The 57671-nt window shown below is 38.7% G+C and carries 60 protein-coding genes (2 of these 60 only partly in view); 27 read left to right on the top strand and 33 right to left on the bottom strand.

Annotation, left to right across the window (positions count from 1 at the left end):
• The 3 genes from B7E04_RS08735 to B7E04_RS08725 all read right to left on the bottom strand — a co-directional run.
• On the bottom strand, positions 1 to 74 hold the 5' portion of the coding sequence (locus B7E04_RS08735) for a GNAT family N-acetyltransferase (RefSeq protein ID WP_080778299.1). The gene continues 1006 nt to the left of window position 1, outside the view; 74 of the gene's 1080 nt are visible here — the first part of the coding sequence; it begins with the start codon at positions 72 to 74; its stop codon lies beyond the left edge, outside the window.
• Positions 71 to 1069 carry a polysaccharide deacetylase family protein gene (locus B7E04_RS08730; protein ID WP_080778298.1) on the bottom strand — a complete coding sequence of 333 codons (999 nt, stop codon included), beginning with the start codon at positions 1067 to 1069 and terminating at the stop codon, positions 71 to 73. Before B7E04_RS08730 ends, B7E04_RS08735 begins: the two co-directional genes overlap by 4 nt.
• A 68-nt stretch (positions 1070 to 1137) precedes the next feature.
• Positions 1138 to 3276 carry a S46 family peptidase gene (locus B7E04_RS08725; RefSeq protein WP_080778297.1) on the bottom strand — a complete coding sequence of 713 codons (2139 nt, stop codon included), beginning with the start codon at positions 3274 to 3276 and terminating at the stop codon, positions 1138 to 1140.
• Between the two features lie 449 nt (positions 3277 to 3725).
• On the opposite strand from B7E04_RS08725, the gene B7E04_RS08720 reads away from it, so the two are divergent.
• Positions 3726 to 4214, top strand: coding sequence for a copper resistance protein NlpE (locus B7E04_RS08720; RefSeq protein WP_228439870.1), 489 nt, complete (start codon positions 3726 to 3728; stop codon positions 4212 to 4214).
• A gap of 29 nt (positions 4215 to 4243) precedes the next feature.
• On the opposite strand, the gene B7E04_RS08715 is transcribed toward B7E04_RS08720, so the two are convergent.
• Positions 4244 to 4891 carry an MgtC/SapB family protein gene (locus B7E04_RS08715; RefSeq protein ID WP_080778296.1) on the bottom strand — a complete coding sequence of 216 codons (648 nt, stop codon included), beginning with the start codon at positions 4889 to 4891 and terminating at the stop codon, positions 4244 to 4246.
• Between the two features lie 147 nt (positions 4892 to 5038).
• Between B7E04_RS08715 and B7E04_RS08710 the strand changes: the two genes are divergently transcribed.
• The 6 genes from B7E04_RS08710 to B7E04_RS08685 all read left to right on the top strand — a co-directional run bounded on the left by B7E04_RS08710 (position 5039) and on the right by B7E04_RS08685 (position 9029).
• On the top strand, positions 5039 to 5596 hold the full coding sequence (locus B7E04_RS08710; protein ID WP_080778295.1) for a YdeI/OmpD-associated family protein: 558 nt from the start codon (positions 5039 to 5041) through the stop codon (positions 5594 to 5596).
• A gap of 27 nt (positions 5597 to 5623) precedes the next feature.
• A complete protein-coding gene (locus tag B7E04_RS08705; protein ID WP_080778294.1) occupies positions 5624 to 6022 on the top strand; it encodes an immunity 22 family protein in 399 nt (132 codons plus the stop codon).
• 123 nt (positions 6023 to 6145) lie between these two features.
• On the top strand, positions 6146 to 6622 hold the full coding sequence (locus B7E04_RS08700) for a hypothetical protein (RefSeq protein WP_080778293.1): 477 nt from the start codon (positions 6146 to 6148) through the stop codon (positions 6620 to 6622).
• A 100-nt stretch (positions 6623 to 6722) separates the two neighbouring features.
• Positions 6723 to 7346, top strand: coding sequence for an FEKKY domain-containing protein (locus B7E04_RS08695; RefSeq protein WP_080778292.1), 624 nt, complete (start codon positions 6723 to 6725; stop codon positions 7344 to 7346).
• Positions 7347 to 7403: 57 nt separating this feature from the next.
• Positions 7404 to 8144 carry a protein phosphatase 2C domain-containing protein gene (locus B7E04_RS08690; RefSeq protein WP_080778291.1) on the top strand — a complete coding sequence of 247 codons (741 nt, stop codon included), beginning with the start codon at positions 7404 to 7406 and terminating at the stop codon, positions 8142 to 8144.
• Positions 8145 to 8297: 153 nt separating this feature from the next.
• The gene (locus B7E04_RS08685) at positions 8298 to 9029 is read left to right on the top strand and encodes a hypothetical protein (RefSeq protein ID WP_080778290.1); all 732 of its coding nucleotides are present in this window, start codon (positions 8298 to 8300) and stop codon (positions 9027 to 9029) included.
• A 319-nt stretch (positions 9030 to 9348) separates the two neighbouring features.
• Here the strand turns inward: B7E04_RS08685 and polA are convergent, their stop codons facing one another.
• The 13 genes from polA to tssO all read right to left on the bottom strand — a co-directional run bounded on the left by polA (position 9349) and on the right by tssO (position 28119).
• On the bottom strand, positions 9349 to 12183 hold the full coding sequence (polA, locus tag B7E04_RS08680; protein WP_080778289.1) for a DNA polymerase I: 2835 nt from the start codon (positions 12181 to 12183) through the stop codon (positions 9349 to 9351).
• 254 nt (positions 12184 to 12437) lie between these two features.
• Entirely contained in the window at positions 12438 to 12842 is a 405-nt protein-coding gene (gene tssD / locus B7E04_RS08675) for a type VI secretion system tube protein TssD (RefSeq protein WP_080778288.1), read from the bottom strand.
• 326 nt (positions 12843 to 13168) lie between these two features.
• A complete protein-coding gene (locus B7E04_RS08670; protein ID WP_080778287.1) occupies positions 13169 to 14482 on the bottom strand; it encodes a phage holin family protein in 1314 nt (437 codons plus the stop codon).
• A 10-nt stretch (positions 14483 to 14492) separates the two neighbouring features.
• On the bottom strand, positions 14493 to 15026 hold the full coding sequence (locus B7E04_RS08665) for a hypothetical protein (protein ID WP_080778286.1): 534 nt from the start codon (positions 15024 to 15026) through the stop codon (positions 14493 to 14495).
• Between the two features lie 12 nt (positions 15027 to 15038).
• The gene (locus B7E04_RS08660) at positions 15039 to 16100 is read right to left on the bottom strand and encodes a LysM peptidoglycan-binding domain-containing protein (protein WP_080778285.1); all 1062 of its coding nucleotides are present in this window, start codon (positions 16098 to 16100) and stop codon (positions 15039 to 15041) included.
• A 2-nt stretch (positions 16101 to 16102) separates the two neighbouring features.
• Entirely contained in the window at positions 16103 to 18277 is a 2175-nt protein-coding gene (locus tag B7E04_RS08655; RefSeq protein WP_080778284.1) for a type VI secretion system Vgr family protein, read from the bottom strand.
• A gap of 221 nt (positions 18278 to 18498) precedes the next feature.
• Positions 18499 to 18909 (bottom strand): type VI secretion system tube protein TssD, encoded by a 411-nt coding sequence (gene tssD / locus B7E04_RS08650; protein WP_080778283.1) that lies wholly within the window; start codon positions 18907 to 18909, stop codon positions 18499 to 18501.
• A 363-nt stretch (positions 18910 to 19272) separates the two neighbouring features.
• Positions 19273 to 20142 carry a lytic transglycosylase domain-containing protein gene (locus B7E04_RS08645; RefSeq protein ID WP_080778282.1) on the bottom strand — a complete coding sequence of 290 codons (870 nt, stop codon included), beginning with the start codon at positions 20140 to 20142 and terminating at the stop codon, positions 19273 to 19275.
• Between the two features lie 73 nt (positions 20143 to 20215).
• Positions 20216 to 22711 carry an ATP-dependent Clp protease ATP-binding subunit gene (locus tag B7E04_RS08640; protein WP_080778281.1) on the bottom strand — a complete coding sequence of 832 codons (2496 nt, stop codon included), beginning with the start codon at positions 22709 to 22711 and terminating at the stop codon, positions 20216 to 20218.
• 926 nt (positions 22712 to 23637) lie between these two features.
• A complete protein-coding gene (tssR, locus tag B7E04_RS08635) occupies positions 23638 to 26037 on the bottom strand; it encodes a type VI secretion system protein TssR domain-containing protein (RefSeq protein WP_080778280.1) in 2400 nt (799 codons plus the stop codon).
• A 46-nt stretch (positions 26038 to 26083) separates the two neighbouring features.
• Positions 26084 to 26992 carry a PKD domain-containing protein gene (locus B7E04_RS08630; RefSeq protein WP_062653327.1) on the bottom strand — a complete coding sequence of 303 codons (909 nt, stop codon included), beginning with the start codon at positions 26990 to 26992 and terminating at the stop codon, positions 26084 to 26086.
• Positions 26993 to 27042: 50 nt separating this feature from the next.
• On the bottom strand, positions 27043 to 27567 hold the full coding sequence (locus tag B7E04_RS08625) for a type VI secretion system transmembrane protein TssO (RefSeq protein ID WP_062653325.1): 525 nt from the start codon (positions 27565 to 27567) through the stop codon (positions 27043 to 27045).
• Positions 27568 to 27585: 18 nt separating this feature from the next.
• The gene (gene tssO, locus B7E04_RS08620; protein WP_062653466.1) at positions 27586 to 28119 is read right to left on the bottom strand and encodes a type VI secretion system TssO; all 534 of its coding nucleotides are present in this window, start codon (positions 28117 to 28119) and stop codon (positions 27586 to 27588) included.
• Between the two features lie 181 nt (positions 28120 to 28300).
• Here tssO and B7E04_RS08615 point away from each other — a divergent pair, with 181 nt between their 5' ends.
• The 8 genes from B7E04_RS08615 (at position 28301) to B7E04_RS08580 (ending at position 35701) form a co-directional block, all read left to right on the top strand.
• Positions 28301 to 28972 (top strand): response regulator transcription factor, encoded by a 672-nt coding sequence (locus B7E04_RS08615; protein WP_080778279.1) that lies wholly within the window; start codon positions 28301 to 28303, stop codon positions 28970 to 28972.
• A 137-nt stretch (positions 28973 to 29109) separates the two neighbouring features.
• Positions 29110 to 29400 (top strand): HU family DNA-binding protein, encoded by a 291-nt coding sequence (locus B7E04_RS08610; protein WP_002984212.1) that lies wholly within the window; start codon positions 29110 to 29112, stop codon positions 29398 to 29400.
• Positions 29401 to 29769: 369 nt separating this feature from the next.
• A complete protein-coding gene (locus tag B7E04_RS08605; protein WP_062653321.1) occupies positions 29770 to 31329 on the top strand; it encodes an Rne/Rng family ribonuclease in 1560 nt (519 codons plus the stop codon).
• Positions 31330 to 31579: 250 nt separating this feature from the next.
• Positions 31580 to 32989, top strand: a complete 1410-nt coding sequence (locus B7E04_RS08600) for a T9SS type A sorting domain-containing protein (RefSeq protein ID WP_080778278.1) — start codon at positions 31580 to 31582, stop codon at positions 32987 to 32989.
• Positions 32990 to 33109: 120 nt separating this feature from the next.
• Complete coding sequence (locus B7E04_RS08595; protein ID WP_080778277.1) at positions 33110 to 33295, top strand: hypothetical protein; 186 nt, start codon at positions 33110 to 33112, stop codon at positions 33293 to 33295.
• Between the two features lie 118 nt (positions 33296 to 33413).
• The gene (locus B7E04_RS08590; protein WP_080780626.1) at positions 33414 to 34343 is read left to right on the top strand and encodes a TolB-like translocation protein; all 930 of its coding nucleotides are present in this window, start codon (positions 33414 to 33416) and stop codon (positions 34341 to 34343) included.
• Positions 34344 to 34353: 10 nt separating this feature from the next.
• Positions 34354 to 34824: an OsmC family protein gene (locus B7E04_RS08585; RefSeq protein WP_080778276.1), complete on the top strand. Its 471-nt coding sequence runs from the start codon at positions 34354 to 34356 to the stop codon at positions 34822 to 34824.
• A gap of 226 nt (positions 34825 to 35050) precedes the next feature.
• Complete coding sequence (locus B7E04_RS08580; RefSeq protein ID WP_228439868.1) at positions 35051 to 35701, top strand: response regulator transcription factor; 651 nt, start codon at positions 35051 to 35053, stop codon at positions 35699 to 35701.
• Between the two features lie 301 nt (positions 35702 to 36002).
• Here B7E04_RS08580 and B7E04_RS08575 read toward each other — a convergent pair whose 3' ends face one another.
• From B7E04_RS08575 to B7E04_RS08550, 6 genes are all read right to left on the bottom strand, one after another.
• The gene (locus tag B7E04_RS08575) at positions 36003 to 37514 is read right to left on the bottom strand and encodes a carboxypeptidase-like regulatory domain-containing protein (protein ID WP_080778275.1); all 1512 of its coding nucleotides are present in this window, start codon (positions 37512 to 37514) and stop codon (positions 36003 to 36005) included.
• An 11-nt stretch (positions 37515 to 37525) separates the two neighbouring features.
• Positions 37526 to 38890, bottom strand: coding sequence for a CsgG/HfaB family protein (locus tag B7E04_RS08570; RefSeq protein WP_080778274.1), 1365 nt, complete (start codon positions 38888 to 38890; stop codon positions 37526 to 37528).
• 26 nt (positions 38891 to 38916) lie between these two features.
• Positions 38917 to 39327: a curli production assembly/transport component CsgF gene (locus tag B7E04_RS08565; protein WP_062653308.1), complete on the bottom strand. Its 411-nt coding sequence runs from the start codon at positions 39325 to 39327 to the stop codon at positions 38917 to 38919.
• Positions 39328 to 39338: 11 nt separating this feature from the next.
• The gene (locus B7E04_RS08560) at positions 39339 to 40073 is read right to left on the bottom strand and encodes a curli production assembly/transport protein CsgE (protein WP_228439866.1); all 735 of its coding nucleotides are present in this window, start codon (positions 40071 to 40073) and stop codon (positions 39339 to 39341) included.
• 7 nt (positions 40074 to 40080) lie between these two features.
• Positions 40081 to 40479 (bottom strand): hypothetical protein, encoded by a 399-nt coding sequence (locus B7E04_RS08555; RefSeq protein ID WP_080778272.1) that lies wholly within the window; start codon positions 40477 to 40479, stop codon positions 40081 to 40083.
• Positions 40480 to 40634: 155 nt separating this feature from the next.
• Positions 40635 to 41453: a hypothetical protein gene (locus tag B7E04_RS08550; protein ID WP_080778271.1), complete on the bottom strand. Its 819-nt coding sequence runs from the start codon at positions 41451 to 41453 to the stop codon at positions 40635 to 40637.
• 339 nt (positions 41454 to 41792) lie between these two features.
• Here B7E04_RS08550 and B7E04_RS08545 point away from each other — a divergent pair, with 339 nt between their 5' ends.
• The 4 genes from B7E04_RS08545 to B7E04_RS08530 are packed head-to-tail and all read left to right on the top strand — an operon-like array spanning position 41793 to position 45051.
• Entirely contained in the window at positions 41793 to 42422 is a 630-nt protein-coding gene (locus B7E04_RS08545; protein ID WP_080778270.1) for an NUDIX hydrolase, read from the top strand.
• Between the two features lie 27 nt (positions 42423 to 42449).
• Positions 42450 to 43256 carry a lysophospholipid acyltransferase family protein gene (locus B7E04_RS08540; protein WP_062653299.1) on the top strand — a complete coding sequence of 269 codons (807 nt, stop codon included), beginning with the start codon at positions 42450 to 42452 and terminating at the stop codon, positions 43254 to 43256.
• Positions 43257 to 43269: 13 nt separating this feature from the next.
• Positions 43270 to 43707 carry a hypothetical protein gene (locus B7E04_RS08535; RefSeq protein WP_080778269.1) on the top strand — a complete coding sequence of 146 codons (438 nt, stop codon included), beginning with the start codon at positions 43270 to 43272 and terminating at the stop codon, positions 43705 to 43707.
• Positions 43708 to 43713: 6 nt separating this feature from the next.
• The gene (locus B7E04_RS08530; protein WP_080778268.1) at positions 43714 to 45051 is read left to right on the top strand and encodes a UDP-N-acetylmuramate--L-alanine ligase; all 1338 of its coding nucleotides are present in this window, start codon (positions 43714 to 43716) and stop codon (positions 45049 to 45051) included.
• 102 nt (positions 45052 to 45153) lie between these two features.
• Here B7E04_RS08530 and B7E04_RS08525 read toward each other — a convergent pair whose 3' ends face one another.
• The 5 genes from B7E04_RS08525 to B7E04_RS08510 all read right to left on the bottom strand — a co-directional run bounded on the left by B7E04_RS08525 (position 45154) and on the right by B7E04_RS08510 (position 48694).
• Positions 45154 to 45597, bottom strand: a complete 444-nt coding sequence (locus B7E04_RS08525; RefSeq protein WP_080778267.1) for a lipocalin family protein — start codon at positions 45595 to 45597, stop codon at positions 45154 to 45156.
• Positions 45598 to 45628: 31 nt separating this feature from the next.
• Entirely contained in the window at positions 45629 to 46705 is a 1077-nt protein-coding gene (locus tag B7E04_RS08520) for an NAD(P)H-dependent flavin oxidoreductase (RefSeq protein WP_080778266.1), read from the bottom strand.
• Between the two features lie 300 nt (positions 46706 to 47005).
• Entirely contained in the window at positions 47006 to 47710 is a 705-nt protein-coding gene (locus B7E04_RS08515) for a DNA alkylation repair protein (protein ID WP_080778265.1), read from the bottom strand.
• Positions 47711 to 47829: 119 nt separating this feature from the next.
• Positions 47830 to 48027, bottom strand: coding sequence for a hypothetical protein (locus B7E04_RS22605; protein WP_317043812.1), 198 nt, complete (start codon positions 48025 to 48027; stop codon positions 47830 to 47832).
• Positions 48028 to 48070: 43 nt separating this feature from the next.
• Positions 48071 to 48694: an aldo/keto reductase gene (locus B7E04_RS08510; RefSeq protein WP_317043788.1), complete on the bottom strand. Its 624-nt coding sequence runs from the start codon at positions 48692 to 48694 to the stop codon at positions 48071 to 48073.
• Between the two features lie 218 nt (positions 48695 to 48912).
• Here B7E04_RS08510 and B7E04_RS08505 point away from each other — a divergent pair, with 218 nt between their 5' ends.
• A complete protein-coding gene (locus B7E04_RS08505; RefSeq protein ID WP_080778264.1) occupies positions 48913 to 49347 on the top strand; it encodes an acetyltransferase in 435 nt (144 codons plus the stop codon).
• A complete protein-coding gene (locus tag B7E04_RS08500) occupies positions 49347 to 49814 on the top strand; it encodes a GNAT family N-acetyltransferase (protein WP_080778263.1) in 468 nt (155 codons plus the stop codon). The genes B7E04_RS08505 and B7E04_RS08500 overlap by 1 nt, the downstream gene beginning before the upstream one ends.
• Here the strand turns inward: B7E04_RS08500 and B7E04_RS08495 are convergent.
• On the bottom strand, positions 49767 to 50687 hold the full coding sequence (locus tag B7E04_RS08495; RefSeq protein ID WP_080778262.1) for a LysR family transcriptional regulator: 921 nt from the start codon (positions 50685 to 50687) through the stop codon (positions 49767 to 49769). The two genes, B7E04_RS08500 and B7E04_RS08495, sit on opposite strands and share 48 nt — an antisense overlap.
• Positions 50688 to 50728: 41 nt before the next feature.
• Positions 50729 to 51493, bottom strand: coding sequence for a metallophosphoesterase family protein (locus B7E04_RS08490; protein WP_228439864.1), 765 nt, complete (start codon positions 51491 to 51493; stop codon positions 50729 to 50731).
• A 170-nt stretch (positions 51494 to 51663) separates the two neighbouring features.
• Here B7E04_RS08490 and B7E04_RS08485 point away from each other — a divergent pair, with 170 nt between their 5' ends.
• From B7E04_RS08485 to B7E04_RS08460, 6 genes are all read left to right on the top strand, one after another.
• Positions 51664 to 52278: an NAD(P)H-dependent oxidoreductase gene (locus B7E04_RS08485; RefSeq protein WP_080778261.1), complete on the top strand. Its 615-nt coding sequence runs from the start codon at positions 51664 to 51666 to the stop codon at positions 52276 to 52278.
• A complete protein-coding gene (locus tag B7E04_RS08480; RefSeq protein ID WP_080778260.1) occupies positions 52278 to 53162 on the top strand; it encodes an NAD-dependent epimerase/dehydratase family protein in 885 nt (294 codons plus the stop codon). Before B7E04_RS08485 ends, B7E04_RS08480 begins: the two co-directional genes overlap by 1 nt.
• Before the next feature lie 2 nt (positions 53163 to 53164).
• Positions 53165 to 53452, top strand: a complete 288-nt coding sequence (locus tag B7E04_RS08475) for a putative quinol monooxygenase (RefSeq protein WP_080778259.1) — start codon at positions 53165 to 53167, stop codon at positions 53450 to 53452.
• Positions 53453 to 53531: 79 nt separating this feature from the next.
• Complete coding sequence (locus B7E04_RS08470) at positions 53532 to 54206, top strand: type 1 glutamine amidotransferase domain-containing protein (RefSeq protein ID WP_080778258.1); 675 nt, start codon at positions 53532 to 53534, stop codon at positions 54204 to 54206.
• Between the two features lie 388 nt (positions 54207 to 54594).
• Positions 54595 to 55578, top strand: coding sequence for an aldo/keto reductase (locus tag B7E04_RS08465; protein ID WP_080778257.1), 984 nt, complete (start codon positions 54595 to 54597; stop codon positions 55576 to 55578).
• Positions 55579 to 55644: 66 nt separating this feature from the next.
• On the top strand, positions 55645 to 56616 hold the full coding sequence (locus tag B7E04_RS08460) for a cyclase family protein (RefSeq protein WP_080778256.1): 972 nt from the start codon (positions 55645 to 55647) through the stop codon (positions 56614 to 56616).
• Positions 56617 to 56691: 75 nt separating this feature from the next.
• On the opposite strand, the gene B7E04_RS08455 is transcribed toward B7E04_RS08460, so the two are convergent.
• The 3 genes from B7E04_RS08455 to B7E04_RS08445 form a co-directional block, all read right to left on the bottom strand.
• Positions 56692 to 57135 (bottom strand): carboxymuconolactone decarboxylase family protein, encoded by a 444-nt coding sequence (locus B7E04_RS08455; protein ID WP_080778255.1) that lies wholly within the window; start codon positions 57133 to 57135, stop codon positions 56692 to 56694.
• 8 nt (positions 57136 to 57143) lie between these two features.
• A complete protein-coding gene (locus B7E04_RS08450; protein ID WP_080778254.1) occupies positions 57144 to 57572 on the bottom strand; it encodes a DoxX family membrane protein in 429 nt (142 codons plus the stop codon).
• A 63-nt stretch (positions 57573 to 57635) separates the two neighbouring features.
• Positions 57636 to 57671, bottom strand: partial view of a Crp/Fnr family transcriptional regulator gene (locus B7E04_RS08445; protein WP_062653263.1) — the 3' portion only. 537 nt of this gene lie beyond the right edge of the window; only the last 36 of its 573 coding nucleotides appear in the window; the start codon falls outside the window, past its right edge — the gene reads right to left on this strand; its stop codon occupies positions 57636 to 57638.

The following is a 57671-nucleotide window of genomic DNA, read 5'->3' as shown; positions in this document are numbered from 1 at the left end:
TCAAAGCTGTTGAACTCCCCTGATGAGATAAATTCTTCGAGTTCTTTTTTATTATAGGTCTTCAGCTCTGTCATCTTCGTGTTATTTTGTTTTTGTTGATCAGTTTTTTGAGTCTAAAGTAAGCAGCCTCTTTTCTGATGATCTGTTCGCCGCTTTCGCCCATTTCCATTGGGATCCTATGAAAATTTCTTTCTATGCTGTCCAATTTGGCTCCTGCACTTCCAAAGCTGCAGAATATTTCCTCATTCTTAAATAATTCATCGAAAAAGTTTTTTTTCACCCCAAAATCAGTGAACGGAAATGCAAAACTTTCGTAAAGAAAATCATTTTCCTTTAAATAATTAAATGTTTTGTCCGTACTTTCCAGTTGCTCTTCCAGTGAAAGTTCCCCGTACTTGGGGTGATCCCAGCTGTGAGAGGAAATACCGTAGCCCTTTTTAGTCAGCGTTTTCAGCTGATCGGTGGTCAGATAAGGCTTGTATTCTTTCAGATAAGCTTTACAGTCGATTCCAAGTCTTTCCGTAAGCTGATCAAGGATTGCTCTCTGATGATAACTGATCTTAAGAATCTCTTGTCTGAAGGCTTCCTTTGATGGATTTTCGGGTGAAAGCATCCTGTAGATTTCAGGATCTGCCGTTTTTGCTTTTTCTGCGGCATCAATAATCAGACTTGCCTTACATCTGAACATCAGCTCATGATTGTCGATAAACGCGGGATTGATAAAGTTGCAGGCGTATATTCCCTTCCGTTCCAGAACGGGAAGCACGATATCATAAAATTCCCGGAATCCATCATCAAAAGTGAGGAGTGCAATCTTTTTTTCAGACTTAAAATTTCCATTGACAAAATCTTTAAATTCTGACCAGGTTACCCACCGGAAATGCTTTGAAAGATAGTCCAGATCTTCTTCAAACTGCTTTGTATTTTTATATTGAATAATGTTCCGGATATGTGGCAAATTTTCATCAGAAACACAATGATAGACAGGCAAACAATAATCCATCGGAAAAGATCTTGCAATATCTTCCCATTCGAATGCGGCCAGTAAACTGATGATTTTTTCTTTCATCCTGCTAAATAAAAAGAATCTATTCAAATTGGATTTAAATAGATTCTTAAAGGTATTACTTTTATGTATTATTTGATCACCTTCATCTCGTCGATCAGCCATTTTGAATCGGCAAATTTATCGATGATGAACAGGATGTATTTGGTATCCACCATAATGTTACGGCTGAAACGCGGATCATAATTGATATCACTCATCGTTCCTTCCCACTGTCTGTCGAAATTAAGACCTACCAGGTTTCCGTTGGCATCAAGAGCCGGACTTCCTGAGTTTCCTCCCGTTGTGTGGTTGGTAGCAGTGAATCCTACCGGAACATCACCTGTTTTGTCTTTATACATACCGTAGTCTTTTTTGTTGTAAAGATCGATCAGTTTTTTAGGAACATCGAATTCATAGTCTCCCGGCACATATTTTTCCATAACCCCGGCTAAATGCGTCTGATAGCCGTAAGAAACAGCGTCTCTAGGCGTAGACCCCTTGACTTTTCCGTACGTTACACGAAGCGTGGAATTAGCATCCGGGAAGAACTTTCTGTCTTTATCCGTTGCCATCTGCTGCGCCATGAATTTTTTCTGCAATACATCAATTTTCCCCTGAAGAGCGGTGAACTGAGGATCTGCAATTTTCATATAAGTCTCTCTCATAGAAACATACAGCTGATAAACAGGATCTTTTTTCAACGTTTTAACCAGCTTGTCCTGATTAGAAAACGCCTTATCAATATCTGTTGTTAAAGCCGCTCCGTTTACCTGGGCTCTTCCCGTCACGATAGAATTTTTAGACATTTCTTCTACCATCGGGATGTTCTGGTTTTCGTCTTTATATTTGCTGAATCCGGCAGGCAGGAACTGAGAGGCAGTTTTGTTTGCGTATAATGCGAGTAATTTTGCCGTTACTTTAGCATCAAGCTCTGCACTGTAATCTTTGTAGAATGCTGTAATCTTTGATTTTAATTTGGCTAGATCCTTCTCTTCCATTCTTCCGGCCTCCACAGCGGTTACATAATCGTAGTAATCACCGGCCAGTTTAAGCGTTTCCGCATTTCTGATGACTTCTGTATAGTAAGCATTGTTCAGGGCGTAAGGAGCCTGGTCATTATATAGTTTATTCAGCTGGTCCAGAGTTGATTTGATCTCACTGTTTTTAGCGACCAGAGAACCTTCATACATTACTTTTTTCTCTACTGCATTGGATTTTTTCAGACCTTCAACTTCCCCGATCCATTTTTTCCAGTAGTTGGCAACTGAAGCATACTTGGAAGCATATTTGATACGGGTTTCACTGTCAACACGCATTTTCTCATCCAATGTTTTCAGAGCCACCTCACGAACGGCGATTCTTGCAGGATCGATGTCCGTTACAATCTTCTCCACCGCTACGGCAGGAAGATATTCTGTAGTTCTTCCAGGGAATCCGAATACAAAAGTAAAATCGTTTTCAGCTTTATCCTTTATAGAAACCGGAAGATAGTGTTTCGGAATGTAAGGGACATTGTCTTTTGAATATTCCGCAGGCTTGTTGTCTTTCCCAGCATAAATTCTGAACATAGAGAAATCTCCGGTATGTCTCGGCCAAACCCAGTTGTCCGTATCACTTCCGAATTTGCCGATGCTCTGAGGCGGTGCCCCTACCAAACGGATATCTTTATAGGTTTCGGTAGTGTATGCATAATATTTGTTACCGTAGTACATTGGTTTTACAATGATCGACTGGTAAGATTCTATTTTCTGAGAGTTTTTGTAAACCTCAATATTTTTATTGATCTTCTTCGTATATTCAGGTTCAAGGAGGTTATCCGTTCCTTCCAGGATCTGATCCGAAACTTCTTTGATATCTACAATAAAATCTACTTTTACCCCCGGATTAGGAAGTTCTCCTTCGGGATTTTTTGCCCAAAATCCATTGGAAAGAAGGTCATTCTGAACCGTGGAATGTGCCTGGATCTGCCCATACCCGCAGTGGTGGTTGGTCAGTAATAGTCCTTTAGGCGAAATAATTTCGGCAGTACATCCGCCGTTAAACTGTACTACTGCATCTTTTATGCTCGGTTTCTGGGTATTGAAAATATCTTTGGCAGAGATTTTCATTCCCAAGTCCTTCATTTCTTTTTCATTCAGCTCAGTGGGAATCCACATTCCGCCATACTGTTGTGCAAATGCCATTGCGGCCGGCAAAAGAAATACGGATAAAAGTATCTTTTTTGTCATAATCAAAATTTTGCCCCAATTTACAAAGAATATTATACATATGCCTTATGAAATGCGTGGGAAAGTTGGGTTTGTTTGGGAGGAATGAATGTTGGGGATGAGAGTGAGGAGCTAAGAACCAAGAGTAAAGAAACAAGATATCAGATATCAGATGTCAGATGTCAGACTGTAGACCGGGTTGTTTTATTGATGGTGGCTTCGAGGGCTTCAGCCACCGGGTATTTGTCGGTGATCAGATATTCCGGGAGCTCTAAACACTCCCACATTTAAACTGTCAATCTCCAATCTCGCACTCATAACTCATAACTCATAACTCATAACCCAACAAACTCTCAAACTCTCAAACTCTATCACACTAAAAACCCTCTGACTCCCCCCTCCCCTCCAATGGCTCAGTTTTTGTTCCCGATAAAGCACTTAAATTATTAATATATCTAAATTATTGTATCATGATGAATAGCAAATTGTTCATTTTGGGAATTGCTTCTGCAGTATTCCTAACCTCGTGTAATCAAAAAGAAAAAACCACTGAAACTACTGCCGGCACAACAGACTCTGCGACAGTGCAAGCCACACCTTCTGACAGTATTACGAAAGCAACTCCAACTGCGGCCGGTGATACTTCGGAAAATTCTCTGGACTGGCCCGGAACGTACGAAGCGGTAGTCCCTTGTGCTGACTGTCCGGGAATTAAGACTTCCCTTACGCTTAACAATAACAAAACATTCACTATTACGGAGGAGTATATCGACCGGAATTCTAAAAGTGAAGATAAAGGAACATTTGAATGGGATGCTGCCGGAAGCATAATTACGTTAAAAGGAAAAACAGCCAGCTACAAATATAAAGTAGGCGAAAATAAGCTTTTCCAGCTGGATATGGACGGTAAGGAAATTACCGGACCTAATAAGGATTTATATATTTTCAAGAAAAAATAAAGGCTCAGGCCTTTATTTTTTTGAACTTTCTAAAACTGATACGCTTTAATTTTCGGATCGTCAATAAGGCTTTTCACCACCTCATCATGCCTGGAATGCTTTCCTGTCAGTCTCCAGGTTACAGAGATGCTTTCCTGTGTATATTGCAGTTTCAGCATAAAGGATTTCAGGTGATGATCCTTAAATATTTTTTCACAGTGTTTGATATCCTCTGATGTGCTTACGACTATTTTATATTCTATGATTTTATGGCTGCCGTCTATAAACCCCTGAAGATAGATGAGTGCACTCAGAATCAGGAGTACCAGTGCCGTTCCCAGAAGGGAAAGATAAACATATCCGGAGCCTACCGCCATCCCTATTGAAGCAGTCGCCCAGATGGTAGTTGCTGTAGTGATTCCGTCTATCTTATTATCCCCTTTAAAAATTACCCCTGCCCCCAGGAAACCTATTCCGGTGATGATATTGGCTGCCAGACGGTCCGGGTTTTCTACTCCTATTTTAATGGAAAGAATTGTAAAGAGGCAGGATCCGAAACACACCAGGATAAAGGTTCGCAATCCCGCTGATTTGTTCCGGTATTCGCGCTCAGCACCGATCAGCAGCCCGAGAAGGACAGAGATAAGTATGAGCAGCAGCTCATTCTGAACCGCATAATGATCCTGAAGAAATTCCATGGTGCAGGGTTTTACATTAATAAAATTACAATAAAAAAATGTATCGCCCTATTTTTATGCTGCTGTTGCTTTTGTTGTGGCTTAAAATTCCGATTTACAAGAAAAGTTTTGTAATATTACATTTTAGTATCAGCAAACAGATTCACCATGACCCCAATATTTTTTGCCACCAAGGAAGAATTCAGAAAGTGGTTGGAAGAAAACCATACCCGGGAAAAAGAAATTCTGGTGGGCTTCTATAAAAAAAGCACCGGGAAACCTTCGATGAACTGGTCCGAATCTGTGGATCAGGCCCTGTGCTTCGGATGGATAGATGGTGTCCGGAGGTCTTTGGATGCCGAAAGCTTTTCCAACCGTTTTACCCCAAGAAAGCCGAACAGTAATTGGAGCCTGATCAACATTAAAAAAGTTGAAGAACTTATCAAAGCCGGGCTGATGACCCCTGCAGGGCAAAAAGCATTTGAAGCAAGAAAAGAGGATAAAACAGGAATCTATTCTCATGAAGCAGAGCATATTATTCTTGATCCTTTATATGAACAACAGTTTAAAACTTATAAAAACGCCTGGGAATTTTTTGAAAAACAGGCTCCTTCTTACAAAAGGACGATCATTCACTGGCTGATGAGTGCCAAACAGGAAAAAACAAGACTTTCAAGACTTGAAAAAGTGATTCATGAAAGTGGGCAATTAAAAAGATTACAATAAGAAACATTATACTTAAAAAAATAATTTATGGAGAAAGAGATTTCACACTTTTGGCTGGGATATTTTAAAAATGAGGAAGATTTTTATGATTTTGTGGAAGAGGATGAAAGGTATTATACGGAAGAAGAAAATGAAGACCTGTATGTTTCAAAATTCGCAGAATCACAACACATACAGTGGTTTGATTACGATTTTGCAGAGTATGGTTTTGAAGAGGAAAGTTTAGGCATCTATGAAAAATTTACAGATTATTCCTATGCAGACCAATGGCTTCCGGCTGTTGAACGAAAGATCAATGAGCTGGGTCTGGAAACTCCGGTGAATGCCATTATTTTCACCAGCAGGCATGTGATTCCCAAGCCGGTTTCTGTGAACGATGAGGAATATGCTTTATACTATATCGGCGAGATAGAATATAATATCTAGCTTTGCAAATGGTTTAATACATAAAGGATCATTACAACTTATCATGAGTTTTGTGGTCCTTCTTTGTTTTGAAAGACTTCAGATTATTCCTATTTTTAAGTACCTTAGACTTAATAAACGATCATGAGACAGTTGTTTTTTATTTTGATGATATCTTACGCATCACTTGTTTACGGACAGGATAAATGTATATTAAAACTTGAATCAAGTACTGCCAGCCTTCAAACCAAAGGAATTGTGGAAATTTCCGTTATCAATGCAGGGACTAAAAAAGTGAAAATCAATAAACATTATTCTCCATACAGGCTGCAGCTTGAAAACATCCGGGAAAATACCAACAGCGGTGAAAATAAAATAAGGTATATAGCTGATGTAGATTGTTTTACCGACTGTATCAGAAAAACTGTAAAGCTAAGGCCGGGAGAAAAGTATATGTATACTATCCCCATTAAAGAAACCATACAATATACCAAACTGCTCAATGGCAGGAATTATACTTTCCATTTCTTTTTCGATCTTATTGACCTGACTCCGGAAAATTGCAGGCTATCCAAACCTGCTGATGAAGAGATCAGCTATACAAAAACAGATCATCAATAGATCCACCCGCTCCAACCTTAACCATTCATCAATAAAAGTAAGCGAAAATCGTAAATTATCAGAAGAAAATCTTATTTTTAAGTAAGCTAAGATTTCTGCTATGTACAAAAAACTTATTGCTTTCAATGTCTTGATCATATTGCTTGTAACCATAGTGTATATCGGGGAATCTTATTTTCTCAATTATCCTATGCAGTTTGACCTATGGTATCTGATCAGGGAGTCTCAGATCCAATACCTTCCGGCAGTTTTTGCGGTGACTGCACTGGCTTCCTTCCTGATCAGCAGTCTGGACTTTAAAAAACTGAACTTTAAAAGTAAATTTTTAAGTGTATTTCCCATTGTTAATTTACTGGCTGTGGCATTTTTCGTGTATATAGCTGCAGATGGATATATCAAAAACAAAAAAGAACTGACGAAGCTGGAAAATGATTATATCAGGGAAGCTGAAAAGGATATTAAAAATGATCTGATTGTTCACAGATACGGAGGTTTCGTCCTACCTGCCTATGATGAAAAAACAGCAAGACTCATTGACAGCATTTACAGAAAGTATGGAACTACTTCAAAGAATACGGGTTGTACTGTTGATCGTATAGACCTTAAAGCTCAGGAAAAATACAACGAGCTCACTGATGTCTATCTGGAAAAAAGGAATGGAAAAGGATGGGAGGAAAGAATGGAAAAGGAAATTGAGGAAGTGAAGAAAATATCCGGAAAATAAATAACATAAATCAGCAATGATTTTAGGACTTAAAAAATAAAACTATTTTTACGGTCAATGAATATTTATTCTACTCTTCAAATGGGAGATTATCATACCCATCACTGTGAAGATGATTTAATCATAAAAAAAATTGGATCCGATAAGATCATATGTGCTGTGATGGACGGTTGCTCAACAGCCATGGATAGTCATTTTGCCTCAACCCTTACAGGGAAAATCCTGCGAAAAACTGCAATTGAAAAAGGTTATCAGGAGCTTTATGAAAAGTCCTGTCCAAAAGATTTGGAAGAAGAACTGAAAGAAATTGTTGAAAATCTATTCAATGAGCTGGTATCAACCAAAAACAGGCTTATGCTTGATGAAAAAGAACTTTTAACAACAGTAACCATTCTTCTATATAATATTAAGAATGATAAGGGTATTATTCTGTCAGTTGGTGATGGCGTAATTAATGTTAATGGAAAAATAACAGAATTCGACAGAGATAATAAACCTGATTATATGGCTTATCATCTTCATGAAAATTATGACACCTGGTATGCCCGCCAGAATCAGAAAGTATTCTTTGATAAACTGAAGGATGTTTCTATCGCTACCGATGGTATTCTGACTTTTTCTCCAATCAAAATAACGGATCATGACGAAAAAATTGATCCAGTTAAATATTTGATAACCGATTCCTCACAGGACGAAACAGAAGAAATGCTGAATAAAAAGCTAAAAAAACTGGAACATCATTATGGTCTAAAACCAACAGATGATCTTGCTTTGATCAGGTTAATACGAAAAATATAATTTTATTATCTTGGTGAAACAAAATAATTACTGAAGAGGGCCGTAAAATGACACAAAACTAATTTACTTCAATGAAGAATATAGTTTCTAAATAGTAATTTTGCTTATTATCCTGCATTATTAAGCAAATTCACCACACCAAAAAACAAAACCTTGAAAAGAAATCTCCTGCTGCTTACTTTATGCCTTCTGGTGCTCTACTCCTGTAAAAAAGAGAAAAAACCGGAGACAGGCAATAAAAACAATACCCTTCCTGCAAAAAATGTAAAAAGTGACTCACTGAATCATTTTTCTGAACAGCAACAGGCATCTGACAGCGAAAAAAAACCATCTGACCTCGTTCCGCACGGTTATGAGATTCAATATGATGCAAAAGGAGATCTTAATCTGGATGGCCTGACTGACGCTGCACTAATTATCCGGAAAAAAGATGATACCCTTGCGGCAAGAAAAATGCTGATTCTTTTGAAAAATAAAGATCAGATTTATCGTCTGTACAAAACTTCAGACACCGTTTTACCCGATGAGTACAACGAAGCTGGATATAAGATGCATGACCCGGAAGATATTTCCATTAAAGAAGGAGAACTGCATATTGATCTGTATGATGCCGGACCTTATGGAAATCAGTTCAGCAGGTTCAGGTATATGGATGGTGAACTTATTTTAATTTATCTTGAGACATACAATATGGGAGCAGGATCCCATTCTGCCCTGTTTTATCAGCCTTTGAAGGGAAAAGTGACCCATGATGTGATCAATACCCTGGACGAAGAAATGCCTTCAAAATCCAAAACCATCTTCATTAAAAAGGAAAAATATGTATTTGAAACAGCTTCTCCTGATGATATTGTACGGAATATATATGATGACGTCGATGGGTAATTTTTTTTATTTCACTACAAAACTACCCCAAAAGTAGTATTTTGTGGGAAATTTATACTTAATATCTTTACCGCGTATTCGTTTGAATGAAATAACCATTCTTCTGGAATACGGGCCTTAAAAAAACAAGCGAAGGTAAAATCGATGAGGTGAAAAATGATTACAAAAAATTTGCTGCATAAAGCAGAAAGTTTGGGAAGGCTAAAGTGTTAGTCTTCTTTTTTATTTTACAGGATTTTATTTATACAATTTCCCCAATGACGAAATAAAAAAATAAGGTGAGCTAAAAACCCACCTTACCATATTTTGTACTATTTATTTAATGCGCTTCCAGCCAGTTATTCCCCACTCCTACTTCTACCAGCAACGGAACCTTTGTTTCCAAAGCGCTTTCCATTTCGGTTTTGATCAGTTTTGATGCGGCTTCAATCTCTTCTGCCGGAGATTCAAATATAAGTTCGTCATGCACCTGAAGAAGCATTCTGGTCTGCAGCTGCTGTGCTGTAAGTTCCTGGTCAATTTTGATCATGGCCAGTTTTACGACATCCGCCGCACTTCCCTGAACCGGGGCGTTTACGGCATTTCTTTCCGCATGGCCTCTTACCACAAAATTATTGGAATTAATATCCTTCAAATGACGTTTTCTTCCTAGAATAGTTTCCACATACCCCACCTGACGGGCTTTACTCACCTGTTCCGCCATATATTCCTTTAATTTCGGATAGGTTTCAAAATAGGCTTCGATCATCTGCTTCGCTTCCGTTCTGGAAAGTCCGGTCTGCTCTGCCAACGCAAAAGCTCCCTGTCCGTATATAATTCCAAAATTCACGGTTTTAGCCTGGCTTCTCTGGGTTTTGGAAACTTCTTCCAGAGGAATTTTAAAGAGTTTTGCCGCCGTAGAAGCATGAATATCTTCGCCATCCTGGAAAGCCTGGATCATATTTCCTTCTCCCGAAATCTCGGCGATCAGTCGAAGTTCGATCTGTGAGTAGTCGGCAGAGATGATTTTTTTTCCTTCTCCGGACACAAAGGCACCCCGAATCTGCTGTCCGCGGACGGTTCTGATCGGGATGTTCTGAAGGTTTGGATTTACGCTCGCCAGTCGGCCGGTTGCAGCCGTAGTCTGGGAGAAATTGGTATGTACCCTCTTGTCCTGCTTATCAATCTGCGATGGCAGGGCATCTACATAGGTTGATTTTAATTTCTGATAGGTTCTGTATTCCAGGATATGCTTGATGATTTCATGTTTTGAGGAAAGCTTCTGCAAAACATCTTCAGAAGTGGCATACTGTCCTGTTTTTGTTTTCTTGGCTTTAGGATCCAGCTGCATTTTCTCGAACAGGATTTCCCCAAGCTGTTTTGGCGAATTCATATTGAATTCTTCCCCGGAAAGTTCAAAAATTTTGGTTTCCAGCTGTCTCAGATCATTTTCAAGATCTATACTCTCCTGTGCCAGCCATTTTTCATCTAAAGAAATTCCCGAAAGCTCCATTTTGGCAAGAACTTCCATCAATGGCATTTCTATTTTAAAGAAAAGATCTTCAAGGTTCTCCTTTTTCAGCTGTGGTGCAAACAGCTCGTACAACTGGAAAGTTACATCTGCATCTTCTGCCGCATAATCGGTCTGTGTTCTCAGGTCCGCATCTCTGAACGTGCCCTGTTTTTTTCCTTTTTTCCCGATAATGGTTTCAATGGAAACGGGTTTGTAATTCAGGTATACTTCGGAAAGATAATCCATTCCGTGTCTTCCGTCCGGATTCAGCAGATAATGGGCAATCATGGTGTCAAACATGGCACCTTTTACCGTAATATCATACTGTTGTAATATTTTATAATCGAATTTCAGGTTGTGCGCTATTTTCAGAAGGTCTTCTTTTTCAAAGAACGGTCTGAAGATTTCAAGTGTCTGCAACACTTCACCCTTATCTTCGGATAAAGGAATATAATAGGCAAGGCCTTTTTTATAGGAAAAGCTCATTCCTACAAGTTCTGCTTCCAGTTCGTTTAATGAAGTGGTTTCGGTATCAAAGCAAACGGCTCTTTGTTTTAACAGATTATTGACCAGCACCTTCTGTGCTTTCGGATTGTCCACAAACTGATAAAGATGATCGTTGTGCTCGATATTGGATTTGGTGGAAGTCGCCTGTTCCAGTTCTTCAAAATTTGCGAAGAGATCAAGCTGCATTACCTGGCCTTTCACCTCTGTACCTGCCGGAGTCTCCTTTATTTCCACCTGACTTACCACCACGGTCTCTACAGGTGCAGAAGCGAAGGCCCGGTACAGGTTTTCATAAAGTCTCCTGAATTCAATTTCATCAAAAACTTCTTTTACTTTTTCAAAATCCGGAGTATCCAGATCATACTGTTCCTGATGGAATTCTACAGGGGCATCACAAATGATAGTGGCTAATTTTTTAGACAATATCCCGCGCTCTGCAGAAGCTTCTACTTTTTCTTTCAGTTTTCCCTTCAGCTTATCGGTATTGGCCAGCAGGTTTTCTATACTCCCGAATTCCTTGAGGAATTTCATAGCTGTTTTCTCACCTACTCCATCCAGGCCGGGAATATTATCCACAGCATCCCCCATCATGGCAAGGAAATCAATGACCTGTTTCGGATCTTCAATTTCATATTTTGCTTTTACTTCCTCAACGCCCAAAATTTCAATATCGCCACCTTTTAAGCCGGGCTTATAAATTTTAATTTTATCGGTAACCAGCTGGGCAAAATCTTTATCCGGAGTCACCATAAAAGTGGTATAGCCTTCTTTTTCCGCTTTACACGCGATGGTTCCTATCACATCATCCGCTTCATACCCTTCCACTCCCAAAATCGGAATATGCATCGCCTCCAGAATCCTGTGAATATATGGAACCGCAATTTTTATTGCTTCAGGAGTCTCGCTTCTGTTGGCTTTGTAGTCCGAATAATCGTCAGTTCTTACACTTGCCTGTCCTACATCAAAAACAACGGCCAAATGAGTTGGCTTTTCTCTTCTGATCAGCTCGATCAAAGAGTTCGTAAAACCAAAGATAGCTGAAGTATCCAGGCCTGTGCTGGTTAATCTCGGATTCCTGATCAGTGCGTAATATCCTCTGAATATCATTGCATAGGCATCAATGAGAAAGAGTCTTTTATCTTGTGTTGCGTCCATAATATCTATAATGAACAAATATAAGAAAAAGGAATACTTTTTTGAGTGATGAGTGATGAATTATGAGTGATGAATTTCCAGGTGATGGAGTGAGAGCTTTGTGAGATTTCTGGATATGTGTTGAAGCATTTTTTTCTATTCCCTGCTACCTAATACCTGCTACCTAACACCAGCTACCTAAAACAAAAAACAGAACAGCATTTCTGCCATTCTGTTCAGTTGTTATTTTTTACTAAAAGACTTGGGTCTGTTGATTAAGCTCCAGGCCACATTCCACGGTACTCAGATGTACCAAGACCGATAACTTCCGCGCTTACTACAAAGCTGATCAGCATACTGTTCGTGTCTATTGCATCGAAGTCTACTTCGTGCTGGATTACATATCCGTTCTCCCATGTAAGAGTAGTTAGTGTACCTTCTTCGTGAGATTTATTGAAAGTAACCTCACCTGTTGTAGGCTTATACTTACCGTTCAATAAACTTTCCAGGATATCAGACTTTTCAGTAGCTTCTACTGTGATTTTGATTAAAGCATTGGAAGGATCAGATGCTACACGTCCTGAAACGTCTGTAGATCTTGATACGCTATAGTTAAGCTTTAATAATTTTTGTCCTTCTCCTCCGTTGAATTTTAAGATTCCTCTTGAATTTGCTGCCATGACTGGTGATTTTAATTGTTATATAATTTGTGAATAGTGATTGATTACAGAGCAAAGATAGACCCGAACCCGGTAAAGAAAAAGTTTTTGGATACAAATCTGAGATATTGTAGTAATACTACGATTTGGTGTAGTAATTCTACTACTTTTGACTTAACATAATACGGAAAGCTCTGTTTATAAGATATTTATTGGAATCATAATAATGTATAAAATTTATTTTTTACACTTTGTGGGGAAATATAATATGGGGAATTATTATCTTTTTTTGTTTTTGAGTACTTCATAAAAAAAGACCTTATTCAGGTCTTTTTTATTTATTTAATTTAAGCATTATTGGCTACAACATTTATTCCGTTTCCTGCATCCTCAGCCATCGCATTAGCCAGTGCTTTTCGTGATTCTTCCGAAAACCCGGTAGCAATGAAAGGGAAAAAGAAGCCTATAAAGCCTCCACCTTTTACCCCAAGCTTTCCAATGTTCTTTATATTCTGGAGTTTTAACGCAGGTAATTCTTTTGCCAAATTAGGAAGATTTCGAGGTCTTACTCTTCCCAATCCATCTTTTGCAGTCTGTACAAGCGATTCAGAATATTTCCCGTTACGAATATTCTCTACAATTGCTTTTCCTTCAGGTGTTTTCCAGACTTCTCGTGAATTTACCCCTTCAAGAGCAGATAAATCCCTTGATAATGCTGTCCCTTGTTTTATTTCTATGAGATTTTTCTGCCAATCCTGAACATACCATTTTCCATTGAAAAATATAGGTGTCTTACCATCTCGGCTGGCTAATCCACCTTTTTCATTTAATTCTAAAATATCCGGGCTGGCAAGATCAGAAGGTGTTACACCCGCAAGACTTTCTGGCATATCTTTTAAATATCCCGGTATTCTGCTATTTTCATCAACTTTTTCATTCATATCCTGATAATGGGTATTGTCCTGTAATGAGCCATCTCTAATCCACTCCCTTTCCCAATAGGTTCCTTCATTCATAACGGCCATGGTTCCACCCATCCATAGTAAAGTTTTTGCTATTCCCATTTCTACCCCTGCGATAACAATTCCCGCTCCGCCAAAGAAAGAGGCAAAAGCATTCAATCCTATTTCTGTATTATTATTAGAGCTAATTTGCTCAGCATATTTTTTTGCTATTGCATAACTGAAAATTGGGGTAAGTATTCCTCCTGCATCACAAACTAACATTGAGTTTTGTGTAATTGCATTTTTTTTATCAAATTTTACGGTCTGATGTTCTAACTTCCAGGTTCCTTTTTCAAGAGATCCGGTACATAAATGATTTATTTTTGTACCATGATAAACAGCTGCTCCTGCGCACAGCAGCACTCCTGCTCCAACGGCTAATGCTGCCCACCCAACAGGACCTGACAAGACTAAAAGAGCACCCACAATAAGTCCTGCCCCAAAACAAATAAATCCCCACATTGCATTTTTAGGACTTTTACAAGGAAATTCTTTATCTCTAATATTTTTATCTATAACAGTGAGTAAGGGTCTTGTTTTATCCTGTCCATAAAATACAGTTGGACTCTCCCTAGTATCAATAAACTGTCTTGGTTCTGTATCTGTCTGAAATGTACAAATGGCATATACATCTTTAGGTATGTAAGAAGCACTCATAATATTTTTTTTATTTTATTGAATACCAATAAATGTTTTGAAAATTTTTCTTTTCTATTTTTGAAACATGCAGTTCTTTTTGAGCAGCCTTCAAAAATTTCTTTAAGTTTTCCCCTTTTTCTTCTTCATATTTATTTTTATATTCAACATCGTTAAGATAAATTTTAGAATTATTCACCAAACAAATTTTGAAATATATTTTGGAATTTTGTAAAGAAGGTGCTTTGGTTTCATAATCATATGCATAAAATCCTTTGATATCAGATTTTAGATATTTTTCGGCTTGTTGCTTTCCCTTTTGTATAAAAAGGTGATTATCATCAAACCAAATTCTAACCTGGACAGATAAAGCCTTTAAAATTAAATAGCATGTGCCAAAATAGAAAAGCGTAAAAAACATTACAAAAGATAGCCTGAACATCCCTTTAAATAGCAGATAATACAAAGCTCCATAGAAAATCATACATGGGATAATCACAAGCAGTGTTTTGGCTACATGATATGGTAAAACATTCTTAAATATAAAACCCTTATTCTCGATCATAATAAACGATATCTAATAATCAATTTGTTTTAAATCAAATTGTGTTATAAACTGATAGTTGTTTTTCACCTCTTCTTTCATGAGCGCAGAAGCATTTACAATAATTCCTGTCTTTTTATCAACCATTCTTCTGATCCGATAATCATAATTGTATTCACTAAAACCATATTCTATAATGGGTCTGTAAAATTTATTATATTGTTCCTCTAAAACAGCATTATCAATCTTTTCTCGTAACAGGGTTCCTACTGTCCTATATTCTATAAAATAATCATCTTCCTTGATTATGGTATGATGAAGCTCCAATTCTATAGGAATATCGACGAATATCTGAGAAATAAATTTTAATATTTGATTTGTACCTCTTTTTTTATGCGCATCAAAATCATTAAATAGGACATGATAAAGAAGTGATTTGTCATATGTTTTTCTCAGATTATTCTCATTTTCAAATTCCAGACCACCTCCCTTAATAATATCTTCTGCAGCTTTAGCATTAATTTTCCGGACCTGTTTGTAAAATTCTGAACTGGCTAACCTTGGTTTAAAAAGTTCCCATTTTTCCTTTATTTCAGAATAATTTACTACCTGTTTTATTGTATTATCTGTATTTAAATCAAAAACAACATTTTCTTTATCAAACTCAAGATCCTTTACAGCTTCTATGGCAAGACCAAGGTTTTCCGGATTAATTTTATATAAATATTCTTTTAGCTTGACCCTGGCTTTTGCCTGTTGCAGGTTTTTTTCAACCGTATATTCCTTCTTGGTGTTACAGTGAAATGATATTCTGTCCTCAAGTTTTGTGGTATTAAACTGCTCACATCTATATCGTATTTTCTGCTGATAATCCCTCCCTTCGAAGGCTTCAGCAGCCTTCTTCATTTCATCTTCACTTTTTCTTTCTAAAAGTAAATATTTTAGATGGATGGGTAGCTTATTACCTATTATTAAACCCGTTGTTCCAGAATGTTCATTGTGAAAATTAATTATTTCATTAACTGTAAGTTTATTATCTTGTGCTATAGATTCTAAAGTATCTCTTTTTTTTATTTCGTATTTTATAAATTCCATTTCTAATTTATATCTACAGATGATCCTGTTATAATAGTACTTCCGTTAAAAACTGCTTTTGCCGTACCTGTTCCTTTAACCTCCACCTCACTGCTTGTAATCGAGATCTTGGTTCCCGTAATAATAATTTCGCTGCTTCCCACTTTGAGCGTTATTTTATCAACACCTGTTAGGTCAATAACACCGGCATTATCCATTTTAAATACACTCTTTCCTTTTCCTACTTCTACTTTATGGGTATTTCCTATATCTGAAATATGGTCGCATCCTACCTCCAGCTTTTTATTGTTTCCTACTTTATCCGTTTTATTATTTCCTACGGTTTTCGTACTGTCATTGTTCGCATTGTGAACCACATTTCCGGCTCCGTCAAAGAACATATTGGCTCCGCCCTGGTCTTTCAGGTTCATGGATCCTGCTCCATTGTCATATTTTAGTTCAGCACCGCTTCTTCCGCTAAAGCTCATCACATTATTTCCGGCTCCTCCACCGGCTCCTATTGCTCCATGGAACATTCCTCCCATCACAAAAGGACGGTCCGGATGCTGGTGCACAAAATTCACGATTACCTGGTCATTCACTTCGGGAACAGACATAAACCCGCGGTTTTTGTTTACTTTATCACTGCTTCCGGCGTCCGGGGACATGACGCGGATGAATTCCGTAGTGTCCTGTCCTGACTGCCAGTCAAACTGCACTTTTACCCTTCCCTGGTTTAAAGGATCTGTATTGGAAATCACTTTTGCAAACTGTGGTTCAGCTTTTGGATTTTCAAATTCCGGGCGGGGAATAAATCCGGTGTCTGCTGCAATGGCTTCAAAAGTTCCGTCATAGTAGCCTCTGGCATCTACCTCATGGGTAGCTCCTATGATCATTAATTTTGTAAAATACGCGGTATCATTGGTATCTGCTTTACGCATTTCAATATCTGCGGTACATCCCGGATACAGGAACGGAACGGTTGTAGATCCAGAAGTAATGAAAACCTCAGAAGCCTTACTTCCCGCAGTTCCTTTCTGGGAAGCATCAATATCCATAAATGAAGTTGCTTTGATTGGGGCAACTCTTAAAGATGGGGTTTTAAAGGTCCTTTCTGAAATTTCATAAGCCCGTTTGGCAATATCTGAAGTATGACTGATTTTGGAACTTCCGGTGGTCAGCTTTTCATTTTTACTGCTGTTGTAGCCATAAAAGCTTGGACTTACGTGCTGGGCTTTCATTTTGATGGCAATATCGCTTACACTGCTTCCATAGGTAAGCTTAACCGGCTTTTCCTGAGGCGGAAGTTTCCCGAAATGCAGTACTTCCCCGTCATAATAAAACTGTTCTCCATAAGCCTCCGCAATTCTTGCCAGATAATTATAGTGCGTTTCTTCGTATTGGGAGCTGTAAGGAACGTTACCGTGCTGTGCATCCACTCTGAAATCGAATTTATTTTGTCCCAAGCCTTCTTTGATTACATGATCTGCAATACTGTTCATACTCACTTCCTGCCCGCCTCCAAAACTCTGAATGTGAGGAGCAGCGTCCAGTAAAACGGTAGGGCTAAAACCTGTAAGAACAATATTTCCAAGGCTGCCTTTCTCCTGGCTAAAGCCCACTTCCGTAATCACTCCAACGAAATTACGTTCCGGTCCCTGTTCAATATCTTTATATTTGAACACCACGGTGATTCTTTTTCCTAAAAAGTTCTGGGCTTCCTGTAAATTATGATTCTCAGGGCCGCCCAGTGTATCGTGGGCCAGCATCAGGCTGAATTCATGATGTCTGGAAGCGCTCTGTACGAGCTTAAAATGCTTAAAATGCTTGATCAACTGTCCTTCAATCACAATATCAAGCATGACAACGCGATTGATTCCTGCAATATAACTTTCCGGAATTGCAGCCGCGTTATGTATTTTGGAAGTCGGCTGTTTAGACCATACTTTATTTTCTACAATTGATGGGTTGTTGGGTACCAGATTCTGGTTCATAAACATTTTAGAACCCTGAGGGGTACCCGAGTAAATTTCCTGTGCTTTTTTGGCAGATTTCTTCACCGCTTCATCAGCTTTCTGAAGCTTATCCTCTATTTTCTGTGTGGCCATATTCTCAGCATTTTTAAGCTGATCCCCTGCTGTATTTTTTATACTGCTTTTCGGGCTTTGTACTTTTATCGATTGGTCATCTTTAAACATAATGAGTGTTTTTTGTTTAGATTATACAATAAAATTAAATAGCTTCCAGATACTTACAGCAATATGGAGGCCGTTTTTTATTCTTAAACAGTTGGTATAAGAATTTGGGCTGGATGGCTATTTTTCATTCCTGCTATACACAAATGACAAAAACAGAACAGTATATTCTTACGAATACACCGTCCTGTACCAATTTATTTTTACTAAGATGATTGTCCAGATTATTTTCCGTCTGAAGGCCATTCTGCTAAGTAAGAAGAATTACCCAGATCGATTTGTTCTGCACTTACTACAAAGCTGATCAGCATACTGTTGTCATCAATAGCATCGAAGTCTACTTCGTGCTGGATCACATATCCATTTTGCCATTTCAATGTAGTTAATGTTCCTTCTTCGTGAGATTTGTTAAAAGTGATTTCTCCCACAGTCGGCTTGTATTTTCCGTTTAATAAGCTTTCAAGAATGTCCGATTTTTCAGTAGCTTCTACTGTAATTTTGATCAATGCGTTGGAAGGATCTGATGCTACACGTCCTGAAACGTCTGTAGATCTTGATACGCTATAATTTAGCTTTAAAAGTTTTTGACCTTCTCCGTTGTTGAATTTTAAAATTCCTCTTGAATTTGCTGCCATGATTTGTAAATTTTAATTGTTAATATTTTGTGATTTGGTGATTGATTACATAGCAAATATATAACGTCCATTTTTGATAAAAAAGCTTTTGAACGTAAATCTGAAAATTTGTAGTAATTCTACGATTTGATGTAGTAATTCTACGACTATAGATTTAAGACAATAATATAACCAACTGAAAATAAAAACATTAAAATTAAATATCAATCATATTTTAAATTATTTTTTTACACTTCAAAGAGAAATATTAACGTATTTTAAGAGTAATTTCGACAACTTTTAACAACTTCGAAGATCTTATAAGTTGTATTAAAAAAGCCGTAACTTTTGTTACGGCTCTATGAGTTAATATTCTTATCAGGGTTATTGCTGTGCCCTGCTTCCTTCTTTGATGGAGCGGGAAAGGATCTTGGTTTTCTTCAAAAGAAAATCCGGCATCAGGTCGGTAGGAAGATACAGAGGGCTTTCACCTTTTTTCTGCAGCTCTTCTACGATCCCCGGGTTCCAGGCAAGTATTTCATTCACCTGTACATTCAGCTCATTGGCAATGACGTCCAGATTAAACCCTGCATTAATCTCTGTTTCCTGAAGAGATACTCCCTGGTTCACACTGCTTCTGTCACCTGCAAAAAATACTTTATTAATTCTTGAAGAATTGTAATTATTCAGAACACTCGGTAATTCACCGGTTGCATAGCATGCGTTCAGATACTTATTCACATGATTAATGGTTTCTCCCGGAAGATATTTGGAATACAGATGGTATTGGGTAGATCCTGCAGCCTGCATGGCTTTGGCGATATTCCCTTCACCACAGTTGTAGGCAGCTACCACCGTTATCCAGTCGCCATATTTTTTGTACAGATTTTTCAGGGAAATAACTGCTGTTTTGGTACTTTTATACACATCGGTGCGCCCCTGGTCCGTAAGTCCGTACTGGTTGGCATGCGCCGTCATAAACTGCCACATTCCTACCGCTCCGGCTCCCGAAGTGATATTTCTGTTAAAGTGTGATTCTATCAGGGCAAGGTTTCTTAAATGTTTTGGAAGGCCTCCCTGTAACAATGACTGTTCAATAAATTCAACAATATCCTTATTTGAATTAATAATGGTATTGTATTTTCTCACACTGCTTTCTGAAGTATCCGTTGCAGTAAGAAATTGTGCGTTCACCATTACAAAAGTCCCTGCAAGCATGAATCCTGTAAAGATATTTTTAAATAGGGTTTTCATTTTAATAGGTTTTATGGCTAAAAGGTAAAAGGGCTAAAAAGCAAATTTGCCAATCAGCCTTTTTACTTTAATATTATTCTACCTTCCAGATCAGTTTGGATTCTTCATTATTCCAGTCTACATGCATGGTCTGGCCGGTTTTTACCTCTTCTCTCACAATCATTTTGGAGATGGGTCTTGCAAGCTGTGCGCGGATCACTCCGGAGATCTGTCTTGCTCCATATTTGCTGCTGAATCCTCCCAGCGCCAGGTTCTTCACGGCTTCATCACTAATTTTCAATGCCATCCCCAGCCTTGTCAGTGAGGTATGAAGTGATCTAAGCTGGATATTGAAGATCCTTTCTGCAATAGATTCTGTGATTGGTGCAAAAGGAATAATTTCGGTGATTCTTGCCAGAAATTCCGGTCTGAATCTTCCTGAATTGGACATGATCTGCATCAGCGACGATGATTCCGGAACTTTTCCTTCTTCAAACTGTTTTACAATTTCTTCACTTCCAATGTTTGACGTAAATAATATCAGGGCATTGCTAAAATCTCCTTCTTTCCCCAGTTTATCGTGAACTTTCCCTTCATCCATAATCTGTAAGAATACATCAAAAACGGAATGGTGGGCTTTTTCAATTTCGTCAAATAAAACTACGGTATACGGCTGCTGCCTGATCTTGTTGACCAGCATTCCCCCTTCTTCGTATCCCACATATCCCGGAGGCGCGCCGTACAATAATGCAGCGGAATGTTCTTCTTTAAATTCAGACATATCAAAACGTACCATCGCTTTTTCGTCATTGAAGAGCAATTCTGCCATCGATTTGGCAAGTTCCGTTTTCCCGGTTCCGGTAGGTCCAAGCAGGAAGAATGACCCGATTGGCTGACCAGGCTTGTTCAATCCGCTTCGGTTTTCAACAATGGCGTCTGATAAGATTTTCAGTGCATGATCCTGTCCTACTACTCTGTTCAGCAGAAGGGATTCCATATTCAGGAGTTTTTCTTTTTCCTGAGCCTGGATTTTTCCGATTGGAATATTGGTTTTTGCCGCCATCACTGCTGCCAGCTCTAGACGGTCTACTTTTTCTCTTTTTACGGCTGCATGCTGTAAAAGCTCTGCATAAGTATCGTCTATGATCTTATGAATCTGATCAATAGGCATGGAATTGTCTATGACCGGCTGCTCGTGCAGTGATCCCCAAAGAATAGGGCTTATTTTATCTCTTAACAGGTTATAATTCCAGATGAGTTCATTCGCCTGGTCTTTGGTATCTGCAAATTCTTCTTCTAGAATGGCTTCATAGGTTTCTTTCCAGCTCGCAAGCTCTTTTTCCGAAAGCTCGTCCAGCATTTTAATGGCTGCCATGGTTCTGTCCAGAAGGTCAATTGCCGCATCCGGCAGTTTTTTACCTTTTGCATATCTCTTGGCCAAACGAACGCATTCGCGGATAGATGTTTTTTCCACTTCAATGCCGTGATGCTTTTTATAGCCGTCAAGGAGCACATCAATCATTTTTACGCAGGTCTGCTCGTCCGGTTCATTCACTGTCAGAACTTCAAAACGACGGTTGAAAGCCTGTTCCGGCTCAATGATTTTCCTGTACTCTTCCTGTGTTGTAGCTCCTATAACAGTAATTTCGCCTCTTGCAAGTTCAGGTTTAAGAAGATTGGCTACATTTCCGATGCTTCCTTTTGGATCTAAAAGCGTATGGATTTCATCAATGAAAAGAACTGCCTTTTCAATTTTCTTACATTCGGTGATCACCTTTTTCAGGCGGTCTTCAATTTCGCCTTTATAGGAAGTTCCTGCTAATAAAGCTCCTGTATCCAGTTCAAGAAGAGTCGCGTTTTTAAGCATTTCCGGAACGTTTCCTTTGGTAATTTCTATGGCAAAACCTTCTACCAATGCTGTTTTTCCCACTCCCGGCTCACCGATGATGATCACATTCGGTTTGCTTCTCCGGCAGAGAATTTCAACAAGCATTCTAAGTTCTTTGTCTCTTCCTATGATGTTTTCCAGATCTCCTTTTCTGGCCTGTGCCGTTCGGTCAACACAATAGCTTTTAATGGAGGGAAAAGATGAATCTGTAAAATCTGCTCCGTTTGAAAACAACGATGAAAAATCACCGTCTTCTGATACGGCAAAAGGAGTATCTTTTCTGTATAAATTGAAGATCTCATGTTCTCTCAGGGGAAGTGATTTCAGCTGCTGAAGCGAGAAAACAACCTGAGGTTTTACTATGGCAGTTAGGATACAAATAGGGGTGATCTCATCCAGACCAAGCTTTAAACGGATGTCATCCGCTTCTTCGGTTAGGGTATCTACCGCATCATCCTGACGAACTTCATCCGGAAGATGGGCTGTTTTCGGATATTCTTCAATGCGGACGTCTGCCCATTCATAAAAGTAGCCGGGATCTTTATCTATGCTTTTAAGAAATTCGTTAAGACCAATGTCTTTATGCATTAAGGCCTGCAGGATATGCGGCCCGCCATAGGTAGCATTATAATTCTCCTTCGCTATCGACTGAGCAATATGAAATAGCTGTTTTACTGTTTCGTTGGTTACTAGTACTCCCATTTGTAATTTTTCTAATATTAATATGTCTGTGTTCTTTTTAGTTGTATCAGATTATTTGGTGTGATCTGCCTTCATATATCTTTTTACAAATATATCTTTTTTATGCAAAATGTATGAAGGATAAAGATAAGTAATTCTTGGATTAGAGAAGTAATAAGTTTTAAGTGTTTTTTTCATCTGCTTTTATCTGAAAATATCATTTACAGCACGTTAGACAAAAAAGACTATCTTTTGAGGGACAGTCTTTTTTTATGAATGTTGATGTGTAATAGTGTCTTAATTAACAGCTATTAATATTTTGTGATGTGGTGTGATTGTTTAACAAATATAGAGCGCATATTCCGATTCTGAAAGTATTTGGATATAAATTTCATATTTTGTAGTAATTCTACGATTTCTTGTAGTAATTCTACGACTATAGATTTAAAAATCGCCGCCATAGATCACTGTAAGCCACTTTATAATTATTGCTCCAATTCTGAAAATTCAGGAATTTTACACTTATTTGAGAAATAGGACCTATTTTTTCATCACACGAAGAGATTTCAGAGTCACGATTCGGGGATTTACTGTTTAAGTTTTAAAGATGTTTTGGGTTAGAGCGTTTTGGGGTTAGAGGGTTTCAGAGTGAGAGAGTTTGAAAGTATGGCTGAGTTATAAGTTATGAATTATGAGTTATGAGTTTTCGGATGCCGTGATGCGAGATCTGGGATCATGCAAGGCTGAGGGTTCAAATAACTGGAAATAGCAAAAGAAACTAAATAGTTGATCACCGACGAATATCTGGTGGCTGAGGGTCTCGAAGCCACCAGCAATACAACCACCCAACTTACAGTCTGACATCTGACATCTTGATTCTCTTCTATTCACATCAACAAAAAAAGCAGAAGTTAAAAACTCCTGCTTTTGATATAATAGACTATTAATTAATGTTTTGTGTATTCCGGCTCTTCAAAAATCTGGGTGCTCGGCATAAAGTACTCATTAAGCCAGTAGAAGGTCTGCCCGTTCTGCTGAATCTTTACAGCAGGACTGTTTCTGTGGATCAGCATTCTTTCTGCCAGGTTTTTATATTCTTTGAAGTATTTCCTTACGGTTTCCTTCAAAACGATCTTAGATTTTTTCCAGCCTTTCAGCTTGAATTTCGACATCAATTCTTCTTCTGAATTATCAAAACCTGTACTTATTCCTACGGCGTAAGACATCGGTTTTTCGTATAATTCAGATTTATCCAGGAATTTTAAAGTTGGATTATACTTTTTCAGAAGCCTGATGTATTCTTTAATAGCTCTGGCCTGGTTAAATCCAGGTTTGTCCGGTTCAGTTTTTAAATGAACTTCAGTATAGAAATTTTTAAGGTTATCATATTCTGTTTCAGAGATAAGAATTCCTTTTTCGATCCCTGGCTTATAATCTTTCAGGTCTTTCGGAATATATCCTTTTACGAGGAAGGGATTACCATAATTGATCAGCTGGGCTGCAATTCCTGCAGAAACCGGATTCGTAAGACCAGGATAGAGATATTTATACTTCAGATCCACATCTGTTTTCCCTGCTCCCACTGAAGAATGGAAATATTCGTTAAGCGACTTATCTATGGTCTGATTATCCAGTGTCACCTGTGCAATAAGGCTGTCAACCGATTTTTTTAGGTAACCAGGCGTCGTAACATCTCCTTTTTTAGGGAAAATAACGAATCCCTGAGACATACTCTGCTTTGGATAATCTAATGAGAAGAAACCTGCATCCCCTTCTACAAGGCTGAAATTATTTTTAGTAAGAACATCATATTGATTAATGATCTTCTGTTTTTTAAGTTCTGCAATATTTTTTGCGGTATTGGTCACTACATTTTCCGCCATCAATACAAAATCGTTGTAGGTATCGGATGATCTTGCACTGGTCTGGAACATGATCAGTCTTGCCTGTGCTTGTGTTAAGGAGCTGATTACACTGTACATATTTCCGCTCTGATTCGCAGAAGTTCCTACGGTAACCACAATGTTGGTTTCATCCGGAACATTGGCCAGTAGATTTCCTGCAGCAGTAAGAGCCTCTCCTACCGGCTGGTATCCGCTGTTGCTGGAACAGTTCATCTCATTGGTTCTCTGATCAATGAAAGTGGTGATTTTGTTATAATCCGTGCTTAGACTGGAAGCCAGTACATTTTCACCACATGGGTTATTTTTATATAAAACAACTCCATATTTCACTCCGTTAAAATAAGAAGGCTTTTCAAACCTAAGCTGCAGGTCCTGCAGAAGGGATTTTACAATAGGTGCATAAGGTGCATTGGGAGCACTCACATCTAATGCAAAAACGATATTGATATTTTTATCTCTTTCCGTGATTTCTCTGTAACGGTTGAAGTAAATAGCTTCACCCAAAACATTGAATATATAGTTTTTGCTATAATCCAGGATGTTGGTGAAATACTTTGTCTTCAGGTCAGCAGAAGGAGCTTCATTTAGTGGTAAACTTACAGGGTAAATATTTTCAAGAGGAGTTCTCTTGTTCACTTCGGAAAGCAGTATTGCCGTTTTGCTGTCATCATCCATTCCACCAGGGTATCCTTCATGTATCCCCAGTGTAGTTTCATTAATTCCGGTATCATTTTTAAGCTTAATGGCAGAACGCTCACCCCATGCAGAGATCACGTTGGCACTTACCCATCCGTACAGATTGGTACTGATGCTGTCTATGTCAATGGAAGGTTTCTTACCCACTAAAAAACGCTTATTGTTTTCCGCCTGTTTGTAGACGTAAACCATCTGCCCGTTAGGAATTTTAACATTAGCTGCTTCTATAAGACTTGGCGAATTGAACACCATAATGGAGTCATTCTTATAGTATCTTTCCGAGCTTCGGATCACTTCACTGTTATTAGGAACAACAGCCACTCTTACCGGGTAACCTGTCTGTTCGCTTTTTAAGGAATTATTCCACAGAAGAAGATCAGATTCCGGAATCCACCCGTATGTTTTAATGGATTTTGGTGAAACTTTTTTCATTAAAGCATCCGGAACATATTCCGCCACTTTTACCATTCCATCCCTGTTTTTCAGAACCATCAGGGGTTCCAGAAATTTAACTTCCTTATAGGATTTTTCATCGCTTTTATCAAGATAAGCCGTATTTCTGGATCTGTCTGAAATCACGATCCATGGAACGGATTTTTTCGGGTACCCGTTTACGACCTTTGAGTTGTCCACTGATCCGTATTGCGACGGTTCGGGTGTTTTCTTATATGGCAGTTTCACCTGACAGCTCGTTATTAATACTGATAATCCTATGTAATATGCTGCTAGAGGAAATTTATTTTTCATCCTATTTTATTTTAATGATTGGTGTAGCCGGCCGTGCCGGATCGTATTATTTGCTTTGGTTAATGTCAACTTTCGTTACACAGTTCTGCTTATCATCCAGGTTTACTTTTACACTCTGGATCACGACGTTTTTATCAAACTGAAGACCGGCACAGTACATATAGAAGTTGTTGGCTTTGCTGTCGCTTACTTTTACCACTGTGTTTTCATTGTTACACAGATATGTATTGAGAAGATAATTGTAATGCATATTGAAACTGTTCCCGTTCGCAATCTGCTGCAGGTGGTATTTGAAATCGTCATCTACCTTTTTGTAAGCATCTTCTACCGGGATTTCGTCCTGTTCAAGAGAATTGTAGGCAGGAAGAATTTTGATCATGTGATAGATGGGCTCTTCGCTTTCTTCCGTAAGTAAGGCAACACGGTAATCCCCCGGTTTCTTATATGAATAAATAGCCATCTTCTCTTTCGCATCGGTACTTCCTGTTTCGCCAAATTTCCAGGCAAATTTTGTAGCTTCCGAAATAGCACGGAATGTAACATTCTCGTTCTGCATTGCCTGTAAAGGTGCTTCGATAGTGGTAGTCATCCTCATGGTATCTTTTACTTTCTGAGTTCTTGCAGAAACCATTACCGGGAAGGTTTTAGTGTACTTGTCATCAATAATCAGACTAATCAGATAGTAGCCCGGCTTGTTGTAAAAGTGAATCCCCGAACTCTTGTCAGAGTTCGTTCCGTCTCCAAAACTCCATCTCTTGGTTTTTGCAAACTGGGTTTTGTCCTCAAACAGAAGCGTATCTCCTACCGATAATGAGGTTGGACTTACAATTCCCACAATATCATCGGCAGAATGGATCACCTTTTTCTGCAGCCACAGCGCAACGAGAGCGGCAATGAGCAGTGTTGCGATAACACCAATAATAATGTTCTTTTTGTTTTTTTGAAAATAATTCATAGTTAAGTGATTGTGATGTGTTTTATTCCTTTAATGTTTATGTTTCTTTGTTACTGGGTCCTTGCCCTTAATGCATTCTGTCTTTCGAACAGGCGGTTCTGGGTATCTTTGAACCCAATTCTGCAATCTTCCACTTCTTTTTCAAACTTTTTTATATCTTCTGTAGTGGTAGAAATAACTTTTTTGTCATCATAGTACATTTTATAGAAATGAGAAATCTGTGTATAGCCGTCTTTACGGATATCAATAACCTGATTACTGTTGAAATAACTGGCAATTCCATTTACACCATTCATGATATTTCCCTCTTCAAAAGGTTCAGGAGCTTTATCCCTGATCCTGCTTATTCTGGCATAGGCACTGTCTACCTCCGGCTGTATCACCTTTTGCTGGCGTTCAAATTCTGCTTTTTGTTTAAGGCTTTCCAGTCCTCTTACATCTTCATCCGAGAACGGAGAATCAAAACCTTTTAAAAAGATAATTCCAAGGAATATCATGGCTGCCAAAAGCATCAGTATCAAATATAAAAACTGATAGTGTCTTTCTTTTTTAGATAGTGTAATATGACCCTGCATGTGTTTTCTTTTTTTATGTTACCTTCTTCTTCCTCCTGTAAAATTCCTTGTAGGATCCTTTCTGAGCTGGCCATTCGCTCTTTCCACCTTGTTCATACAATCGTCCAGATCTCTTAAAACAGATCTTTTTCTGTATTCTACTCCCGCAATATCACTTTTCAATGCCAGCATGGGGCCTATCTGTTTCAGCAAAACGGCATAATGCTTAAAATTATCAACACTGTCTTTGCCCATAATGAGTTTTGCATCATTGACATCATCCATAATACCGGTTTTAAGGAAGACTTCATTCTCAACCTTATTAATGCTGTATTGGTTCATCCTTTCATAGATTTTCTCTATCTGAGCCCTTAGAACATCACCACGAACCATCAGTTCTTTGTAGGCATCAGCATCTTTGGTAATCCCTTCTCTCTGTATGCTGTAGCTTTTAAAAAAGAGAAACAGGCAGGTAAAGGATACTGCTGACAAAACAGCGAAGGAAAGAATAAACTTCCAAATGCCCGCTCTGACGTCAGATTTGTTTAATTTTTTTTCCCTGTTAGAAGACATATATTTGTAATTTGTTTGGCCTGTGAAAATATAAAAAAAAAATTTTATAGGCAATACGTATTTTTCCTGAGGCTTATTCGTGAAAACCCTAATTAACTTAAGATTAATTTCAACTTTCATAAGTTTTTCCTAAATTAGACCTCTCGATTTTCAAAAACTAGCACCAAACAGAATTAAAAAAGTGAGCAAACTACTATCAAATACATTGCGGTTTTCCATTGCTGACAGTGATTTTTACTTTAAAAAGATCATGATCAAAACCCTTATGGAAAATCCATTCTATATGCTTTTGAATGACTGCAACAATGGGCATGAGCTGGTGAACAGAATCTACAGAAGACAGGAAGATGTATTTATTATAGAACTGTTTATGCCGGTATTAAGCGGGATAGAGGCTATCAAATACATCCGCAAAAACAATACGGAAACGCCAATCGTCACATATTCCAGCACCTATCAGGAAGATATGGCTGATATCCTATCCAAAATCCCCAATATCTATTACTGTGAGAAAAAAAGTACGATCATAAAAGATATTATTAAAGGCAGTGTAGCTTCTGACAGCTTTGATTATGAGCAGTATTCAAAGGAATGGGAACAACAGCCCCTCGCTGTACAAAACTATATGGAGAGGCAGAAAAAAGGCCAGGAAGAGCTTAATCCCACCGAAATACAGCTGATGAAATTCTGCTATGAAGGATACAGCAATAAGGAAATTGCAGAAAAACTAAACCTGAGCACCCGTACTATTGACACTTATATCAACAGGCTTACGGAAAAACTGGGACTGAAAACAAAACTGCATCTCATCCGTTTCTGCGTAGAAAATGGCTACTACAATTCCAGCATGTAGCCATATTTAACGTAATATTAATATAGAGGAAATATAAAAACTCTAACTCTTTACACAAAAAATTTCACCACTAATTTGCTAGTATTCAATTTTTTTAACTAAATTTGCACACCTAAAATTTAAAATTAAAAAAGGAAATGACAAAGGCAGAATTGGTAAACACCATCTCAAATAAGTTGGGAACAGAAAAGAATGAAACACAGAAAGTTGTAGAAGCTTTTATGCAGGAGATCAGGACTTCTATGTATAATGGAGATAACGTTTATCTGAGAGGTTTTGGATCTTTTATCATTAAAACAAGAGCTGCTAAAACAGGAAGAAATATTTCTAAGAACACTGCAATTGAGATTCCTGCTCACAACATTCCTGCTTTCAAACCTTCAAAATCTTTTGTGGAGAAAGTGAAAACGAAAGTCGCAGTAAAATAAAAAATTAACTGAATATTAACTAGTTACTAAAAAATTAAAATTATGCCAAGCGGAAAGAAAAGAAAAAGACACAAGGTTGCAACTCACAAAAGAAAGAAAAGAAGAAGAGCAAACAGACATAAGAAAAAATAATCTCTTTTTCCCGAGATTTACAATATAATAATATAGTTGGTGGTTCTATTTATTTAGAGTTCACCGACTATATTTTTGTTTGCAACGATAAGATTACGGGAAGAAACAACGGCTTCTGCAGATATTTTTTTAAATAATAGAGCACCTTTATTCTAAAATGCTTATATTTAGTATTATTTATCTGCTAAAAAAAACGCTGGTTTCCTATAATCTTAATAATTTTTATCTTATAACAAAATGAAGAAAGAACTAATAGTTTCGCATGAAGATGATCTTACAAAGATCGCGCTACTGGAAGACGGAAGACTATGTGAACTTCATGAGCAAGAGGACAAAAGCGAATTTATAGTTGGAGATCTGTTTGTAGGAAGAGTAAAAAAACTGGCACCCAACCTGAATGCAGCATTCGTAAACATAGGGTACGATAAGGATGCATTTCTTCATTATCAGGATCTGGGCCCTCAATACCTTACCTACAGAAAGTTTTTAAAAGATACCATTTCTAAGAAACAGAGCACTTCAAGCTTAAAAAATTTCGAAATACAACCCGAAATAGACAAAAACGGAACCGTAGACAAAGTCATTGCAAAAGACGATCTGGTTCTGCTTCAAATCACCAAGGAACCAATTTCTACAAAAGGTCCCAGGATCTCTACCCAGGTTTCACTTACAGGACGTTTTCTGGTTCTGATCCCTTTCGACAACAAAGTTTCTATTTCCAAAAAAATCAGGACTTCTGAGGAAAAAGAAAGGCTGAAAACGCTTATCGACAGCATCAAACCTGAAGGTTTCGGGGTGATCATCAGAACGGTAGCGGAAGGAAAGAAAGTGGCAGACCTGCACAATGATATGAATCAGCTGATCCAGAAATGGGAAAGCACCTTCAAAAACATCCAGAAAAGTAAAGTTCCGGCCAGGGTTTTAAGCGAAGAAGACAAAGCTTCAGCTATTTTAAGAGACAATTTCAACCAGGATTTCGTGAGCATCATCTGTGATGATGAACAGATGGTAGACGATATGCGGAATTATGTAGAAGTAATCGCTCCTGAAAAAAAGAATATTGTCCAGTTTTATAATTCCCACATTCCTCTTCTGGAATATTACAACGTAGAAAAACAGCTCAAACAGAGTTTTGGAAAGCACGTTAATATTCCTAGTTCAAAAGGCGCTTATCTTGTTATTGAGCATACGGAAGCACTGCACGTGGTTGACGTAAACTCCGGAAATAACATCACTACCGGAACCGCAGTAAACAAAGAGCACGCTCTGAAAGTAAACAAAATGGCAGCTACTGAAATTGCCAGACAGCTTCGTCTCCGCGATATGGGAGGCATCATTGTAATCGACTTCATCGATATGCAGAACCCTGAACACAGAAGGGATCTGTACGAACATCTTAAGGAAGAAATGAAAAGGGACAAAGCCCGCCACAAAATTCTTCCACCAAGTAAATTCGGGCTCATCCAGATTACCAGACAGAGAAACCGTCCGGAAAAACAGATCGAGACCAAAGAAGAAAACCCGAACAAAGACGGAGAAATTGTAGCTCCTATTGTCATCGTGGAAAGAATGGGTGAAACCCTGAGAAGCATCCTTCAGAAAGAGAAAGGAAAAATCTTCCTGCATGTACATCCGTTCGTGGAAGCCTACCTTACCAAAGGTATCAAAAGTATCCAGATGAAATGGTTTATGAAATACAAAAAATGGGTAACCATCATCCCAAGGGATTCTTTTAAATATTTAGAATACAAGATTTACAATTCCAAAAAAGAAGAATTGATTGAGTTTTCTAATTAAGACAAAATTTAAACCTCCGGAAAACCGGAGGTTTTTTCTGTTTTAAACTTAATTTATATCAACAAGAAGAGAAATAAAATATAGTAATTAAAATTGATTTTCAACCAGTTACATCTATGTAACATATATGTAATAGTCACTTTTTTTGATCCCCCGGATTCTCTTCATAAAATTGCAGAAACAAACTGTGAGATTTCAATGTTTATAAAAATATTACCCTCTATATTTCTTTAATACAAATATCTAAACAATGAAAAAAACTTTATTATTAGGGCTCATCCTGATTATCCAGAATGTGTCTGCCCAGGTTATTTCAAAAGACCTTACTTTTGCTTCAAACGGTATTTTTTCCATAGGAAACGATGATGCCTGGTCTAAAATGATCCAGAATTCAGATGGGAGCATTTATTTTACTCATAATGAAAGCAACAGCACAACAGGATTAACTGATTCTTTTTTATCAAAACTAACGCCTTACGGAACTTTGGACAATAGTTTCGGAACGAATGGAAAATATCAACTCCCCTATTACACCGATGAGAGCCAGATCAAAAAACAAGCTGACGGAAAATTTTTAGTGATCGGATTTCATTCTGATGATCCGGCGAACATCAATTATACAGATGTTACCAGATTTCTGGCTAATGGCCAGATAGATAATTCCTTTGGAAGCAATGGTACCGTTTCACTCACAAATCTAGGAGCCGACATTAATCTTCGCGGATATGGACTACTTTTTCAAAACAATAAGGTCATAGTTTACGGAGAATCCATTACCGGTTCCACTTTTAACCAATACAGAACTATTTACAGATTAAATGAAAACGGCAGTATTGACACTTCTTTTGGAAACAATGGTTCGCAGACCACCCAGGGAAAATTCATATTCGTAGATAATCAATCCAACATCATTTCTCTCAATCCCAGTACAGATGCTAACCCGAATGTGGGGCAGATTGAAAAATATAATTCCAACGGCTTGCCAATTTCAGGCTTCGGTAATAACGGAGTTTTAGTACTCTCCTTTAGCCCCGGATTCATAGGAGCAGCTTATATGGACAGCAACAATAATATCATTTACTCAAACATCAATGCAGAAATAGGCAGAATAATACCTGATGGAACTTTAGATCCTACTTTTACATTCGATCCCGCACTGCTTCCTTTCTCTACATGGATTTCAAGCATTATTGAAAAGAATGGCAATTATTATATAGGAGGAATGGCAGAAGGTGCAAATCCGGGATATTTTGTTTCCAGGCTTACTCAAAACGGTGCCATAGATCCTGTTTTTAATTATTTCGTAGAAACAGATGCTAACCTGACCGAGATTGGAGATATGATCGTCAACGACAATAATATTATTGCCAACGGATCCGGATATATCGTAAAGTACTTACTAAATCCTGCAAACTTAGCCACTGCAGACATCGTAAAAACCAATTCTGACATTTCTTTTGAAAACCCTGTTAATGAAGATTTAGTATATAGAACACAGGAGAAAATAAACAAAATCGAGATCTATTCTGCAGATGGGAAACTAGTAAAAACGATCAAAGGAAATCACACGAATGTTTCTGAACTGCTTAAAGGAGTATATACCGCAAAAACAACCTTTGAAAACGGAAAAACTATGATTAAAAAACTTATAAAAAAATAGTCAAACATACCATCGATATCTAAGATAGAATAAATTCTATATTCCCATTTTATTAATTAAACCTCTGGTTATTCCGGAGGTTTTGCTTCGAACGGCGTCGCGGAAATCCCAAGTTACTCAATGAGTAATAATTATCAAATGGTTCAGAACTCTAACGGAGAAATTTATTACATCTATAACATGGATTTTGCTACAGGAGTTACCCATGGGTTTGTATCGAAGCTTACCTACAATGGAGCTCCGGATCCGGCTTTCGGAAACAATGGAACTGTTCAGCTGGCCTCCGAGCCCTACAAAACTGATTGAATTTTATAATTAGGAAAAAACTAAACCTCTGGCAAATATGCCCGAGGTTTTATTTTATGCAAAACAGCCCTTGAAACAATTCGATTATTTAACTAAATTAGATCACAAATTTTTCACGATGAAAAAAATATATATTACTGCTCTATTCCTTCTCATCATCAGTTTATTTCATGCTCAAAACTCAACGGCAATTACCCTTTTTAATAAAAAGCTCAACGCATTTCTCAATGTCAGGGATTTTACCCTTTCAGAGGATGGAAATGAAGCTTTCTTCACCATACAAAGTCCTAATCAGGAAATCTCCCAGATAGCCTCCATTAAAAAAGATAAAAATAATTGGTCTGAACCTGAGCTGGTGTCATTCAATACTGCTTATTCTTATATGGAGCCTTTTCTGGCCGATCATGGAAACCGGTTGTACTTCGCATCGGATCGTCCGCTAGACCAGACAAAAACGGAGAAAAAAGATTTTGATATCTGGTATGTGGAAAGAAAAAATAAAAACTCTGCATGGTCTGAACCTGTTAACATGGGAAAACCTGTCAATTCTGATATGAATGAGTTCTTTCCATCCCTCTCTGATAATAAAAATTTATATTTCACCATGGATTCCCCGGCAGGAATGGGAAAAGACGATATTTATTTCTGTCAATGGGAAGGCGGCAAATATTCCCAACCGAAACTCATAGACGAAAATATCAACAGCAACGGATATGAGTTCAATGCATTTGTTTCTAAAAAAGAAGATTTTATCCTCTTCACCAAATACAATGAAAAAGGCGCACAAGGCAGCGGAGATCTTTATATATCCAGAAAAGGTTCCGATGGAAAGTGGCAGAAAGCAGAGAACCTTGGGGTTCCTATCAATACAAAGTTTATGGAGTACTGCCCCTTTTATGATGAAAAAGAAAAAGTCTTATACTTTACCAGCAAAAGAAACAGCTTATCTCCGAAAAAATTCAAAAACATTTCCGATTTTCAGCAATATATCAACGAAGGTGAAAACGGTTTAAGCAAAATTTACAAAATCCCCTTTACCCTACAATAATTTTTCTACGATGAATAAAGAACACCACTACAAAGCCACCATTGAATGGACAGGAAACAAAGGAACCGGAACCAGTGGCTACAGAAACTACGAAAGAAGCCATACCATTCAGATTGAAAACAAAACACTTATTGAAGGCTCTTCTGATCCCGCATTCCGTGGAGACAAAACAAAACACAATCCCGAAGATCTGTTTCTTTCCTCGCTTTCCTCATGTCATATGCTCTGGTATCTGCATTTCTGTTCCGAAGAGGGCATCATTGTCACTGATTATATTGATGAAGCAACCGGAATTATGGCTGAAAATTCAGATGGAAGCGGGCAATTTACATCCGTCACCTTACATCCGGCAGTCACCGTTGCCGAAGAATCAATGGTGGAAAAAGCCAGAGAATTACATCATAAGGCCGGGCAGTTTTGCTTCATTGCCAGGTCGGTTAATTTTCCGGTTAAACATATCCCCAGTGTGTTAGTTAAATAATTTTTCTTATTAAATTAAAAAGTCACATAACCTTTATTAATACAATAATTTAGCTACAATAACTCTAAAATATAGGTTCAAAAGTCCACAACAAGAGAATTATTTATCAAATAATCAATAAAATTCCAGTTTTTTAATCATTATTTATGTAAAAAATTACAATTAATTGTTATTTTTATGTAAAATGTAAAGATTTTTTTATATTTTTATATAAACAAAACTAACCATGATGAAACCGAGATTAACCATCTTTGATGAGCCGCTGCTGTATACAGAAGGCTTATCAAAACTGCTCTCCCAGAGCAAAATTTTCAATACGATTGATATTTGTAATTCTTATGAACCCCTATTTGAACAGTTAAAAGAAGCCCCTCCTGAAATCCTTGTGATAAGCTCCAATATGCTGATGCTTACCGATATTTTCAGGCTTGTAGAAGACATCACTTCAAAAGACAAAAAAATCAAGATTATTGTGATTGGCAATAGTTATGATATGGCAGACATCCGGAAGCTTTTCAACAAAGGCATAAAAAGCTATCTCGATAAAAACAGCAGGTATGATGAATTCCTGAAATCCATCAATGCATTGCTGCTCAATGAGATCTACATCTGTGACAGCGCAAAAGAAAGAATGATCAACTTTATAAGCAGTGAGGAAGGAAAACCCAATCCCCACATCAAAGAACCATTAACACGCAGAGAAATGGAGATCCTTAAACTGATATGCGACGGCTTCAGCAGCAAGGATATTTGTGAAAAACTCTTTATCAGTATCAACACTGTAGAAACCCACCGCAAAAGGATCCTCCTGAAACTAAACGCAAAAAATTCTGTAGGAATAGTAAAATATGCCTTAGAAAACCACATAATAGATTGATGAAAAAAAAATTCGCTTCCCATTCAAAAAAAATCCAAATCGAAGATTTGGATTTTTTTTGAATGGGACTGAGGTGAAGAGATTGTTGTACTGGTGGCTTCGAGGACCTAAACCGTCAATTATTCGCTTGAGATTCAAATATTTACTGTTCTTTTACTATTTCCAGTCATTTAAACACTCACACTCGTATCACCTGAGGTTATGCATCACGGCATCCCGAAAACTCATAAGTCATAATTCATAACTTATAACCCATCCATGCTCTCAAACCCTCCTACTCTCCCACTCCAAAACCGGCATTCTACTCATAATCCGGCATCTCTCCATTACTGAACAGAGACGCTCTGGAAAGATCCGTCATAGTAGAGTTGAGTTCGATAACCATTACATTTTTCTGGGATATATTGTCATTGGAGGTGTTGGTAAAGATAATCTGAGCATTATTCGGGGAGAATCTCGGATCAAAATCATTGGTTCCGAATGGTTTTTCGCTTTCTTCGGAGATATCGTACACCGCATCACTGATGAGATGATAGATGAAGATACGGGAATCCAGCTGACGATAGTTTCCGCTTCCGTCCTGGTAACCTGATACATCTCTTGTAAATACCAGCATTTGTCCGTCCACGGAGAAATTCAGGCCGCCTGCAGCCCCGGCAGTTCCTGATACAACGGTTTTTATTACACTTCCGGCCATATCAATAATATAGATTTTGGTATTGTATCCGCTGTAATCATTCGTTTTCAGGGCAATTTTACTTCCGTCATAGCTCCAGTCGCATTCGGAGATCATGCTGCCGTCCGGCGTTGTGTAGACCAGATTCAGGCCGCTGCCGTCTTTATTGATCCTGTATAATTTATTGAAATTTGAATAAATGATTTCCTGACCGTTGGTGCTCCATGCAAAATCCATTTCATAATTATTAAAACCGGCTGCCGGTACTGAAGTTACTTTAAACGGATTGGATCCATCGGGATTTGTGGTATAAATATGGGTACTTCCGCCCTCAGTCCGCAGAAATGCAACCAGTCCTGCATTATTATTTTTCCTCGGCCTCCAGCTGTTATAGGATGAGTTGGTCAACTGGAAGCTGTTTCCCTGCTGATCACTGGACATAATCACAAAGTTTCCGTTTTGTTTCCGCACATAATGATATCGGTTGGCAGGAACCATATTGGTGGTGAACTTACTGACAGAACTTAAAACTGGCGGGTGAATGCCGTCCGAAACAGACACCTGCCAGAAGTAACTAACACCAAACTTCAAATTGGACAGCGAATAGTGATTCGCAGCCAAATCATTAACCTGAACCACCTGGGTATCAAGATTATTTTTAATTGTTAAACTATATCTTAAAACATCAGCTGTATCGGGATCCGTAGCGGTCCACGTCAGCTCAACATTCAAAGGCTGATTCACCGCATTATCTACCGGACTAAGCAGCTGCGGCGCAGAAGGAGGAGAATTAAGGGATTCATCGTCGTCCATTTCAAAAACAACGGTAACCACCTGATTCTGACTTTGTATATTAACACCCTGGAAATTGGTGACATAACCGGATAATTCAGCCTTTACGGAATAATTCCCGACAGGCATTGCAGCGATTTCGAAAGTTCCGTCTGTGCCGCTGAAAACAGTCTGTGTAGTGGGTGCTGTAAAAATTTTCACATTAGAAATGGGCACATTGGTGCCTCTTTTCACCACTTTTCCTTTCAATGATCCTGTCTGAGCCTGTTCTATAAGATCTTCATCACATGAAAACAGACAAAAAGTAAGGATGAATATGCTGAGTATTTTGATTAAAGTTTTCATAGTTCATGTTTTTATTTGTTTCCAAGGTAAAAATTGATTCCAAGGGCAAACCGGAGCGCCTGATCCTTTCTTTTTCCGTTCACTATTCCTTCCCAGTTATCTTTAAACCCGACATCATATTGTGAAGAAGCCCGGATTCCGGTATTGTTCCCGATCATATATTCCAGTCCGCCGCCAACCTGTGCTTTGTACTGCGGTTTGTATTTGGAAAACATGGCTCCCAATCCGCCATAGATGTACGGACTTAATCTGTATTTGGGGAACAGCAGGAATTCGAGATTAAGCTCAGGAACCACGTAATTTTTTTTCACAATATTTTTATTCTCCAGGGTGAAATAGCCTCCGCTGGCTTCAATATTGAAATTGGGACTGATAAAATATTTAACACCCAGTTTTCCGCCTGCATTCATTTCAGGATTTACATAATCATCTTTGATTTTCTGGGCTTCGATGTTGGCAAAAAGGGAAACCTTCTTTCTGTAATTTTCGGGAAACTTATTCCCTACTGTTCTGCCGGCATTTTCTTCCTGCTCTTTATTGTACTCATTGATCATCGCCTGGTAGTCCGTTAGATTTTCTGAGGCTTTCCCCCATATTTTGTCCCTGATGCCTTCAACAATCAGAGATCTTACGGCTTTTTCAATAGCCTCAGTCACCGCAAGCTGTACCGGTTCATTCTGGGTAAGCCCCACTTCCGCTTCCAGCAGCCTTTCGGTATCGATATATCTGAAAAAACTTCCGTTCACGCTGGTAGAAAGAATGGTTTTGGAAGTATAAACGGTTTTGAGAATCTCACCGTTAAGCGTAGAAACAGCCCGTAAATAAATCGTGATCCTATCCTGACGGTACTGCGTGGAAGCACCTATTCCGAAGTACCTCGCGCCGAGACCACCTGTAAGGACATTGCTGTCATAGGAAATCACACCGCCTTCGAGGAGAATTCCTGCATAGAGAAGGGGCGGAAGCGACTGGCTGTTTTTGTCGGCGTCTTTCATATATTCCTGTCTGGTAGACCGGATGATCTGTCTTTCGTTCAAAAGATTGGCAATATTTTCCCTTTCAATGGGGATAAACCACCGGCTGTCTTCCAGTGCTTTGATCAGAATGGTAGTAGTTCCCTGCGGAACAGCCGTACTCCAGTTATTCCCGTTTTCCGACGGCTTGTATTGACCGGTCTGGTCCCTGAATTTGTAAACGCCGATGACAATTTTTTCTTTGGGAAGAGGAAGGTTCCTCAGTTCTGCAGTAGAGGGCGTAAGTTCCCCCATTGTGGATCTCCCGGGATCGGAAGGAAGCCCCAGGATCGAGCTGCAGGCCTGCATGAGGCATAGCAGGAATGTACAGAAAAAAATTCTGGTGTAAGTGTAAGTTTTCATGATAAGTTTGGTTATTGAGTTAGTTTTTATTTTGGAATAACGATCTCGGACTGATCGCCTGAACTGGTATCCAAAATGTTGATCAAAAGTCCCTGGGCTGTAGTAGTAATCTGCAGATAAAGTGATCCGAAAAGATAATTTCCGGGCTTTATACTGCCCTCCCCGAACTGATCTTCAAATAATTTCCTGGACAGCTCACTCAGCACCTGCCTGTTCAAACTCTGGCTGAAACTGTCAAGGGAATTAATGCCATCAAGCAAACTGCTGTAATCATCTTTGTCATCAAACTGATTCTGAGCATTTGCCGAACTTAAAAGCCACTGGTAATTAAAAGTATCACCACCGAATGCAGGATTAACGGGCTTATAGACGAGCTGCTGGGATTTTCCGGAGAAAATACCCGCAATAAAGGTCAAAATAATGATAAAAGTTTTCATGGCGGACGTTTTTAGTAAATGAATTCATTTTTAATAAGGTTTTTCTTTGCATTAAATTCTTTGATATATTTTAAGCCGGCTGCCAGCTGTTCTTTCAGATAATCTTCGTTGGGATTGGTCATAAAGCTGTAAATAACCTTATCGTCAATCTGGATGCTGATCTGGCCGCTGGTTCCGCGGAGAGGAAGTTCGGAGATGGTGACTGCACCGGAGCTTTTGTCAGGGAGCTGGCTGTACTGAAGATAAAAGAGATCATAAAAATCTTTTCCAACCTTGGTTTTGGTCTCATCAATCGTAAGCCCCTTCAGTTCAAATACTGCATCTTCTTCCACTTTAGCTGTTTTCTTTCTAAACAGATCGGTATTCAGTTCTAGACTGTCCTTTGCGATCAGCTTTTGTGTTTCTTCATCTTTCACATAGAGGAAGGCTTTCAAAGCGTCTTTCTGCTCAAGAGTTACATTGATTTCCGATAAAACTTTCACTTCGTTGGGATTGATGGAAAACTTCCCGCCCTGCTGGTTATTGGAAAGGTTTCCTGCACTTCCTTTTTTAATAGAGATCAGAAGGTAATTAAGTTCTTTATACACTGCAGTATTGTTGGTGACTACTGCTTTGAGCCTGATCTGATTTTCAAGGACACTGCTTTCGATCCTGGCCGTTACTTTTTTATCTTCCTGCCCGTCAACTGCTGCAGACAGGAAGATAAATAAAGTACACAGTTTCAGGGAATATGAAAGTTTCATCATCTGAATTTTAATAGTTTCTCATGAAAATGGTCTTGTTGTCACCTTTTACATTGATCTGCATTCCGTCTGAAACACTGTTGCTTCCGGTAATATCAATAATATTGTTATTTCCCTGTGCAGTAACGGCTGTTTTGGTTTCTTTATCTGTAAAAGAATTGATAAAATAAAGCGAATTATAATCTCCGAACTGCTGTACGGCAATGTTTGTTCTTGCATTAACAGAAAGCTCTGCGTTATTATGATCTCCGAGCTGAATGACACCGGAACCGAAAACCTGCTGTTCTGTCTGTTGTTTTACCAGGAGATTAAGAACCGTATCGCTGTTGATCTTGTCCCAGTCTATCTGCTGTGCCTGCAGGCAGGCTGCGGCGAAAAGTGTAAAGGCACCCCATTCCGGTTTAAACATGGTATTAATTGTTTAAAGTATTTCAAGACTATTCTGAAAAACACACCCGGCAGATAGAAATATAAAATCCGGTTTCCGGGTATGTCCTATCATGAAAAGCTTAAAAAAGGAGAAAACCTCAGCTTCTCCTTTTTATTCCTTGATTACAGTCATTATTAGTTGGATTGGATTACAGTCATTGAATTTCCGTTACCCATCTGGGTTCCTACATGGATGTGGGAATCTCCGCTCTGGGCCACCCAGCTAAAGTTATTGTTACCCATCTGAACATCTACAGCGGTATTGGAATCTCCCAGCTGGATCTGATATAGCTGATTGCTGTTTCCCAGCTGTACACCAATAGCAGTATTATCATCACCCACCTGAACAGAAGCCGCAATATTATCATTACCTCCCTGATCGTGTGTGGCACTGTTATCATTGCCATCCTGATACTGTACTAAAAGGTTATCATTACCGACCTGAAGCCCGCTTGCTTCATTTCTTCTGCCAAGCTGTACCTGGTAGGCATCGTTTCCGTCACCAATCTGCATTGCGGAAGCATCATTTCTTCTTCCATCCTGATACTGTATTACTGCGTTTCCTGTTCCCAGCTGCATGGAAGAGGTTTCATTTCTTCTTCCAATCTGGGTCTGCTCTGTAGAGTTAAAAGCACCCAGCTGCCAGGTTACTGCAGAGTTTCTGTTTCCCTGCTGGCTTACCTCATTGGTATTTCCGAGACCCGCCTGGTCTACATCAATGGAGTTTCTGTTACCGATACTTTCAGCGGTGTTCACATTCAGGGCTCCTACCTGATCAATGTCTGCCGTATTACGGTTTCCATCCTGGGTAAGGCTGTTGATATTTAAAAAACCTGTCTGATTGACAGTAGCGGTATTCAAGTTTCCAATCTGGGCAGTAAGATCAATATTTGATTGTGCGAAGCTGAAACTCATGGCCATTAGTGTACATACACCTGTAATAAAGTTTTTCATTTTGGTAAAAATTAATTGGTTAATAGTAGGACAAAGGTAGAAGCTAAAGCAAAATGAAAAACCACGGCTAAAGTGTAAATTTTCAAAATCACGGTTTACCGTTTTGGAAGTAACTGTTTACCGTGTTTTCAATATCACGAATTTCAGTTACGTAAAAATACGGTTTTTTATTTTTGATTTTCAACACTATACATCAAATAACTCTAATTTATCGCACAAAAAATTCATCAATCTTTTAATTTTTAATCTTTAATCAGTTAGATCTATTAATCACTACTCAATGGTTAATTAATGTTAATGCCTGTTCTTTTCTTCACTATATATTGCTAAATTTGAAGTATGGAAAGTTTTGGAAAAGATTTATTGCGGAAAATAACCAATGTGGAACTGCCGGGGATCAATGCCCACGGTGTATTTTCACCTCCTTCCCGACCTGTATTCACCTATGATGAAGTGCTGGCAAAAAATCCAAAATTTGCGGCGGTCAATATTGTCTTGTATTTAAAAGACAATGAATGGTATTTCCCTTTAATCCAGAGAACCATCAACGAGCATGACCGTCACAGCGGGCAGATCTCTCTCCCAGGCGGAAAACGTGAGGAAATGGACAGGGATTTTGCTGAAACGGCGGTACGTGAAACCTCGGAAGAAATTGGAATAGATAAACATTATATCCGGGTGATCCGTCAAATGTCTCCTATCTATATCCCACCGAGCAATTTTTATGTATATCCATATATTTCATATACCAAGAAGAATCCGCTTTTCGTTCTTCAGCAGAGCGAAGCCGTGGAAACCATAGAATTTCCCATCACTTCTTTCCTCAACCTGCCGGATAGTCCTGAAATGATGGCACTGCCCGGGGCCGCAGGTCATGAAGTTCCGGTCATTAATTTCAACGGATATATTATCTGGGGAGCTACAGCAATGATCCTGAGCGAGTTTAGCCAGTTGCTGAAAAAAATGTAACTTTGCACTACCGTGTTTAATTGAGAGATGGCGAAGAAAAATATTTTCACCGATGCATTCGGAACACCTTATTTTTTAAAAAGGTTTATTATTTTTATTTTGGGGGTTGTGTCTTACAGAAGATTCAACGGCTTTAATAAATTAAAGATAACCGGTACGGAGCACCTTGTGGATCTGCCGGATTCTAATGTGCTTTTTGTATCCAATCATCAAACCTATTTTGCAGATGTGGCAGCCATGTATCATGCATTCTGTGCGGTGAACAACGGATATCTGGATACTATAAAGAACCCGATCTATCTGCTCAATCCAAAGATCGATTTTTATTATGTGGCAGCAGAAGAAACCATGAATAAGGGAATTCTTCCCAAGATCTTCAAGATCGCTGGTGCTGTGACGGTAAAAAGAACATGGAGAGCAGAAGGAAAAAATGTCAACAGAATGGTAGACCTTACCGAGGTTGACAATATTATGAAAGCTCTGGACAACGGCTGGGTAGCTACTTTCCCTCAAGGTACTACTTCCGCTTTTGCACAGGGACGAAGAGGAACCGCCAAACTCGTCAAAAACCAGCGCCCTATCGTGATCCCGATCAAGATCAACGGTTTCAGAAGGGCATTTGACAAAAAAGGTCTCCGTGTAAAGGTTACAGGCGTAAAACCTACCATGGAATTCAAAGCTCCTCTGGATATAGATTACGACAATGAAAAAGCGCCTGAAATTCTATTGAAGATCATGACTGCCATAGAGCAGACGGAAGACTTCAATGTACTGCACAATTATGATGAAGAACTTAAAGCTAAAAAATTAGATCAAAAGGATTCAAATCATTAAAGTAAGTAAAATTATGAACAAAATATTAGGGATCATATTCGCGGTCATAGTATTAGTTTCGTGTAACAGTCAAAAAGTATATTCAGACTTTGATATAAGCTTTTCCAGAAGCGGAGGTTATGCCCCGGTCTATGAAAATTTGCTGATCAAAGGTAATAATGCCCACTACTCCTTTGAAGGCCAGGGAAAGAAATACAAACAGGATTTCAAGATCACCAATGAAGATCTGAAAAAACTGGATCAGACGCTTTCCCAGAATAATTTCAGAAGGATACAGGAAGACCGTAAAAAGCTGTATGATAATGTAAGTACTTCCATCAACATCAAGAAAGGCCCGAATGAAGGCAGCAAGACTGATGCAAGTATGATCATGCCGAACTTTACGACAAACTGGAATAATATCGTGAATGCTTTCCAGGAGATCATTAATAATAATGTAAAAAAACAGTAAATACAATTGAAAACCCACTTCATTGCTATAGGCGGAAGCGCCATGCATAACCTTGCTATTGCTTTAAAAGACAAAGGATACCAGGTGACCGGTTCAGATGATGCTATTTTTGAGCCTTCGAAGTCCAGACTGGAAAAGAAAGGTATTTTACCCCAGGAAATGGGCTGGTTCCCGGAAAAGATCACTGCCGATATCGATGCGGTTATCCTCGGAATGCATGCACATCAGGATAATCCTGAGCTGGCAAGAGCAAAAGAGCTGGGTTTGAAGATTTATTCATACCCTGAGTTTCTTTACGAGCAATCGAAAAACAAAACAAGAGTAGTCATTGCCGGTTCACACGGAAAAACAACAATTACTTCCATGATCCTTCATGTGCTTAATTTTCACCAGAAAGACGTAGACTTTATGGTAGGAGCACAGCTGGAAGGCTTCGACTGTATGGTAAAACTCACCCAGGACAATGATTTTATGGTGCTGGAAGGAGATGAATACCTTTCCTCACCTATTGATCTGCGTTCCAAGTTTCTTCTGTATCAGCCGAATATTGCTTTAATGAGCGGTATCGCATGGGACCATATCAATGTTTTTAAAACCTTCGATGATTATATAGATCAGTTCAGAAAATTCGTGGCAAGCATTACTCCCGGCGGAGTTTTGGTATACAATGAAGAAGATGCCGAAGTGGTAAAAGTAGTGGATGCCGCTGAAAATTATTTCAGAAAAATCCCTTACAAAACCCCGGAATATGAAATCACCAACGGGAAAGTATATTTAAAAACTGAAATGGGAGATGTTCCGCTTTCTGTTTTCGGGTCTCACAATTTACTGAATATGGAAGGGGCAAGACATATCTGCCAGCAGCTGGGAATTATGGACGAAGCTTTCTATGAAGCCATTATGAGCTTTAAAGGCGCCTCAAAACGCCTTGAAAAAATAGAGAGAGAAGACCAGGGAACCTTATACAAAGATTTTGCGCACGCACCAAGTAAAGTAAAGGCAACAGTAAAAGCATTTCAGGAGCAGTTTAAAAAGGAAAAGAAATATGGGTTTCTTGAACTTCATACCTATTCAAGCCTTAATCCTGTCTTTCTGGAACAATATGACCATGCGATGGATGGATTGGATGAAGCAGTTGTTTTTTATTCCGAAGATGCTTTAAAAATCAAAAGAATGGAACCAATTTCTCCTGAATTCATTAAGGAAAAATTTAAAAATGCAGCCTTAAAAGTGTTCACCAATGCTGAAGATCTTCATGCGTACTGGAAAACTTTAGATAAAACCAACGGGGTGTTCCTGATGATGAGTTCCGGAAATTTTGGTGGGCTTGATCTGACGAAATAATTTTTAAATTTGAAAATTTAATCATTTGAAAATGTGGTGTAACCCCTGCAGTTTATAATATAAACAAACACCTTTCAGCTGGGCTGAAAGGTGTTTGTTATTTTATTTAATTCTCTGAAAATAATATTTAATCAGGTCATTAACACCATCGTTATCAATATCATCCACATTGTTTTCAAGAATCATCTGCGTTGCTGTTAATTGGGAAACGATGTAAGGATAATCATACTCTTCTTCATACCAGAATTTTTTAGATTGCGGGTCATAGGTATATTTTCTGGTTACCGTTTCATCAGGAACGCACTCATTATTTTTCCTGATAAAGTGTACCGTAGTCATGTCTCCTGACCTGAATTCATTGGTCATTTCTGCATCACAGCCTGTAGGAATACGCGTTTCTGTCTCTTTTGTAGAAGATCTGTAGGCTTCTACCTTAGTCATTTTCCATGTTCCAATCATCGTACGCTGATCATCTTGCTTTTCATCATTATTATCACTACATCCCATCATGGCAAACAGCACCAGTGGTAGAACTTTTTTCTTCATAATTTAGTTTTAAACTTCAATAGGTACAAAATTAAAATAATTTCAGCGAATTCCCTTCTGCTTCACCTATAAGATTTTTCAGGATATCTTCTGTGGACACGTCACTATAAGGATGAATAGACTGCCCGGCCCAGATACTTACAAAATCCGTATTTTCCAATGCTTTTGCAACCTTGCGAAGCTCATTGGTCAGCTTGTTCTGATAAGGATAAGGCAAAATATAATCCGAAGCCTCCATATTTTCGATAAATTTATTCTGAATACCTCTGGCATATCTCCCGGAAAAGCTTTTCGTCAAAACAATATCTTCTTCAGCCGCTTTTTTGAGCCTTTGTTTTTCAAACGGTTTCAAACCGCTTTCCAGCGATGCCAGTAAAATACTTCCAACCTGAAATCCCTGTGCTCCCAGTTCTTTTGCAGCCCTTAAGGTTTTTCCATTATAAATCCCTCCCGCATAGATAAGCGGAACTTTTGCATGATCATATACTTCAGAAAGTAAGGTCATTCCACCAATCATTGGGATATTTTCAGCATCGAAAGTTCCCCGGTGGCCGCCCGCTTCAATCCCTTGTACGCAAATGATATCGATTCCAGATTTTTCCAAAGTAACAGCCTCTTTCACCGATGTACAGGTTCCTATGAGAGTGACTCCATTCTCTTTCAGCTTTTGAATGCTTTGATCATCCAGATTTCCAAATGTAAAGCTCAGGATTTTACAGCCTTCTGCAATAATGACATCCACCTGCTCATGGTAAGTTTTAACCTTAATATCTTCAAGATCCGGAAGATTAACCTGCAGATCATTTTCCTTCGCAAGATGGGTAATAAACAGTTTCGCCTTTCCGTATTTTTCCCGTAAAACATCTGTAATTTCCGGAATGTTGTGTACAAAAATATTGACCGCAAATGGCTGATCCGTCAGTTTTCTGGTTGCTCTGATCTGCTCAACGGACTGATCCGCAGAAAGGTCCGCAATAGCGAGTGATCCCAGACATCCGGCTCTTGCAGCTGCGGCGGCCATTTGGGGTGTGCTTACACCAAACATCGGAGCCTGGATAAGCGGATATTGTATATTGAATTTTTTAGTGATGGTATCAGGCCAGAACATAGACAATTATTTTATGTAAAATGTACGAAAATCTGATGATATTTTTTAGCTGAAAATCATGATATTACTCACCGGAATTCTCTGAAGATGTTTAATTTACTACAGAAAACATAGGAAGCTTTTTATAACATTTTAGTATAAAAATCTTTGATTTTAATAAAACTCATGTGAACTTCAATGCATTCCAATAGTAAACTTAAAAATAACTTAAGTGTTAAAAAAACTTTTGTGACTTTTGTGGTTGTTTTTAACAGATGATTTGTGGTTATTTTCTGGTTAAGAATAGTGACGTGAGAAAATCTAGGCTTTCTTTCGAAGGTCTTTATAATGTTTTTTTGTTTCCGTATCGAGTTTTTCTGTCGCGTAGGAAAAGGTTGCAGAAGGCATTGTCTTTGCGTATTGATCAAGAAAGAGATATAACTTTTGATCATTTTTCTTTCCGGCTTCCCTTACCCAGCTTCCAACTGCTTTATTCACCAGCTCATTGGGATCATGAACAAGGATTTCCGCAATGGTAAAGGTATCTTCTATATCATTTTTTCTGATAAAAGCATGGGTACTTACAATAGCAGTCCTTCTTTCCCAAGGGTTTTCAGATATGGCCAACTGGTATAAGATATCACGAGGCCGGTCAACGAGATATTCACCGATGATATTCCGTGCTCCCCGGTCTACAAAGTCCCAGTTGTTCAGGCGGTCATGGCGTTTCAGATAGAGTTCAAACAGCTGTTTTTTCCTTTCTTCAGTCGTTTTTTTATTTCCGGCCTGGAAGTCCATCATGCTCACCGCACCCATTCTTACTTCATAAAAATCACTGTCCAGAAGTTTGCTAATCTCTTCCAGGGGCATGGCAGAAAACTCTTTGGCGGTATTGAAAACATCCCCGAATTTTACTCCGAAAGCTTTGGTTACTCCGTCATTTCCTTTGAAAAATTTCTCAACTTTGTTAAGCTCTTTTTCATTCCTGAACGTGGCCAGTTTTTCTATGAATTGTACTGCGGTCATGGTTTTTATCTAAAATTTAAAAAAATCTCCCGCTGATCAGGCTGATCAGGCAGATAAATGTATTAAAAAATCTGTATGATCTGCATGATCTGCGGGAGAAATAATTATAATATATTTTACTAAATATCTGCTACAGATTTCAGCATCTTCTGCTCCCATTCCGGATCTTTCGGGTCGAAGAAGAGTCTTTTCCCGGTATCTAATGAACGAACAATATTCATTTCGTCTTCCGTAAGCTCAAAATCAAAAACATTGAAGTTTTCTTCAATTCTCGAAGGAGTCACAGATTTAGGAATCACCACAAACCCTTCCTGCAGGTGCCATCTTAAGATTACCTGTGCAACTGTTTTTCCATATTTTTCAGCAACTGCTTTTGTTTAAAAGATCTGCATTTCCGTTTCCAAGCGGGCTCCATGGTTGTGTGATGATGTTGTTTTCCCTGTCATATACCTGCAGTTCCTTCTGCTGGAACACCGGGTGAAGTTCAATCTGGTTAATTACCGGAAGAACCTTTGAGTTTGCTTTTAATTCCTCTAATTTCTCCACCGTAAAATTACATACCCCAATTGCTTTGATTTTTCCTTCATGATATAATTCTTCCAGAGCTTTCCATGTTCCGATAAAGTCACCGTACGGCCAGTGGATGAGGTACATATCCAAATAGTCCATCTGCAATCTGTCCAGTGTTCTCTGGAATGCTTTTTTTGCCTGCTCATACCCGTGGTCCTGAACCCATACTTTTGAAGTGATAAACAGCTCGTCCCTGTTCACACCGCTGTCTTTCACAGCCTGGCCAACTGCCGTTTCATTCTGGTAAATTGCTGCAGTATCAATCATCCTGTATCCGGTATGAATTGCTTTTATTACTGCTTTTTCGCATTCAGCCAGGTTTTCCATCTGCCATACTCCAAAACCTAAAGCAGGAATATCCATCCCATTATTTAAAGTCACCACAGGCTGTCCTGCGTACGTTTTCTTTTGCATATTATTTAATTTAATGTTTAAAATTTATCTAGAGACTAACAAATTTCCGATAAAAAAACGAAATTCCTGCTTACCATTTTTACTGTTTTTATATGTACTTTTAACTACACTGGCCTTTTAATTCTTTAAAAATATTCACAGTACTCCACTTTCTAACTTCTAATTTCTAACATCTAACTTCTAAGATCTATTCCTTATTTTTGCAAAAACTCAAAACAATGTCATACCAGATCAGACCCGCCACTGCCGAAGACCACCCAAGGATTATGGAAATCTGGGAATCCGCAGTAAAAGCCACGCATGATTTTCTTGCAGAAGAAGATTTTACTTATTTTAAAGAAGTAATTCCCAGGGATTACCTTCCGAACCTGGAAGTCTATTTAATTACGGAAAACAATGATGCCAAAGGTTTTGCTTCTGTAGCAGAGGGCAATCTGGAAATGCTTTTCATTCATAATGATGCACGGGGAAAAGGACTCGGCAAAAAGCTTTACGAATTTATGAAGGAAGCAACAGGGCTTACCAAAGTAGATGTGAACGAACAGAATCCACAAGCCATCGGGTTTTACGAAAAAATGGGCTTTAAGAAAATTGGAAGATCGGAAAAAGATGGCTCAGGAAAAGATTATCCCCTAATTCATATGAGTCTTTAATGGATAAATTCACTTTCCGCAAACTGGATTCCGGTTCGGATATTCCTTATGAACTCTTGCTCCTTGCAGATGAAACCGCAGAAGCTATTGACAGATATATTTTCGATTCTGTTATTTATATTTTAAATGACGGCGATGAAGATATCGCCGTATTTGCGTTGCACCCAAACAGTAAGACAGAATTGGAGATTAAAAATATAGCGGTTACTGAAAAGTACAGAAACCAGGGAATCGGTAGTGTCCTGATTGATAAATCAAAGAAAATAGCGGCTGAAATCGGCTATACGGTTTTAAGTGTCGGCACTTCTGACACCGGTTTTCAACAGATCCGGTTTTATGAAAAGAATGGTTTTATAAAAAAGGGAATACGTAAAGACTTTTTTACAGAAAATTACCCATTCCCCATTTATGAAAACGGCTTACAGATGCGCGACATGATCATTCTTACCCATGACCTTTCTGAATAATCCTTTGATATGATCTATCTCGGATTGATAGTTGGTTTTCTTTCTGCATCCGAAATATAGCGTGTTTTCCAGCTTTTTTTCTCCTTCCCAGACCAACTTAATTTCTCCGCTTTCTATTTCATTTTTACACAGGAAATTAGGGATAACGGCCAGACCGGTTCCTCCTTTCAGGCAGCGGATGATGGAATTCAGATTCGGTACTATATAGTTTGGACGGAAGTTAGGTTTATGTCCGAAATTCATAATCCAGAACTGAAATAAATGTTCCATATCTCCCGTGGTTCCGTACCATTTCTCCTGTTTCAGCCATTCTTCCACATGTTCCGTTCCTTTGGTAGCTACCGTTTCCTGAAAGCTTTCCAGGTCTACGTCCTTTCCACCTACCAGAATGATCTGTTCAGATGAAAATGCTTCGTGCTCTATATTCGGTGAAACGCCTTTTTTGGGGGTAATGATCAGATCCAGGATTCCCTTATCCAGCTGATCCAGCATTTCCGGATATTCACCAAAACTGATGATCAGGTTAAAAGGAAGTGTGGAAACGTACTGCTCCAAAGTAGTCTGAAAGGTTTCAAAGCACATCCCTACACTGATGGTCGGTGTGAGCTTTTCCGTAGATTTCTGAAAATTTTTCTCTACATCTTCCAGCTTGGAAATAGGTTCGGAAACAGCATTGAATAAAACTTTTCCTCTTTCCGTCGGGATCATTTTCCTTCCGGTCCTGTCGAATAATTTATAGCCTACGTAGGCTTCAAGGGAACTCAGGTGAAGACTCACGCCTGGCTGTGAAATAAACAGGGAATCTGCTGCACCTGTGAGGGTTCCGGTTTTATATATCGCTTTAAAAGTGCGGTACCATTCTAAATTGACCATAACTTTAATTATAAATATTCTGATACAAAATTACAAAATAATTATAATACTGATGTATTTTCATTCCTCAGAAAAGCTGCATAATAATCCGGAATTGCGCTTTCTTCGATTGCGAGAGCTGTTTCTTCAATCGGATAAGCAATCTGAACAATTTCAGGAAAAATCTGCTCTTCATTCATTGTGAGGATCAGATATGAAGCAAGCCGGTTATCTTCTTTGGAACGGCCCACGGAACCGCAATTCACCGCCCAGCCCATAGTTTTAAGATATTTTTTAAATGATAAATGAGTGTGTCCCATCACAATGATATCAGACCGGGATTCTTTCAGCATATCAGCAAAAACCCCATCATCCTCTGATTCGTAAAGATAGGTATCATTACTCGACAAACTCGAATGAACCAGTTGGATATTCCAGCGCTTCCTGCCTATTTTATAGTTTAATTTTAAATGAAATGGAAGCTCTGACAAAAATTTTTTATTCGTCTCTGTAATATTCTTTTTGGAATGATCAATCGCTACGAATCTTGCTTCCGTTTCTTCTTCAGAATGCTTAGATAAAGGAATTACAGGAATATTAAAAGCTATTCTTTCATCGTGGTTTCCCATCAGGCAGGGGATATTCAGATCTCTTATTTTTTCAATCACTTCATTTCCCCACGGCGCAAAATCTACAAGATCTCCCAGACAGAACTTCTGCTGTATTCCTCTTTTTTGAATATCATTCAACACTGCCTCAAGCGCCGGAAGATTCCCATGCACATCACTGAAAACCGCAATTTTTACCATATCTGTTCCATTATCCATAAACAAATTTACAAGAGAGCACGAACAATGACATGAGTTCAGCATATGACATTTCACATAAAAGACAAATTTAAACTATCATTATTCTAATACTTAGCTATAATTCATCCTATTTTTATTATACAACCCCTCCTTGTAACTTTGCATCATAAAATTTAAACAATCATCAAATGAAAAAAGTATTGCTCATCAACGGAGGACAGAATTTCGGACATTCCGGAGGAAAATATAATGACACCATCGCAGAAAACACATTGGAAGTTCTTAAGAATTTCGGGAATGTAGAAATAAAAACAACCCAGGTTTCAGATGGCTATGATAAAGATGAAGAAGTAAAGAAATTTGTTTGGGCGGATTATATTATTTACCATACCCCGATCTGGTGGTTCCAGCTTCCGAATGGCCTGAAAAAATATATCGACGAAGTTTTCACTGCAGGACACGCCAAAGGAATTTATATGAGTGACGGAAGAAATGCAGAAAATCCTGAAATCAATTATGGTACAGGTGGCATGCTGGGCGGAAGAAAATACATGGTCACCACCAGCTGGAATGCTCCCAAAACAGCCTTCACGCTTCCCGGAGAATTTTTCAATGAAACCAGTGTGGATCATGGACCGTTATTTGGTTTCCATAGAATGAATGCTTTTGTTTCCCTGGAAAAAATGGAGAGTTTCCACTTCCATGACGTAGAGAAAAACGCCGATATCGAGCGTGATATGAAACTGTACCGAAAACACCTTGAACAGGTTTTCGAGAAAGAACTTAAACCTCAGCTGGTCTAATGAAAAAAGTATTTATAACAGGAGTTACCGGTTACATCGGGGGTAGTGTTGCGCAAAAGCTTTTAGAGAAAAACTACACGGTATCGGGCCTTGTCCGCAATGAAGAGGCCGCAGAAAAACTGAGACAGGCAGGCATCGAACCCATTATAGGCCATGTGCATGACCAAACAGTTTTGAAGGCTGCCATCTCCCGGACTGATGCCGTTATCCACACAGCTGATTCTGCCGATGATGCCTATACTGTCGACAGTTTTATCAATTTACTGGAAGGAAGCGGTAAAACATTTATTTTCACTTCGGGTTCCGCTATTTTCGGAGGAAAAGAAAACGGAGAAAAAAACGGATTTGTCTACACAGAAGATATTCCTTTAAATCCAAGACTGGAAATGGCTTCCAGAGTACTGATCAATGATTATGTACTTCAGTCCGCCAAAAAAGACATCAGAAGCATCGTGATTGTCCCGACCATGGTGTATGGAGAAGGTCTGGGATTGAAAAAAGACAGTATTCAGCTTCCGGCATTAATCAACTTCTCAAAAGAAAAGGGATTTGGGGTGTATTTCGGAAAAGGTGAAAATATATGGTCGAATCTTCATATTGAAGACCTGGCAGACCTGTATGTTCTCGCGCTGGAAAAAGCAAAACCGGGCTCTCTTTATTATGCAGAAAACGGTTCTTCCACCATCAGAAATCTGGCAGAAAATATAAGCAGACAATATCAATTACAACCGGCGCAGTCCGTCAGTGTGCAGGAAGCAGTTCTCACCTTTGGTGCTGCAGGCGGATATTTCGGATTTGCATCCAACAGCTTATGCAATGCTGATAAAGCACGAACAGAATTAGGCTGGAAACCACAATATCAATCAATTGAAAATTTTATTTAGTTATGAAAATCTATCTTACAGCAGTTATAAAAGCAAAAGAGGAACATCAAAAGGAAGTACTGGAAATTCTTCAGAATATGGTACAGGAAACCAGAAAAGAGGAAGCTTGTGAACTTTACAGCCTTCATCAGGGAATTGAAGATAAAAATCAATTCATTTTCTATGAGATCTGGGCAAGCGAAGAAGGACTGGCACAGCATAATCAGCAGCCATACATTCAGGCTTTCGGAGCGATTATTGATGAAAAATTACAGGAACAGCCACAAATTTATACCACTCACATTCTTTGATATGAAAAAACTAGCATTTCTATTGTTAACCCTATTCAGTATAGGATTTATCCATGCACAACACCAAAAATCTAAAAATATGAAAAAGAAAATTTTATTTGTCGTAACCAGTCATGACAAAAAAGGAAACACCGGAGAAGATACCGGATATTATCTGGGCGAAGTTTCCCATCCATGGGAAGTTCTTCACAAAGCAGGTTATGAAATAGATTTTGTAAGCCCGAAAGGCGGAACTCCTCCTGTAGACGGATTTGATTTAAAGGATCCCGTAAACAAAGAATTCTGGGAAAACAAGGAATACAAAAATAAAATTGACCATTCCTTACAGCCTTCCCAGGTGAATCCAAACGATTACGGTACGATATTCTATGCAGGAGGCCACGGAGCGATGTGGGATTTTGCCGATAATACGGAACTGGCCGCGATAGCCTCGAAAATCTATGAAAACAATGGCATTGTAGCTGGCGTTTGCCACGGCCCTGCTGGTCTTGTCAATATTAAACTCAGCAATGGAAAATATCTGGTAGATGGCAAAAAGATCAACGCCTTCACTAATGAGGAAGAAGCCGAGGTGAAACTGACCAACGTAGTTCCGTTTCTTCTGGAAGAAAAACTGAAGGAAAGAGGCGCAAAATTTGAAAAATCAGGATTGTGGCAGAACCACGTGGTGACAGATCAAAGAGTGATCACCGGGCAGAATCCTCAGTCTGCGAAAAGTGTGGGGGAAGCTATTTTAAAGGAACTTAGCAAATAATTTTTTTAACCACAAAAGGTGTAAAAATTTTAACACTTTAGTGATTTGAAAGTTTAATATCAGAATGCGTAGAAGCTCACTTAAGTTTTTAAAAAATCAAAGATTTTTATGCAATACATCTGTGAAAATCTGCGCCATCTGTGGGAAAATAAAACTAAAAACTTTGAATATTTACACTTATGTAAAGCTTATTAAATATTTTCTTAACCATTAAGAACAGTTTAAGTTGTTAAGAATATTAAGTTTAGCGTTGCCTTAAGCTTTGTTACTGATACAAAATCTATAGTTTTTTTCTAAACCATTCTTACCTCCTTAAAAACCTTAATACTTTAAAGCTATTATCTAAATCACTTAAAATTTACATCAACATTCAATTCAAAACAAAAAAATGGAATACAGAAAATTAGGAAATACGGAACTGGAACTGTCTGCAATTACCCACGGAGCCTTTGCTATCGGCGGGAATATGTGGGGCGGAAATGAGAAACAGGATTCCATCAATTCAATTCACGCTTCTTTGGATCACGGCGTAACTTCTATTGACACGGCACCTTTTTACGGTTTCGGGCTCAGCGAAGAAATGATCGGCGAAGCCATTAAAGGAAAAGACCGTTCAAAAATCCAGTTACTGACGAAGTTCGGGCTCGTTTGGGACGGCAGCAACAATGGAAAAGGCGAATTCTTTTTTGATGCTGAAGATGAAGGAAAAATTCTTCCTGTTTACAAATATGCTTCAAAAGCCAATGTCATCAAGGAAGTGGAAGAAAGCCTGAAAAGACTGGGAACAGATTATATTGATCTTTTGCAGCTTCACTGGCCGGACAGCACAACACCGATCTGCGAAACAATGGAAGCCATGGAAGTCCTTATCCAGCAGGGAAAAATCCTTGCAGCCGGAGTCAGTAATTATTCGGTTCCGCAAATGCAGGAAGGTAACAGAACCCTCCATCTGGCCAGCAACCAGGTGGCGTACAGTATGCTGAACAGAGCTATTGAAAATGATCTTGTCCCTTATTCTTTGGAAAACAATTCAGGAATTATTGTGTACAGCCCAATGGAAAGAGGGCTTCTCACCGGAAAATACTTCAAGGACAATAAGCTGAAAGATAATGACCACAGAAACGGCTATTTCTCACAGTTTGATCTACATAAAGTAAAATCTTTCCTTGAAAAAATAGAACCTGTTGCAAAAGAAAAAGGAGCTACACTTTCACAACTGGTATTACGCTGGACTACCTTACAGCCAGCCATTACAGTAGTTTTAGCGGGAGCCAGAAATGCGCAGCAGGCTATAGAAAACGCTCAGGCCATGTCCATTGAACTTTCTCAGGACGAGCTGAATTTCATCAATACAGCACTCAGCGAAATTTAATATCATATCATCAGTAAGCTGTTTACGATAAACCGTTTACTGATTTTCTCTTTTAACCTCATAAAAATGAAAAATAATCTGATCAGAATGTTCGGGTTGGTTATTCTATTGACCTTCAACAACCTTTCCTTAAAGGCACAAAACCTGAGCATCAACCCTGACGATACATCCTGGTATCCTTCTGCATACGGAGCCCATGACGAAATAGGAGCCGCCAATCTGCTGACTCCGGAAGTGGTAAAGCAAGCCATAGGATTAGTAAAACAGGGAAAAACCATTCCCTTAGCTGTGGCCATCGATAAAAACCTTCCCGCTTTCAGACACAGAAGTTTTAATCTGTATAATATCCAGCCCGGTGAGCAGGGAGGAAAAAGCCTTGGACCGAATAAATTCACATTCAATGATGAGCTTGTCAACGGATGGACCGGAGTAGGAACCCAGCTGAACGGCATAGGCCATATCGGAATTGACAATACTTACTACAACGGAAATAAAGCCGTTGATTTTGTAACCGTGGAAGGTGTAAAGAAATTAGGGATTGAGAAAGTTCCTCCGTTTGTTACCCGCGGTGTGGTTCTGGATATGACTGCTCACTATGGAAAACCTGTTGTTCCGGGAGGTACAGAATTTACGACAGCGGATATCAAAGTCGTTTTAAAGAAACAGGGAATCACGCTTAGAAAGGGAGATGTTGTTCTGTTCAATACCGGATGGCTGGAACTGATTGGGAAAGACAATCAGAAATTCCTGGAAACAGAACCCGGAATCGGGATGGAAGCGGCACAATGGCTTGCTGAGCAGGGAATTGTTGCGTTCGGAGGTGATACCTGGGCATCAGAAGTATATCCTAATCCGAAATCTAAGGAAGGATTTCCTATCAACCAGTTTATGCTGGCCAAAAAAGGAATTTATAATCTTGAACTGATCGACAGCCGAGCACTGGTAAAGAAAAAGATCTGGGAGTTTTTATTTGTCCTGGGACAGCCTTTGTATACCGGATCTACACAGGTGAACATCAATCCTGTTGCTATTTACTAAAATATTCAGCATTACAAAAAAGAGTCTTCAAAAAAAATGAAGGCTCTTCCCGTTAATAACGTTCTAAACAAAAAACTATCTTGGAACTTCCAGATGAGTACTTATGGCAATTCTGTTCCACGCATTGATGGTTACAATAGCCATAATGATCTGGGAGATCGCAGCATCATCAAAATATTGCTTTGCCTTCTGAAATGTTTCTTCTGTAAGTCCCTTATCGCTGATCAGCGTAATTTCTTCCGTCATGGCCAGCAGAACCTGTTCTTCCTCCGTGAAAAGATCTTTCGCTTCTCTCCACCCGTCAAGGATGAAAATTCTCTGCATACTTTCTCCGTATTTAATGGCATCTTTGCTGTGCATATCCAGGCAGTAAGCACATTTGTTGATCTGTGAAGCTCTGAGCTTAATTAATTCCTTCTGAATGTGGTTTAAAGAAATGGTCTGAAGGTATCCTTCCAGTCCAAGCATAGCTTTGTAAGCTGCTGAATCTACTTTGGCAATATCTAATCTTGCGCTCATACTATTATTTATTTATGGGTTAAATGATCAATACTAAAAAAATATTTTGGCTGAACCGCCAGTAAAAATGCGGCTGCGCTTCCTACCCACACCGAGTAGTCAAAGGGAGCCTTAACTCCTAATGCGAAGGTCATTGAAAAGGCAAAAATCAACAGCAGAAAACCTGCGCCATATGCTCCCAGTTTAGTCTTCCAGCCTAAAAGGAGCATTACAGGAAATAAGATTTCAAAAAAAGTTGCCGCATACGCTGAAACAACGCTCATGGATTCCGGAAGAAAAAAAGTAAGTTTTCTTGTATAGGCTTCAAAATTGGCCCAGTTTCCCCAGGCAGAGTTCGCACCCCAGAAACCGAATCGGTCCGCCACTGCTGAAAGCATGGTCACCGCGATGGCAAGTCTTAAAAATAGCTGCGGAAACCTGATATTTTGGTCTGTCATGATATTGGCTTTTAATTACATGACAAATTTCCGACTTATAATCGTTAAAAATCTTAAACTGGTTTAAGAACGTAATTTTGCCCTGATTTCACTCAGGTA

Origin of the sequence: Chryseobacterium phocaeense (genome assembly GCF_900169075.1) — a bacterium.
Classification (GTDB): Bacteria; Bacteroidota; Bacteroidia; order Flavobacteriales; family Weeksellaceae; genus Chryseobacterium; species Chryseobacterium phocaeense.
Note: the sequence above shows the minus strand (reverse complement) of the source record. Positions and strands in the feature narration are given on the sequence as shown.

What these genes read in the sequence shown, in the direction of transcription:
- B7E04_RS08730 (WP_080778298.1), bottom strand. Translation starts at nt 1,069, where the DNA reads ATGAAAGAAAAAATCATCAGTTTACTGGCCGCATTCGAATGGGAAGAT.
- B7E04_RS08725 (WP_080778297.1), bottom strand. Translation starts at nt 3,276, where the DNA reads ATGACAAAAAAGATACTTTTATCCGTATTTCTTTTGCCGGCCGCAATG.
- B7E04_RS08720 (WP_228439870.1), top strand. Translation starts at nt 3,726, where the DNA reads ATGATGAATAGCAAATTGTTCATTTTGGGAATTGCTTCTGCAGTATTC.
- B7E04_RS08715 (WP_080778296.1), bottom strand. Translation starts at nt 4,891, where the DNA reads ATGGAATTTCTTCAGGATCATTATGCGGTTCAGAATGAGCTGCTGCTC.
- B7E04_RS08710 (WP_080778295.1), top strand. Translation starts at nt 5,039, where the DNA reads ATGACCCCAATATTTTTTGCCACCAAGGAAGAATTCAGAAAGTGGTTG.
- B7E04_RS08705 (WP_080778294.1), top strand. Translation starts at nt 5,624, where the DNA reads ATGGAGAAAGAGATTTCACACTTTTGGCTGGGATATTTTAAAAATGAG.
- B7E04_RS08700 (WP_080778293.1), top strand. Translation starts at nt 6,146, where the DNA reads ATGAGACAGTTGTTTTTTATTTTGATGATATCTTACGCATCACTTGTT.
- B7E04_RS08695 (WP_080778292.1), top strand. Translation starts at nt 6,723, where the DNA reads ATGTACAAAAAACTTATTGCTTTCAATGTCTTGATCATATTGCTTGTA.
- B7E04_RS08690 (WP_080778291.1), top strand. Translation starts at nt 7,404, where the DNA reads ATGAATATTTATTCTACTCTTCAAATGGGAGATTATCATACCCATCAC.
- polA (WP_080778289.1), bottom strand. Translation starts at nt 12,183, where the DNA reads ATGGACGCAACACAAGATAAAAGACTCTTTCTCATTGATGCCTATGCA.
- tssD (WP_080778288.1), bottom strand. Translation starts at nt 12,842, where the DNA reads ATGGCAGCAAATTCAAGAGGAATCTTAAAATTCAACGGAGGAGAAGGA.
- B7E04_RS08670 (WP_080778287.1), bottom strand. Translation starts at nt 14,482, where the DNA reads ATGAGTGCTTCTTACATACCTAAAGATGTATATGCCATTTGTACATTT.
- B7E04_RS08665 (WP_080778286.1), bottom strand. Translation starts at nt 15,026, where the DNA reads ATGATCGAGAATAAGGGTTTTATATTTAAGAATGTTTTACCATATCAT.
- B7E04_RS08660 (WP_080778285.1), bottom strand. Translation starts at nt 16,100, where the DNA reads ATGGAATTTATAAAATACGAAATAAAAAAAAGAGATACTTTAGAATCT.
- B7E04_RS08655 (WP_080778284.1), bottom strand. Translation starts at nt 18,277, where the DNA reads ATGTTTAAAGATGACCAATCGATAAAAGTACAAAGCCCGAAAAGCAGT.
- tssD (WP_080778283.1), bottom strand. Translation starts at nt 18,909, where the DNA reads ATGGCAGCAAATTCAAGAGGAATTTTAAAATTCAACAACGGAGAAGGT.
- B7E04_RS08645 (WP_080778282.1), bottom strand. Translation starts at nt 20,142, where the DNA reads ATGAAAACCCTATTTAAAAATATCTTTACAGGATTCATGCTTGCAGGG.
- B7E04_RS08640 (WP_080778281.1), bottom strand. Translation starts at nt 22,711, where the DNA reads ATGGGAGTACTAGTAACCAACGAAACAGTAAAACAGCTATTTCATATT.
- tssR (WP_080778280.1), bottom strand. Translation starts at nt 26,037, where the DNA reads ATGAAAAATAAATTTCCTCTAGCAGCATATTACATAGGATTATCAGTA.
- B7E04_RS08630 (WP_062653327.1), bottom strand. Translation starts at nt 26,992, where the DNA reads ATGAATTATTTTCAAAAAAACAAAAAGAACATTATTATTGGTGTTATC.
- B7E04_RS08625 (WP_062653325.1), bottom strand. Translation starts at nt 27,567, where the DNA reads ATGCAGGGTCATATTACACTATCTAAAAAAGAAAGACACTATCAGTTT.
- tssO (WP_062653466.1), bottom strand. Translation starts at nt 28,119, where the DNA reads ATGTCTTCTAACAGGGAAAAAAAATTAAACAAATCTGACGTCAGAGCG.
- B7E04_RS08610 (WP_002984212.1), top strand. Translation starts at nt 29,110, where the DNA reads ATGACAAAGGCAGAATTGGTAAACACCATCTCAAATAAGTTGGGAACA.
- B7E04_RS08605 (WP_062653321.1), top strand. Translation starts at nt 29,770, where the DNA reads ATGAAGAAAGAACTAATAGTTTCGCATGAAGATGATCTTACAAAGATC.
- B7E04_RS08600 (WP_080778278.1), top strand. Translation starts at nt 31,580, where the DNA reads ATGAAAAAAACTTTATTATTAGGGCTCATCCTGATTATCCAGAATGTG.
- B7E04_RS08595 (WP_080778277.1), top strand. Translation starts at nt 33,110, where the DNA reads ATGAGTAATAATTATCAAATGGTTCAGAACTCTAACGGAGAAATTTAT.
- B7E04_RS08590 (WP_080780626.1), top strand. Translation starts at nt 33,414, where the DNA reads ATGAAAAAAATATATATTACTGCTCTATTCCTTCTCATCATCAGTTTA.
- B7E04_RS08585 (WP_080778276.1), top strand. Translation starts at nt 34,354, where the DNA reads ATGAATAAAGAACACCACTACAAAGCCACCATTGAATGGACAGGAAAC.
- B7E04_RS08580 (WP_228439868.1), top strand. Translation starts at nt 35,051, where the DNA reads ATGATGAAACCGAGATTAACCATCTTTGATGAGCCGCTGCTGTATACA.
- B7E04_RS08575 (WP_080778275.1), bottom strand. Translation starts at nt 37,514, where the DNA reads ATGAAAACTTTAATCAAAATACTCAGCATATTCATCCTTACTTTTTGT.
- B7E04_RS08570 (WP_080778274.1), bottom strand. Translation starts at nt 38,890, where the DNA reads ATGAAAACTTACACTTACACCAGAATTTTTTTCTGTACATTCCTGCTA.
- B7E04_RS08565 (WP_062653308.1), bottom strand. Translation starts at nt 39,327, where the DNA reads ATGAAAACTTTTATCATTATTTTGACCTTTATTGCGGGTATTTTCTCC.
- B7E04_RS08560 (WP_228439866.1), bottom strand. Translation starts at nt 40,073, where the DNA reads ATGATGAAACTTTCATATTCCCTGAAACTGTGTACTTTATTTATCTTC.
- B7E04_RS08555 (WP_080778272.1), bottom strand. Translation starts at nt 40,479, where the DNA reads ATGTTTAAACCGGAATGGGGTGCCTTTACACTTTTCGCCGCAGCCTGC.
- B7E04_RS08550 (WP_080778271.1), bottom strand. Translation starts at nt 41,453, where the DNA reads ATGAAAAACTTTATTACAGGTGTATGTACACTAATGGCCATGAGTTTC.
- B7E04_RS08545 (WP_080778270.1), top strand. Translation starts at nt 41,793, where the DNA reads ATGGAAAGTTTTGGAAAAGATTTATTGCGGAAAATAACCAATGTGGAA.
- B7E04_RS08540 (WP_062653299.1), top strand. Translation starts at nt 42,450, where the DNA reads ATGGCGAAGAAAAATATTTTCACCGATGCATTCGGAACACCTTATTTT.
- B7E04_RS08535 (WP_080778269.1), top strand. Translation starts at nt 43,270, where the DNA reads ATGAACAAAATATTAGGGATCATATTCGCGGTCATAGTATTAGTTTCG.
- B7E04_RS08525 (WP_080778267.1), bottom strand. Translation starts at nt 45,597, where the DNA reads ATGAAGAAAAAAGTTCTACCACTGGTGCTGTTTGCCATGATGGGATGT.
- B7E04_RS08520 (WP_080778266.1), bottom strand. Translation starts at nt 46,705, where the DNA reads ATGTTCTGGCCTGATACCATCACTAAAAAATTCAATATACAATATCCG.
- B7E04_RS08515 (WP_080778265.1), bottom strand. Translation starts at nt 47,710, where the DNA reads ATGACCGCAGTACAATTCATAGAAAAACTGGCCACGTTCAGGAATGAA.
- B7E04_RS08510 (WP_317043788.1), bottom strand. Translation starts at nt 48,694, where the DNA reads ATGCAAAAGAAAACGTACGCAGGACAGCCTGTGGTGACTTTAAATAAT.
- B7E04_RS08505 (WP_080778264.1), top strand. Translation starts at nt 48,913, where the DNA reads ATGTCATACCAGATCAGACCCGCCACTGCCGAAGACCACCCAAGGATT.
- B7E04_RS08500 (WP_080778263.1), top strand. Translation starts at nt 49,347, where the DNA reads ATGGATAAATTCACTTTCCGCAAACTGGATTCCGGTTCGGATATTCCT.
- B7E04_RS08495 (WP_080778262.1), bottom strand. Translation starts at nt 50,687, where the DNA reads ATGGTCAATTTAGAATGGTACCGCACTTTTAAAGCGATATATAAAACC.
- B7E04_RS08490 (WP_228439864.1), bottom strand. Translation starts at nt 51,493, where the DNA reads ATGGATAATGGAACAGATATGGTAAAAATTGCGGTTTTCAGTGATGTG.
- B7E04_RS08485 (WP_080778261.1), top strand. Translation starts at nt 51,664, where the DNA reads ATGAAAAAAGTATTGCTCATCAACGGAGGACAGAATTTCGGACATTCC.
- B7E04_RS08480 (WP_080778260.1), top strand. Translation starts at nt 52,278, where the DNA reads ATGAAAAAAGTATTTATAACAGGAGTTACCGGTTACATCGGGGGTAGT.
- B7E04_RS08475 (WP_080778259.1), top strand. Translation starts at nt 53,165, where the DNA reads ATGAAAATCTATCTTACAGCAGTTATAAAAGCAAAAGAGGAACATCAA.
- B7E04_RS08470 (WP_080778258.1), top strand. Translation starts at nt 53,532, where the DNA reads ATGAAAAAGAAAATTTTATTTGTCGTAACCAGTCATGACAAAAAAGGA.
- B7E04_RS08465 (WP_080778257.1), top strand. Translation starts at nt 54,595, where the DNA reads ATGGAATACAGAAAATTAGGAAATACGGAACTGGAACTGTCTGCAATT.
- B7E04_RS08460 (WP_080778256.1), top strand. Translation starts at nt 55,645, where the DNA reads ATGAAAAATAATCTGATCAGAATGTTCGGGTTGGTTATTCTATTGACC.
- B7E04_RS08455 (WP_080778255.1), bottom strand. Translation starts at nt 57,135, where the DNA reads ATGAGCGCAAGATTAGATATTGCCAAAGTAGATTCAGCAGCTTACAAA.
- B7E04_RS08450 (WP_080778254.1), bottom strand. Translation starts at nt 57,572, where the DNA reads ATGACAGACCAAAATATCAGGTTTCCGCAGCTATTTTTAAGACTTGCC.